Origin of the sequence: Mesorhizobium sp. M1252, assembly GCF_040318265.1 — a bacterium.
In the GTDB taxonomy this organism is placed as follows: domain Bacteria; phylum Pseudomonadota; class Alphaproteobacteria; order Rhizobiales; family Rhizobiaceae; genus Mesorhizobium.
The window spans coordinates 55,120-98,133 of record NZ_JAMYLX010000018.1 but is presented as its reverse complement, the minus strand read 5'-3'; the positions used below and the strand labels follow the sequence as shown (position 1 = coordinate 98,133).

Sequence of the window (43,014 nt, the reverse complement as noted above, 5' to 3'; positions counted from 1 at the left end):
ACGTTCCTGCAGCTTCTCCTTGTCGTAGTCCGACGTGGTCTCTTCGATCTGCTGCTTGATCTGGGCAACGCGGCCCTGGATCTCGGCCTTCTTGCCGGCGCCGTCGACGATGGTGGTGTTCTCCTTGGAGATCGACACCTTCTTGGCGCGGCCGAGCATGTTGAGGCCGACATTCTCGAGCTTGATGCCGAGGTCTTCCGAGATGACCTGGCCACCGGTCAGGATGGCGATGTCTTCCAGCATGGCCTTGCGGCGATCACCGAAGCCCGGCGCCTTGACGGCGGCGATCTTCAGGCCACCGCGCAGCTTGTTGACGACCAGCGTGGCCAGAGCCTCGCCTTCGACGTCTTCCGAGATGATGAGCAGCGGCTTGGAGGTCTGCACGACAGCTTCGAGAACCGGCAGCATGGCCTGGAGGTTGGACAGCTTCTTCTCGTGCAGGAGGATGTAGACGTCCTCGAGCTCGGCAACCATCTTGTCGGCGTTGGTGACGAAGTAGGGCGAGAGATAGCCGCGGTCGAACTGCATGCCTTCGACGACTTCCAGCTCGGTCTCGGCGGTCTTGGCTTCCTCAACCGTGATGACGCCTTCATTGCCGACCTTCTGCATCGCTTCGGCGATCATGGCGCCGACCGACTCGTCGCCATTGGCCGAGATCGTGCCGACCTGGGCAACTTCCTCGGAGGTCTTGATCTTCTTGGCAGCCTTGCCGAGAGCCGCGACGACTTCGGTCACGGCCAGGTCGATGCCGCGCTTCAGATCCATCGGGTTCATGCCGGCGGCAACGGCCTTGTGGCCTTCCTGGACGATCGACTGCGCCAGAACGGTCGCGGTCGTGGTGCCGTCGCCGGCGATGTCGTTGGTCTTCGAAGCAACTTCGCGGACCATCTGCGCGCCCATGTTTTCGAACTTGTCTTCAAGCTCGATTTCCTTGGCGACGGTGACGCCGTCCTTGGTGATGCGCGGTGCGCCGAACGACTTGTCGATGACGACGTTGCGGCCCTTGGGGCCGAGCGTGACCTTCACTGCGTCGGCGAGGATGTTGACGCCGCGCAGCATGCGCTCGCGGGCGTCGCGGGAGAATTTTACGTCTTTAGCAGCCATTTTTTAGCTCCTGGCAGGGGGCTTGCGATCAAGCCCGAAATTAGTTGACGGTGAGGCCGATGATCAGCCGATGATGCCCATAATGTCGGATTCCTTCATGATCAGAAGGTCTTCGCCATTGAGCTTGACTTCGGTGCCCGACCACTTGCCGAACAGGATGCGGTCGCCGGCCTTGACGTCCAGCGGGACCAGCTTGCCGGCTTCGTCGCGAGCGCCGGAGCCGACGGCGATGATCTCGCCTTCCTGCGGCTTTTCCTTTGCCGTATCCGGGATGATGATCCCGCCGGCGGTCTTGGATTCGGATTCGACCCGGCGTACGACCACGCGGTCATGAAGCGGGCGGAACTTCGACTTTGCCATTTTTTCTTCCTCGAATGAGAACGGTGAGAGCTGTTCCTCGATCCGGCGGTGCCGGATGTGCGTTAGCACTCGCCTGGGGAGAGTGCTAACGTGCGCTGAAATAAGCGCGTGGCTTTCGAGAGTCAAGGCGAACGGTGAGCACAATTGTGCCAATTGGAGCCGTGCCGCGATCCGACGGCAGACCCTACCGGCGCCGCGGCGATTTAAGCACCAGAAGCGGACAGCGTTCAGCCAGCCCATAGGTCCCTGTCGGCGCGAGGCGGACACTGTCAAAAAACCGGCTCGCCTCTTCGACCAGCGTCGCCGCCGGGGCGAAACTGTAGACAGTCTGCGAATTCGCATAGACATCGATGGTGCCGATGACCGGCATCTCCCATCCGGTCGTCGCGGCAAGGGCCTCCCGGTCGGCAAACAGCGCATCGAAGGCGTCGAGGATCGCCCGCACCGGAATGGCGCGGTCGGGATCGCCGCCGGCACAAGCCATGGCAATGCGCCATTTGAGTTCGTGGAAGGTCGCGACACCACCGGACAGCGTCAGCGCCCGGACCTCCTGCAGATCCTCCGGCACCTGAGGGCTTGCATAGGCGCGCAATGCAGCCCGCCCATCGGACTTCAGCACACGCGCGATCTCGGCAAGCAGCGCCTGCCGTGCAACCGAGGAGTCCAGCGCCGACAGGCAGCCGTCGCCGATCACCGCCCCGGCGCTTTCGTCGCCCAGCGGCAACTCCAGCCAGTTGCCGATCACCGCCTTGCGTGAGGCGGTATCGCCCGGCCAGATGCCCGATATCATGGCAGTGGACTCGTCGATCGCGAGCATGGTCCTTCCGAGGGCGGCAAGCTCCGGCGTGACCCCGAGCAGCACCACATCGACTGATTGCAGGCTAAGTTCGCGCTCATAGGCGGCGACAGCTTCCGGGGGCGGACACAGCGGCGACCCGAGAAGCCGCCAATGACGGCGAATTGCGTCCCAATGCTCAGTCATGCGGAACGGTTTGGGGAAAGGCTGGACATATTTCCTTCCAGGCTGTTGGTTGCCTTGCGAGTTACCTCATGCAGGAAAGGCCATGGCCCGCATTGCCGTCATAACGCATGAATTTGACCGCTTCCAGAGCCGGCGGGGCCTCCTGCTGCGCCAGGACAGCCCCTACATGCTGTTCGACGTCCTGGCGGAGCTGAAACGGCGCGGTCACTCCGTGCAGATCATGCGTGGACCCTCGGCAAGTCATAACGCCGATATTGCCGTCCTGCATGTCGACGCGACAGTGACGCCATCGGACTATGTCGACTACGCGCGCGGATTTCCGATTTGTCTCAATCTTGGTGCAACCGACATTTCCAAGCGCCGCATCAGCGGTGCGATCCTCGAGGAGGGTGCCAACTGGAGCGGCCAGGTCATCGTCAAGAGCAACCTCAATCATTGGGGGACGCCCGAGGAGCAGCTCAACCGAAAATCCGTTCGCGCCGGCAAGGCAGTGCCTTTCCCGGGCGCGCAGACCTTCGACCGTTATCAGGTGCATGCCTCGCTGGCCGATGTGGCGCCGGAGATTTTCAGGCGTGCCGACCTGATCGTGGAAAAATTCATTCCCGAAATCGAGCCCGACGGGTTTGCGGCGCGGTTCTGGATATTCTGCGGCGATCGGGAGCGCTGCACCCGCTATGTCTCGCCGCAGCGCCTGGTCAAGGGCGACGACACCGTCCGCCGGCAGCCGGTTGCGGTTCCCGACGAACTGCGCGCCTTGCGTCGGAAGCTGGGCTTCGACTATGGCAAATTCGACTTTGTCGTGCATGAGGGCAGGGCCGTGCTGCTCGATGCCAACAAGACCCCAGGTCGCGCCAGGAACCTGTCGAAGATTGTTGCCGCCGGCACAGCCAACCTGGCCGACGGCTTCGAAAACCTCATCCACCAGACCGGACGGGGTCGAATCGGGCGCTAGAGAAACAGTCCCAACTGCGTATGGATGATCGACCGGTAGTCCTCGATGGTGTGGCGGCTTTCCTCCTGGTTCTGGGTCAGCGCCATGCGCACGACGCTGCCGGCCAGCTGGAAGATCAGGAAAACCATACGGCCGAACTCATTGCGTCGCTCTGGCGCGAGAAAGGGGCCGACATGGTCGCAGAACATCGTCGCCTGGCGCCGGGTTTCGGCGATGTCGAGATTCTTCAGCGCCTTGTCAGCCTGGATGGCGTTTTGCAGGTCCTGAATGGCGGGGTCGCCGGCGACGCGCTCATAGTAGTCGTCGAGCAGCCGGTCGGCCGCAGCGATAACGTCGCTCAGCCCGCCGACCTCGGCAACGATCGCGGCAAGCCGGGCGCGGCTCACTTCGGAGAATCGCTCGTAGAGCATCGCCAGGATCGCCGACTTGTTGGGGAAGTAATGATAGACGGTGGCGATCGGCCCGCCGGCCTGTGCGCCGACTTCCTTCATGGTGACGGCGTCGATGCCTTTCTCGCCGATCAGCCGCATGGTCGTCGACAGGATGGCGTCGATGCGCTCGCGGCTGCGCTCCTGTTTGGGCCTGCGCCTCGGTTCGGTCGTCATCTGCACTGCTTCGTTCATGCCGCCATCCTCTCGATCGCCCAGACCATTCGATCGCCAAGACCATCCCCAGCCTTGTTGGTGCCAAGTCCCGCTACTGATTGACAAACGAATATGATCGAGTATCAGTTTCTAAATGCTGACAGACTGTCAGTTTTTTTGCCGTCAGGCAAGGACGTTGGGAGGCGACCGTGACTTCTGCTGGTAACGCGGATGCCGGGAACGGCGACTGGCTGGTCGGCAACCCCACTGGGGCGCAACTCGCCTCGGCATTGTGGATCGGCTCGGTCGGGCTGCTCATTCTCGGGCTGCAGCCGGTGCTTCTCGGCGCGCTCTACACCGAAGGGCATGTCAGCGGTGACGAACTCGCGCTGGTCGCCACGGCGGAGATGATCGCCATCGGCATCGGATCGGCGGCCATCGCCATGATGCTGTCCGCCCACAATATGCGCTTGAAAAGTGCCGTCCTTCTGCTCTTGCTGGCGCTGGCGAACGGGGCGACCGCCTATGCGCTGACCTCGACCTCGCTGATTGCCGCCCGCGCGGTGGCAGGCCTCGCCGAGGGTGGGCTGGTGGCGGTCGCCACGGAACTGATCGCCCGTTCACGCCGGGCCGAGCGCATCGGCGGCTTCTTCGTCACCCTTCAGACCCTGGCGCAATGCGCCCTTGCCCTGCTGCTGGCGCTTTACGTCATCCCGGCCGCCGGATCGGCGGGCGGCTTCATCGTTCTTGCCGTCGTCTGCATCGCCTCGGTGGCCGTCGCCTTCATCGTCCCGGATAGCTATGCCGACCTGCCCAAGGAGGAACAGTTCAGCAATGTGCTGACCGTTCCTTCGCTTGCCGCTTTGCTGTGCGTCTTCTGCTACTTTATGTTCTTCGGCTCGGTCTGGGCGTTTCTCGAGCCGCTTGGCGCACAATACGGCATCGATGGCCGCAGCGTCGGCCTGATCGTCTCGGCCAGCCTGGCATTGCAGGTGCTGGGCGCAATGACGGCTACCGTCTTCGAGGCGCGTATCGACTACCGCTTCGCCATCGTGGCGATCGGCGTGGTCGCCGTCGCCAGTTCCGTGGTGCTCGCCGGCAGCCCCGGCCTGACGGTTTTCTGGGTCGCGGCCTTGATCATGGGCTTCATCCTTCTGTTCATCGTGCCCTATCAGATCCGGCTGGCGATCACCGCCGACGAGACGCGCACGGCCGTGCTTCTTGTGCCGGCGGCCCAGCTTTTCGGTCTGGCGATCGGCCCGGTCGCGGCATCGCTGCTGATCGACGGCAAGGATTTTCGGCCGGTGCCGGAATTTGCCGCCGCCAGTGCTGCGGCCAGCGTTGTGCTGCTCGGCCTGTTCGTCCTGATCGCACGGCGCCGCCGCGCCATCGCCTGAGACACGACCGGGGGAGCATCTCCTCGATACTTGACTAAGTCAAATAAATGACCGATCGTTGATGGGCAGGAGGCTTCCCATGACGATCCATCATCAACCCGGCAAGGAACGCATCGACGCGGTGCGGGCTTTCAACCGCTTCTACACCCGCCAGATAGGTCTGCTCGACGAAGGCCTGCTGAAAAGCGCCTTCTCGCTGACCGAGGCGCGGGTGCTCTACGAACTGGCGCATCGCGATGGCCTGACCGCCAGCGATCTCATCCGCGATCTCGGCCTCGACGCCGGTTATGTCAGCCGGCTCCTGAAGAAGTTCGAGCACCTGCAGCTGATTGCGCGCGCGCCGCTGGCGTCGGATGCGCGGCAGTCGTCGATCACGCTGACGCCGGTGGGGCGGCAGGCCTTCGCGCCGCTGAACCGGGCTTCGCACGACCAGGTCGCGGCCTTGCTGGAGCGGCTTCCTGCTGCCGAACAGGACCGGCTGGTCAAGGCCATGCAGACGGTGCAGCAACTCCTGGGCGACAGCCCGGAGTCCAAAGTGCCGTATATGCTGCGCCCCTTGCAGGTCGGCGACATCGGCTGGGTGGTGCGCCGCCAAGGACAGATCTACGCACAGGACTATGGCTGGGACGAAACCTACGAGGCGCTGGTCGCCGAAATCCTCGGCGCCTTCGTAAAATCCTTCGATCCAGAATGGGAACGCAGCTGGATTGCCGAACGGCAAGGGGAGGTGGTCGGCTCGGTCTTCGTCGTGCGCAAATCCGACGCGGTGGCGAAGCTGCGCCTGCTCTATGTCGAACCATCGGCGCGCGGCCTCGGCATCGGCAAGCGGCTGGTTCAGGAGTGCATCGGCTTTGCTCGTGCCAAGGGCTACACGACGCTGACCCTATGGACCAACGACATCCTGACCGCCGCCCGCCACATCTACGAGAGTGCCGGCTTCAGGCTGGTGGACGAAGAGCGCCATCACGCCTTCGGCAAGGATCTGGTCGGCCAGAACTGGAACCTGGAGCTGTAGCGCCTTTTCACCGGAAGAAGGCAAGATCGCGCGCAAACGCTCTCACACTCTAACCGGAATCCATATCTCCAGCCCGCCATTGCCACTGCGCGGATCGAACTCCGGGCCGTAGCGTTCGAATTCGGGGCCGTCGGCTATATCGTGCCCCGAGGCCGGCAGCCATTTGTTCCAGATCGTGTTGACGGTGCGGCGGATCGTGGAGATGTGCTCGGCATGGGTGAACACGGCGTATTTCTGCGCCGGCACGCGCACCCGGGAAAGCTCCTTCGGCAGGTCGGAGAAATCCAGCACTTCGACGCCGGCGATGTAATCGAAATTGCCGGCATCGTCGCCGTTGACGCAGACGCCATAGGCGACGTCGCCGGTCTCGCCCGGAATGTTGCCGATATAGGGACCGAAACGCTGCCACTGCATCGGAATGGCAGCGCTGGTCTCGCAGCTGTAGCGTTCACCGAGCCCGGCAATGAGGAAGGGGCGGCCGGTCTCGAAGCGCGACGGCGGCAGTGAGGCGAGGAAGGACTGGTCCATCAGGATCGGCTCCACGAGGTCGAGATTGCTGAGGCTGCCCTGCGCGCGCACCAGTTCCGGCGTCGTGCCGAACTGGTCGCGGAAGGCACGGGTGAAGGCTTCGTGCGAGGCGTAACCGGCATCGAGCGCGACCGCGAGGATGTCGGGCGCGCCGGAGGCCAGCTTGCGCGCCGCTTCGGTCAGCCGGCGCGCGCGCATATAGCCCATCACCGAACGGCCGGTGGCGGCGCCAAAGGCGCGCGTCACATGAAAGCGCGAGACGCCGCTGCTTTGCGCGACATCTTCAAGCGAGATCGCTTCCGGCAGATGGCTCTCGACAAACCACAGCGCTTTCTCGGTCGGGTTCATAGGTCTCCTCGCATTTGGCGGCACATTTTGTCGGCTTTTTGCGAGGCCAGTTTGATCGAAATTGCGCCTGTCGTAAAATCGAAGGGCGCTGGTCGACTGTGGCAGGTCACCATCGTGGAAAGCCGTTGCTGGGCGGCCTCGGCCTGGCTCGCTGGGACAATATCCGGGCGCGCTAGGTGCGGGCACCACCCTTGCCTATGCGCTGTGGAACCACCGCCGGCTCGATGCCTTCGCCGCCGGCGAAATGCCGCCGAAAGCCTAGGTGTGCCGGTGGCGAGGACGCGCAAGACGACCTTTCTTCTCACGGCGTTCTCGACGGCAATTCACGTCTCGGTCGGGAGGTCATCCGCAACCGTTATTGACTGTGCCATGACCGCATCTGCATGGCTGCCATCCCTCTTTTTCGGCTCTGGTGCAATGCGGCGCCTTGAATGGTAAGCACGCTTATAATATATACCGCTCATGGTTTCCGACGGCATAGATAGATTGGGCTTTTTGATCCACGACGTGCAGCGCCTTATGCGCAAGCGCTTCGAGGCGCGCGCCAGCGGACTTGGCCTTTCCTCGGCACAATGGCGGCTTCTGGTTCGCGTTGCCAAGGAGGCGGGCGTCGCCCAGGCTCGCCTCGCCGAACTTCTCGAAATCGAGCCGATCAGCGTTTCACGCCTCGTCGACCGGATGGAGGAGGGCGGCTGGATCGAGCGGCGCTCCGACGCAACTGACCGGCGCGTGCGCATGATCTTCCCGACAGCCAAGGCGAACGCGGCCTATGCCGAGGTCAAAAGCCTTGCTGGCGAAGTTTATGAGGAATCGCTGGTCGGCGTTTCGCCGGACGACCGCCGCGTCCTTATCCGGGCGCTGGACACCATCGTGCAAAACCTGGCGGACGGCGAGACGTCGTCCTTGAAGAGTACGGAAGGGGCAGCAGCATGAACGCGGCAGCCAAACTAGACGAGAATGTTACCAAGATCGAGACGCCGGCACAGCCGGCTGCCGAAGCGCCGGCACAGCCTGCTGCCGAAGCGCCTGCACAGCCGGCCGCAGCACCTGTCGCGGTGGCTCCCCCGGTTCAACCCGCTCCGACTCCGGTCAAGAAGCGCCGCATCGGCCGCTTGCTGCTGATGGTTGCCCTGCCAGCCGCGCTGGCCATTGGTGGCGGTTATGTCTGGGTGACCGGCGGCCGCTATCAGGAAACCGAGAACGCCAATTTGCAGCAGGCCAAGGTGTCGATCGCCTCGGACACCGCCGGCCGCATCGTTCAGGTCGGCATCTCGGACAATCAGCAGGTCAAGCAGGGCGATGTGCTGTTTGCCATCGACCCCGAGCCCTACCGGATCGCGTTGGCGCAGGCCGACGCGGCGGTCGCAGTCGCACGCGTCGGTATCGAACAGCTGCGCGCCGCCTACAGCCAGGCGCTGGCGCAGGAAAAGTCCGATGCCAGCCAGGTCGACTACGCGCAGTCGCAGTATGACCGCGCCGCCGACCTTGCCCAGAAGGGCATCAACGCCAAATCGTCGCTGGACGAGGCCAAGAACGATCTCGACAAGGCCAGGCAGCAACTGGCCGTTGCCGAGCAAGGCATCATCAGCGCCAAGGCGGCTCTCGCCGGCAATCCCGATATCGAGACCGACAAGCATCCGACGGTGATGGCCGCACTCGCCGCGCGCGACAAGGCCGCCTACGATCTGGCGCAGACCACGGTCAAGGCGCCGGCCGACGGCGTCATCAGCCAGGCCTCCTCGTTCAAGATCGGCCAGTATGTCGGTTCCGGCACGCCGCTGTTTGCGCTGGTCGAGACCGGCGACACCTGGATCGATGCCAATTTCAAGGAAACCCAGCTTACCCACATGAAGCCTGGCCAGAAGGCCGAGATCGTCGTCGACACCTATCCGGGCAGAACTTTCGAGGCCACCGTCAAGGCGATCGGCGCCGGCACTGGCGCGGAGTTTTCGCTGCTGCCGGCTCAAAACGCCACCGGCAACTGGGTCAAGGTCACCCAGCGCATTCCGGTGCGCCTGGAGCTGACCGATGCCGACGCCAAAATGGCGCTGCGCACCGGCATGAGCGCCTCGGTTACGGTGGATACCGGCGTGGCACGCGGGTTCCCCGCTATCTTCGGCCACGCCACCGCAGGCGAAGCACAATAGACTGTGAATGGACCGTGATCTCGAAAAGCAGGATCACGGCCCGGCAGAACGCCCGCCGCAGGCGAGGTGAAGTTGAGATGACAGGATCGGTCCGACGGCAGGTTGAACGAGGGGTGGATTGGACCGGGCCGCATTGCGGGCTGCCCAGAACCTGGACCATCTCGGCGCCCATCCTTCGGACCTTGGATTTCCGGGCGGCAAGCGCCTGATGTGTCGAGACCTTCGATCGATGTAACCCCCCACATCGATAGATCGCGTCCCACCGCGATGAGGGTCTCTTCACCAGAGAAGGCCTCGCCGCCCGGAAACCTAATGTACACGTTTTTGTTACCTGTCGGAAGTTCCGCATCATGACCACACCAGAACCTTTCAAGGAAGTGCCGCATCGCGGCCTGATCACTGTGGCGCTGATGCTGGCGACGGTCATGCAGGCGCTCGACACCACGATCGCCAATGTCGCGCTGCCGACCATGACCGGCGACCTCGGCGCGTCGCCCGACAACATCAACTGGGTGTTGACCTCCTACATCGTTGCCGCCGCGATCATGACGCCGGTGACCGGCTGGCTGGCCGACCGCTTCGGCCGCAAGGAACTGTTCCTGGCGGCGGTTGTCGGCTTCACCGTGTTCTCGATGCTGTGCGGCATTGCCTGGAGCCTGGAGAGCATTGTGTTCTTCCGGCTGATGCAGGGCGTGTTCGGCGCAGCCATCGTGCCGCTGTCGCAGACCTTCCTGCTCGACATCAACCCCAGGGAACGCCACGGCCAGGCGATGGCCATCTGGGGCGCCGGCATCATGCTGGGGCCGATCCTGGGTCCGACGCTGGGCGGTTGGCTGACCGAGAATTTCAACTGGCGCTGGGTGTTCTTCATCAATTTGCCGGTCGGCATCATCGCCTTCCTCGGCATGGCAGCCTATTTGCCGGTCATTGCCCGGCGGATACGCAGCTTCGATTTCTTCGGTTTCGCCATGATTTCGCTCGGCGTCGGCGCACTGCAGCTGCTGCTCGACCGCGGCGGCGAGGTCGACTGGTTTTCCTCGGTCGAAATCTGGATCGAGCTTGCTCTTTCGATCACCGGCTTCTGGGTGTTCATCATCCACACACTGACGGCGGAACGTCCTTTCATCGACCCCAAGATCTTCCTCGACCGCAATTTCGTCACCGGTCTGGCCTTCATCTTCGTCATGGGCGTGCTGATCCTGGCCTCGATGTCGCTGCTGCCGCCGATGCTGTCGACCATCTTCGGCTATCCGACCGTGACCATCGGCGTCGTCCTGGGGCCGCGCGGTGTCGGCACGATGATTTCGATGCTTGTCGTTGGACGGCTCATGAGCAGGATCGACGCCCGCATCCTCGTCGTCATCGGCTTTCTGCTCACCGCGCAGTCGCTCTACACCATGTCCTCCTTCACGCCGCAGATGGACAATTGGCTGATCCTCAGCTCCGGCGTCATCCAGGGCCTGGGCATGGGCATGGTGTTCGTGCCGCTGTCCACGGTGGCCTTCGCCACGCTCGACGTGCGCTTCCGCACCGACGCCACGGCCCTGTTCAGCCTGGTTCGAAATCTCGGTTCGTCGATCGGCGTGTCGGTGGTGACGGTTCTCATGGTGCGCAACACGCAGGTCAATCACACCGAACTGTCGGCTTTCATCAACCCGTTCAACCCCAATTTGTGGGCGGCCTCGCCGGCGGCAGCAGGCGGCGATCCGACGGCACTTTCGCAGGTGGACCGCATGGTCAACATCCAGGCGATGATGATCTCCTACGTCAACGACTTCAAACTGCTGATGGTGATGACGCTGGTTGCCATTCCGTTTGTCTTCCTGCTGCGCAAGCCGAAGACCGCTCCGGCCGGCGCGGCCGCTCCTGCCGCGCATATGGATTGAGGCGGGCGCCGGTAGCGCTGGCAGCAAGCTGGTTGCCCCTGATGATTTGTTGCTCGGATGATCGTCAAAACCCGCGTGTGCAAAAAAATATCGATAATGAGCCGTTGGAAGTTGATTTGGAATAACATTTGCACCTTTGGTATCTGGTTGCTGACGCCTCCAATTCCGTTACAGTTCATCTTGAATTAGCACATCTGTAACATTGTCAGTCGACTTTCGTCTGGCACGACAGAGGCCCTTTCTTGTTTCAGGTGCCAAACCGGAGGAGGTCTGTTTGGTCACGAAGTCATCCAGAAGATCCGTCGGGGCGCGCGGGCCGGTGGGCGTAGCCGCATTGGCAAGACTGGCTGACGTTTCCTACGATACGCTCGAGGGAGAACTTCGCACGACCATTGCGGGTCTCGAAGGGCAGACCCTGCGTTTCGAGACTGCGATCGAGAATATTTCGCAAGGCATCTGCTTTTTCGATGCCGATGAACGGCTGATCCTGAGCAACCGGCGCTATGCGGAAATCTACCGCATTGCGCCCGAGGAATTGCGGCCTGGCGTGACACTGAGCGAAATCGTCGAACGCCGCGTCGCCGCCGGGACGGCGGAGACGGCGGCCGACACCTATCTCGCAACGGCTCGCTCGATCAATTCGGGCAAGGCTTCGCGGCTCTGGACCGCCAAACTTGTCGATGGTCGCACAATCCAGATCCGTAACCAGCCCATGCCCGATGGCAGTTGGATCGCCACGCATGAGGACATCACTGAACTCCTCGCCAATCGGCAGATCGTCGACGAGCGCATTTCGCTGCAGGCGCTGATCGACTGGGTGCCCGATTATCTCTGGGTCAAGGATACGCAAAGCCGTTTCGTCGTGGTCAACAGCGCCCTTGCGACCGATAGCGGCCGCAACAAGACCAGCGACATGATCGGTTTGACCGATTTTGATCTCCACCCCCCGGAAGTTGCGCGGAAATTTCGCCTGGTCGAGCAGCGCCTGCTCAAGAGCGGACAACCAGTGATCGACGCGGAAGAGTTTGTCGTCGATGCGTCGGGGAACGGCAAATGGCTTTCGTCGACGAAGGTGCCGTTGCGCAATCGCCAAAATGAAATCTTCGGCCTGGTTGGCATCGCCCACGACATTACCGCCCGCAAGCAGGCGGATGTCCTTCGCAGCGGGCAGGCGCAGATCCTCGAAATGATTGCCACGAGCGCGCCGCTGGAGGACGTGCTCGACCGCCTCATGCGCTTCGTCGAGGCTCAGTTGAAGGGGATATTCGGTTCCGTCCTGCTGCTCGACAAGGACGGCATTCATTTGCGTCACGGTGCGGCGCCGGGCCTGGCGAAAGCCTATACGAGCGCCATCGATGGGGCGGCCATCGGTCCCAAGGTGGGATCCTGCGGAACCGCCATCTACCGGCGGGAACCGGTCATTGTTACCGATATTCTGCAGGATCCGCTTTGGGACGATTACCGCGAACTGGCGGCAGCCCATGGCTATCGTTCGTGCTGGTCAACCCCGATCCTGTCGCATCGGGGCGTCGTGTTGGGCGCCTTTGCCATGTATTCGATGACCGTGCGCGAACCCACCCATGCCGAGACCCGCCTGATCGAATTCACCACACACATTGCCGGCATCGCGATCGAGCGCAAATTGGCGGAAGACCAGATCCACTTCATGGCCAACCATGATGCGCTGACCGGCCTGCCCAATCGCGCTTTGCTGGAGGATCGGCTTTCCCAGGCGGTCCTCTACGCGCAGCGATACAATCGCTGGATGACGGTGGTGTTCATCGATCTCGACAATTTCAAACTGGTGAACGATACGTTTGGCCACAATGCCGGCGACGAACTCCTCAAGACCGTCGCCAGCCGTTTGGTTGGATGCGTGAAGGCCACCGACACCGTCGTGCGGCTTGGCGGCGACGAATTTGTCATCGTCCTGTTCGACCAAACCACCAATGTCGATGTGGTCTCGGAAACCCTGCAGACGATCAGGGATGCGATCGCGGAACCGGTTCTTGTCGGAGAGCATCGGCTGAGAACGACGGCCAGCATCGGCATCGCAAATTACCCGAAGGACGGGACCAGCCCGGATACGCTGTTGGCCAATGCCGACGCCGCCATGTATCGCGCCAAGGAATTCGGCCGCGACAATTTCCAGTTCTATGCCCCGGAGTTCAACTCAACGGCACATGAAAAATTCCTGCTTCAGGAGGAATTGCGAAACGCGCTCGCCCGGTCGGAATTCGCTCTGCACTATCAGCCACAGGTGGATCTGCGATCGGGGCAGGTTTTCGCCGTCGAAGCGCTGGTGCGCTGGAACCACCCAACGCGAGGCCTGGTTTCGCCGGCGATGTTCATCCCGACCGCCGAGGAGACCGGGCTGATCGTGCCGCTCGGCGACTGGATCCTGCACGAAGCCTGCCGGCAGAACAAAGCCTGGCAGCGCGCCGGTCTGTCGCCCGTAACCGTCTGCGTCAACGTGTCGGCGCGGCAGTTCCGGGAGAAGAACCTGATCGACCGCGTCGTCAACGCATTGAAGGAAAGCGGCCTGGAGGCGAGGTATCTCGAGCTCGAAGTGACGGAAAGCCTGATCATGCAGGATTTCGAGCTGGCGGTCGCAACGATGAACGGACTGCAAAAGCTCGGCGTGCAGATATCGATCGACGATTTCGGAACAGGCTATTCCAGTCTCAGCGCCCTCAAGACGTTTCCGGTGGCGCGGCTGAAGATCGACAAGTCCTTCATCAACGATCTCGCGACCGACGAGAACGATCAGGCGGTCACTGGCGCCGTGATTTCCCTGGGGCAGAAGTTGAACCTTCGGGTGCTGGCCGAAGGTGTCGAAACGGAAGACCAGGTCGCCTTCCTGCGCAAGAACAATTGTGACGAGGTGCAGGGCAATTATTTCAGCGAACCCCTGTCGGCTGGGGATATCGGCGAGCTGCTCGCGAAAGGCTGACGGCTGGCTCGCGCCGTAACCGCTGGCTGCTATTTTCCGAGCACCAGGCTCCAGTAGCGGATGGCGCTGTCGCGTCCGTCGCGTACATAGGCGAGGCCGAAGCGGCTGAAATCCGGATCGAGCATGTTGCGGCGGTGGCCAGCCGAATGCATCCATATGTCGAACAGTTTCTGCTGGTCGAAGCGGCCCTCGGCGATGTTCTCGGCGGCGGCGCCCCGCACGCCATTGTCCTTCATCCGCGACGCGAAATCCTTTCCCCAGCCCGTCGTGTGGCTCATGCGTTCGCGTGAGGCCATATAGCCGGCCTGCTGCCGAGCGGCCTGCTCGAGCTGGGCGTCCGGCACCAGCGCCGGCAGTCCGGCCGAAGCTCGGATGCCGGCCAGCGTCGCGGTGGCCGAGGACGACACACCGGCGCCTTCGCCGGTCGGCACCGAGACCGTGCTGCAAGCAGCGAGGCCGGCCATGGCTGCAAGGCCGATCAGCAGCAGGCGCCTGTTTGGTTTTGGACTTGCTGCGCCAGAGCGGGTTTGCGCGAGCGGGTGATTGGTGGTGCAGATCATTGTCATGCCTGCCTGACTTAGCGGCGATCATGGCTTTTGCCGGGCAGGGCTGCGAAAATCTCAATCGCTGGCCTCCGTGCAGGTTCGGCCGGCCGATTCGAATGGGAAGGTCGGCGGCCGATGTAGTCTCGGCGCGCTGCGTCGATCAGCGTTGCGCGTCGGTCGCCATTTTAAGCGCCAGCCCAGCAAGCACCGTGCCCATCATCCAGCGCTGGATGACCATCCATAGCGGCCGTCCGGCAAGAAAGGTGGCGATCGAACCGGCCGTTACCGCGATGATGGCATTGACGGTCAGGCTGATCGAGATCTGCGTGGCGCCGAGCACCAGAAGCTGCGACAGCACATGGCCCTTGCCCAGCGAGATGAACTGCGGCAGCAGCGACAGATAAAGCACCGCCACCTTGGGGTTGAGGAGATTGGTCATCAGGCCCATCGCGAACAGCTTGCGCGGCCTGTCCTTCGGCAGTTCGCGCACCTGGAATGGTGAGCGCCCGCCGGGCCGCACTGCTTGCCAGGCGAGCCATAGCAGATAGAGCGCGCCGGCAATGCGCAGTGCGTAATAGGCAAACGGCACGGCAAGCAGCAGCGCGGTGATGCCCAGCGCAGCCGATACGACATAGAACAGAAAGCCGGCCGCCACGCCGCCGAGCGAGATCAGCCCGGCCTTGGGGCCTTGCGACAGCGAGCGCGAGATCAGGTAGATCATGTTCGGCCCGGGCGTCAGCACCATGCCCAGGCAGACCAGCGCGAAGGCTAGATGGTTGGCGGTTTCGGGCACGGGCAATCTCCGGGAAGCGGTGACGATACCGAGCACGCGTTTTGACTCACCGCAAGAGCATGATGGCCGGAGACTTTGCGCCAGCGTCGAAAATTGGCGAAAGCGGCGAAGCCGCCAATTTCCCCCGCAAGGGGGAAGATCAGCAGCTTCAACCCTCAGCTCACCACGCGCAGGTTCGAGAGCTCGTTGGCGATTTCCTTGAAATTGTCGGACAGCGTGGCGCCGGTCGCGTTCCAGAACAGTTTTGCAGGCTTGCTCGGGTCGGTCGGATCCTTGCGGAAGCGCGAGTCCGACGAGCACGTCTTCAGTGCCTCCATCGCGCTCTTGTCGCCGGCGTCGGTCGTCGACATATCGAGCGCCACCGTCATCACCATGATGTTGGCCGCCTTGGCGTTGTTGCACAGCGTCGCCATCTGCTCGTTGAGCGCGGCGGTGTAGTTGCTCGACGAATAGTTGAGCTGGCCGATGGCGCTCGACGTGCCGCCGAACAGGCGGGTGACCGCAGTGCCGTTGTAGCCAACGCCGGTATAGCCATAGCCGGCATAGGTCGACTTGTTGCCGGCGGGGTCGGAACTCACCGTCGAATAGGTGTTCTCGCCGTCGGTGAGCACGATGACCACCTTGTCATTGCCTCGTTCCGTCTCAGGACGTCCTCCTGTGAAAGGCTCCGTGCTGGAGACGGTGCGCCAGCCCCAGGCCATGCCTTCCGGCACATTGGTGTTGCCGTTGGGCGCCATCAGGTCGATTGCTGCCTTGATCTTGGTCAGCCCGGCGGCGTTGGCGACGTCGGTCAGCGGTGTGATCGGCGTGGTGGTGCAGCTGTAATTCGGACCTGCACCCGTCCCCAGCACCGGAGCATTGATCGGCCGTGGCTGGAAATACTTGGCCATGTTGGACTGCCTGGTCTTGCCGGTGGTGCTCGCCGGATCGTCGTTCCACCAGCTGTTGGCTGCGCCATAGGTCTTGGGGGCCACCTCGTCGGGGTCCTGCGTTATGTACCAATGATTGCCCGGCTCGTCCGGCGCGAACATCGGCACGAACATGGTCGCGGGATCGCCGACGCCGGTGCCGGTGTTGTTCGGTCCGCCGGAGGCCGGCGCGTCGGTGACATTATAGGGGTAGGGACGGACCTCGACGCAGCCCTGCCAGCTGGCGAACGGTCCGTATGTGTCGTTGTAGTCGTATTCGTTGTGGCTGTCCGAGCATGTATGATTGGCACGATATTTGTCGCAGACCACGCGTTTGCTGCCGACGATGCGCTCGTGGCTGGTGACCACTTTCATGTCGCGGTAGAGCGAGAAGCGGGTCAGCATCTGCCCCTCCTGCTCACCCCAGCCAGTGCCTTTCTTGTACCAGATGCCGCCGATCTTCTGGGCATATTTGTCGGCTGCGTTAAGGGTGGACCAGGCGAAATTCTCATTGTGGATGGGCGACAGCCCGTAGGCGTCGATCCACGACGCGTTGTCGTTGCTGGCGCCGACATTGACCGAGGCGGCGAACGGCACAAGGCTGAACTGGACCGGCTTGTCGATCTGCTTGATCATCGCGGCCTGCAAGGCAAGCGTGTCGACGAGCTGCTTGGCGGCTTGCTTGAGAAGGTCGATGCGCTTTTGGCCGGCACCCGTGCCCGTGTTCGACATCGACCCCGAATTGTCGAGCACCATGGCCACTTCCAGCGTGTTCTTCAGCCGGACTTGCGAACACACGGAGTAGGTGACGTTTTCCGACGTCCTGCCGATCAGCATCGCCGCTGCCGGCAGGAAATAGGGCTTGTAGACCAGGCTGGCGCACAGCTTGACGATGCCGCCGCCGGTCGTGCTGCTGGGCAGCGTAACGCTGAGCGTCGTGTCGGCGGGATCGACGTCGTTGAGGTTTGCCTTGAAGAAGTCGAGCGCATAGGCCCGCAACTGGTCGTCGGTGGCGCCTTCCACCAGCCGGCGCGCGGTGGCGAAGTTGGCGGCGTCGAGCGCGTTGACCACCCTCTGCTTCTCGCTGACCACGCCGGTGTAGTCGACGGCCATGGCCACGCCGCCCATCAGTGGCACCATCGCCACAACGGTCATCAGAGCGTAATTGCCGCGGCGGTCACGCCAGAAGTCACGCCGGAATGTGCGCCAGAGTTCACGCATGTGATGTAAGCGGCCCCGCCTGCGGATTCTTCAATGCCGCCACAGTTTCACAAAACGTTGAAGGACGGGTTTGGGAAACTGCTCGATTGCGCGGATAGCGCTTCACCAGGCGCTAACCAAATGCGCCAGCTGCCGAACGCAAAACGCCCCGCCGAGGCGGAGCGCCTTGTTCGAAAGATCGCGCCGATCAGCTGACGATGCGCAGGTTCGACAGTTCGTCGGCGATTTCCTTGAAACTTTGCGACAAGGTGGCGCCGGTCGCGTTCCAGTACAGCTTCGCCGGTTTGCTCGGGTCGGTCGGATCCTTGCGGAAGCGCGAATCCGAGGAGCATTTCTTGAGCGCATCTATGGCAGTCTTTTCCGCCGGCTTGGAACTAACAAGGTCGAGCGAGACGGTCATCAAGAGAATGTTCGAATTCTTCGCATTGGCGCAAAGGGTTTGCATCTGCTCGTCAAGCGCGGCCGTGTAGTTGGTCGCCGTATAGGTTGTCTTGGCGACGGTCGTGTTGACGAACAGGCGGGTCGCAGGCTCCACTGGCTTCGGAAAATTAGGGCCGGTGTAGCCATAGGCGGCGTAGGTCGATCCATTCTTGGCGTAGTTGCTGGTCATGTCGTTGCTGGGGCCGATGCTATAGGTGTTTGCGCCGTCGGTCAGGACGATGACCACTTTGTCGTTGCCTCTTTCGGTGTTCGGCCGGCCTTGCGTAAAAGGCTCGTTGCTCGACACCGTCCGCCAGCCCCAGGCCAGCCCTTCCGGCACGTTGGTGTTGCCCGTCGGGGCCATGGCATTGATGGCATCCGTCAGGATTTTCTTGCCATCGGTGGTGGTTATGTCCTGCAACGGCGTGATCGCGGCGGTCGTGCATGCCGAATTGGGTCCATCATCGGCCGCAGCGGCTGCTGCGTCCCAGGGCTTTGTCAGAAAATACTTGCGCATATCCGCCTGGCGTTTGGGGACAGTCAGCGTGTCGGAATAATCGATCCACCAATTGTTGGCGTAACCCCACGTCGATGTGCTGGTGCGAGTTGTGTCGGTCCAGAAATTGCCAGCTTCGTCCGGCGCGAACATCGGCACGAACATGGTGGCGGGCGTGCCAGTGGTCGGCGACGTGTCGTCGTCATTATAGGGATACGGCCTCGCCTCCACGCAGCCCTTCCAGGCTTCGTATTTGGCGACGACGGAGGTCTTGCAAGTGCCGTTCGAGTTTTTCTTCGTACAGGTCGTTGCCATCATGTCCTGATAGAGGGTGAAACGCGTCATCTCCTTGTCTTTGTCAGTGCCCCAGCCCGTGCCGCGCTGGTAGTAAACGCTGCCTACTTTTTCGATCCATTTGGTGGCATTTGCCGCCGCTGTCATCGTCGACCAATCGAAGTTCTGATGATGGATCGGGGAAATGCCGGTCGTGTCCAGCCACGTCGGCAATGGAGCCGGGGGGATCGGAGCGCCGACATTGACCGACGCAGAAAACGGGACCAGCGAGAACTGCACCGGCTTGGTCACCTGCTTCATTTGTGCGGCCTGGAGCGCCATTGTATTGACAAGCTCGGTCGCGGCCTTCTTGAGCAAATCTATTCGCGGCTGGCCGGTGCCGGAGCCGTTGATGCTCATAGAGCCGGAATTGTCGAGCACGAGAGACACTTCCAGCGTGTTTTTGAGGCGGATCTCCGAGCATGCCGATGTTGTGACGTCGGCGGCGGTTCTTCCGATCATCATGGCCGCTGCCGGCAGGAAATAGGGGTGGTACGTCAATTCGGCGCACAGCTTCAGCGTGCCACCACCTGCGTTGTTGTTGGGAAGCGTCACCGTCAGGGCCGTATTGGCTGCTTTGACGCGGCCGAGATTGGCTTCGAAGAAATCCTTCGCATAGGCCTTGACTGCCGTGTCGGTCGCCCCGGTGACGATCTGCTGTGCCGTGGCAATCCCGGCGGCATCCAGCGCGTTCAGCATGTTCTGCTTTTGGCGCAAGAGATCGGTGTAGTCGATGGCAAGCGCCAGCGCGCCCATCAAGGGCACCATGGTGATCACTGTCATCAAGGCATAGTTGCCGCGTCTGTCGTTCAGAAATCTGCGGATCATGCCTTCAGCACCCCTGCCAGGACCCCAATATCGGTCCGAAGATGCCCACAAAATCGTTAAATTTCAGGTTGCTGAAATGCGTTCAACATGGGCCCATCTTTTCAAGGCTCGTTAACCACTCGGCCCTGGTGATCAGCGGTGCGACATTGTTTCGATAGACCGAAGCTCGGAGAAGGGTGGTTCCTGCCTGTGCAACCTTCGATCAGCCGTTGCGCAACAGCCTGGCAAGTGCCGAAAAGCTGGTGACAGGATGAAACGCTTCGGTTAATGCGGGGCCGGTTGCGGCGGACCGTCGGCTGCAGCTCTCGCAATGATCGTCACAGCAGGTAAACGGCATGGCGGATTCGCCTGATATCATCGGCTCGCTCGCGGATTTGTCGGGCGCCTACTCGGCCATCCTGTGCGATGTCTGGGGCGTGATCCACAATGGCGAATGGCATTTTCCGGCGGCTGCCGAAGCGCTTGCCGCCGCGCGTGCGGCGAAGGTCCCGGTCGTCCTGATCACCAACTCGCCGCGCCGCAATGCCGATGTGGTGGCGCAGATGAATGCGATCGGCGTTCCCGCCGCCGCCTACGACCGCGTCGTGACCTCAGGCGATGTGACCCGCGACCTTATCGCCGAAGGCCCACGAAAAATCTTCCATATCGGCGCCGACCGCGATTTCACCCTCTATGACGGTCTGGACGTCGAGCTCGTCGAGGAGTTCGAGGCCTCCGGCGCGGTCTGCACCGGGCTGTTCGACGACGAGGTGGAAACGCCTGAGGATTACGCCGATCTGCTGCGCCGGCTGCGCGCCAGGAACCTGCCTTTCATCTGCGCCAATCCCGACATCGTGGTCGAACGCGGCGAGCGCATGATCTGGTGCGCCGGCGCCTTGGCGCGCGACTATGCCCAGCTTGGCGGCCGCACGCTGATCGCCGGAAAACCTTATGCGCCGGTCTATGACGTAGCGCTGCGGGAGGTTGCCGTGCTTCTAGGCCGAGACGTCGCGCGCACCGAGGTGCTGGCCATCGGCGACGGCATGATGACCGACGTCAAGGGCGCCGCCGACAACGGCATCGACGTGCTTTACGTCTCGGGCGGCATTCACGCGCGCGACTATGGCGATCCCATGCAGCCGGACCCCGCCAGGCTTGCAGCCTTTCTGCAAAAGCACGGCTACCGGCCGGTCGCCGTCATTCCGAGACTGCGGTAGGGTTGCTGCATGAGCGCAGCTTTCGAACACATTTCAGCAACCGCGCCGCTGCCGCCGCATTTGCGCGGCGGCGTGGTGGCGATCGGCAATTTCGACGGCGTCCATCGCGGCCACCAGGCGGTGCTCGATCGCGCGCTTGCCGAAGCCGGGCGGCGCGGCGTGCCGGCGCTAGTGCTGAGCTTCGAGCCGCATCCGCGCAAGGTGTTCAGGCCCGATATGCCGCTGTTCGTATTGACGCCGCCGCCGATGAAGGCGCGGCTGCTGTCGCATCTGGGCTTTGCCGCACTCGTCGAACAGCCGTTCACGCGCGCCTTTGCCGGCCTGTCGGCCGAGGCTTTCGTGACCGATGTGCTGGAGACGAACCTCGGCATCACCCATGCCGTCACCGGCTTCGATTTTCACTTCGGCAAGGACCGGCAGGGCGGTCCTGCGTTTCTGATGGCGGCAGGCGAGCGCCATGGTTTCGGCGTCACCCTGGTCGACGCCTTTCGCGACGAGGGCGCCGAGGTGGTGTCGTCGAGCCGTATCCGCGAGCTGCTCTGCGAGGGAGAGGTCGCCGAGGCCGCAGGCCTGCTCGGCTACCGCTTCACCGTCGAAAGCGAAGTGATCGGCGGCCAGCAGCTCGGCCGCACGCTCGGCTTCCCGACAGCCAACATGAGGCTTTCGCCGGAAACGACTCTGAAGGAAGGGATTTATGCCGTCCGCTTTCGCCGCGCCGACGGCACGCTCTATGATGGTGTCGCCAGCTTCGGGCGTCGCCCGACTGTCGACGACAATGGCGCGCCGCTGCTCGAAACCTTCGTCTTCGACTTTGCCGGCGATCTCTATGGCGAGATCTGCGACGTATCGCTCTTCGGCTTTTTGCGTCCCGAGGTGAAGTTCGATGGGCTCGATGGGCTGGTGGCACAAATGAAGCGCGACGAGGCGGAGGCGCGCGCGCTGCTGGCCGGCGTCAGGCCGCTTTCGGATCTGGACGGCGCCATCGCTTTTTGAGCCTTCCGGCCGCTTACCTCTTCAAGCCCCTACTTCTTCAACGCCAGTCCGAGAGCGATGAAGCTCCAGCCCTGGAAGATCAGGTCGATGGCCAGGAACAGGCCGAGCACCCACAGGCTGTTGACCGGCCAGCCCATGGCGATGGTCAGCCCCGCCAGCACGCTGATCAGGCCCGCCGCGACGACCCAGCCCCAGCCCTTTTCCGGTCGGTGGCTATAGCCGACCCAGGCCCTGAGCGCGCCTGAAGCGACCAGCGCCACCGCCAGCAGCAAGGTCAGCACCGTCGAGGCCAGCAGCGGATTGTCGAAGGCAAAGAAACCGGCAACGGCATAAAGCAGGCCGCTGAGCAGCCAATAGAAGAAGCGACTCCAGGTCTTCACGCCGAAGGCATGCACGATCTCGATGATGCCGGCCATCAGCATCAGCCAGCCCACGACATAGACCGAGGCGACGGTGGCGATGAACAGATTGCCGAAGGCAATGCCGCCGAAGATGAGCAGCAGCACGCCGAGCGCGACGAACCACCCCCATTTGTCCCGTGTCCGGCCGATCGCATCTTTCAGGGTATCACCGTGCAGGGTCATGGCTGCATCTCCTCGAAATCGCCTGGCACCTTGCCGGGAGGTTAGCCCCGGCTGTAGCGGACGTCCAGCCGATGGCGACGGCTAGCAAACAAACAAAGCGTCGGTGGCTTGAGGCTCGCGCGTACGTGTCAATTTATGGCAGCCCACCCAGTCACAAGGACGAGGACAAGCGTGACGATCGCTCCAGAGACGTAGACGATCGTTCTGACACTGCCACCCTTGGCGGCATTGCCGCCGCGTAGGTAAACCCCCAGGTGAAGCAGGCGTATCGCCACATGAACCCAGACAATGGTCGCCAACGTGGCCGACCCAACGCCAACCATCATGGCCAGCACCGCCGGGACGACAAAAGGCGCCAGCGCCTCGACCGAGTTCATATGCACGCGGTCGATCCTGTAGAGGAGATTGGCGTCGTCGGCCGGGATCACCGGACCGGAAAGCGCTCCGGCAAATCCCTTGGACGAACCCGAGTAAACCGCCAGCGCGACTGACAAAAGACAGAGGATCAGTACACCGAGGATGCTTAGCCAATAGGGTTCCATAATTGTGCTCCTTCAGGTCACCTTGCTGGCAAAAAGATCTTGGAATCGCCTGAGATACAGCGGCCAGCCTTGATCACCGTCAATCCCAAAGCGCACGCCTTCCCAGCCTTCGCCATGACGTTCGAGATTGCGATGCTCGATCTCGACGCAGGTCCGGCTATTCGTCTCCGCCGTAAACCGGACTTCCCACTCGCTGGTCCTGTCCGGATTGGTCTCGATCTGCCATTGAGGGCTGATATCCCAACTCAGAAGCAGTCGGTTCGGCGGCTCGTAGGCCAGCACCCGTGCCCAGCGGCACTCGCTGCCATCCACACCGCGGTCGTAGACGTGACCGCCAACGCGGGGTTCGAAGATCGTCTCCGCGATCGGCACCGCAAGCAGGTTATGCTCTTTGGGTTTGAAACTGCCGAAGTCCTCGGTGAAGACCTTGAAGGCATGTGCGATCGTAGCCTCGACAAGGATGGAGTGCCTCACGGGCGGTTGATGCGTGCTCATTCCTGCTCCTTCAAGGGCTGTTCGACGACCACTTTGTAGGCCGCCAAGGTCTTGCTCCAGAACCGGTCGAGTTCGGCGCGCAGGCTGGCCAAGCCTTCCGGTTCGACCCGGTAGATGCGTTGCTTGCCTAGCCGTGTGTTGGCCACGAGGCCGGCGTCCTTGAGCACCTTCAGGTGCTGCGAGACCGCCGGCCGGGTGACAGGAAGCGCACGAGCCAATTCCCCGACCGAACAGGGTTGTTCGACCAGCAGTTCGAAGATCGTCCGCCTGGTCGGGTCGCCAAGCGCTGTCCATCTGTTCATGTTAGTCTGCACTAACGCGAATTTAGGCAACCTCGCTATTTCTGTCAACTCGCCACAGGCCCGGCGGCGCCCTGTTCAAATGGGCCACAGCGCAAAAAACAGGGTCGCAGTTGCCGCCACTGCTGTAGATTTTAAGTCAAATTTTACCGAACCGGCGCCATGGCTTTGGCTGCCGGGTGTTCTCTCCGTTTTGTTTCGCGTATGGGGTGATGATGCGTATTGTCTGGACGATTCCGCTGTTTCTCGCCTCGGCGCTGCTCACTGTGTCCACCGCCAATGCGGGCGAGGGTGCCTTCGGCTGGATGTCCGGCGACTGGTACCTGACGCTTGGCGCCACCGGCATGGTCGCGCCGAAATTCGAGGGCTCCAACAGCTATCTGCTCAGCGCATCGCCGATCATCTCGCTGGGCAAGGCCGGCCCGGCCGCACGCTTTAGCTCGCGCAACGACAACATCTCGCTGGCGCTGGTCGACGATGGCGGCGTCCGCGCCGGCCTGACCGGAAAATTCCTGTTTTCCCGCGACAGCAAGGATGAGCTCAAGGGCCTCGACCCGGTGCGCTGGGGCGGTGAGGTCGGCGGCTTCTTCGAAATCTATCCGACGGACTGGCTGCGCGCCCGCGCCGAACTGCGCCATGGCATTCGTGCCCATGATGGCTTTGTCGCCGACATCGCCGCCGATGCTTTCTACGACGTGACGCCGACTGTCAGAATTTCGGGCGGACCACGCGTGTCCTTTGCCTCGTCGGGCTATTTCGACTCTTATTATGGTGTCAACGCCAAGGAGGCTGCGGCCTCGGGCCTGAGCGAATACCATCCTGGCGGCGGCCTGAAATCGACCGGCCTTGGTGGCGCCATCACCTGGAAGGTGACCGATCCGATGACCGCCAGCCTGTTCGGCGAATATGCGCGCCTGACGGGCCCGGCCGCCGATTCCAGCCTGGTCAAGGAGCGCGGCGACCGTAACCAGTTCACGGTCGGCGTCTCGACCACCTATCGCTTCGACTTCGCGATGTAAGTGAATCGAACAAGAGACGCTTTATTCCTGCGGCTTTCTCGGCTAAAAGCCCGGCAATGACGAGCTTTTCGCGCCTTCGCGCGCTGACGATACGAATTACAGGCCCGGTGTTCCGGGCGGCCTGAGCGCCGCCGGAGCCGCCGGGAGTTTTGCGCGCGCCCTCGCGCTTTTTCCAAATCATGATAGTTCACGCCCGAGCTTTTACGCCCGCCGGGCAATGCACATGGCAGACCAATGACCGACACTGTTGAAACGATCGACTATTCCAAGACGCTTTACCTGCCGCACACGGATTTCCCGATGCGCGCCGGCTTGCCTGAAAAAGAGCCGCTGCTGGTCAAGCGCTGGCAGGATATGGACCTTTACGCCAAGCTGCGCGAGGCGGCCGCCGGCCGCGAAAAATACGTGCTGCATGACGGCCCGCCCTACGCCAACGGCAACATCCATATCGGCCACGCGCTGAACAAGATCCTTAAGGACGTCATCACCCGCTCGTTCCAGATGCGCGGCTATGACTCCAATTACGTGCCCGGCTGGGACTGCCACGGCCTGCCGATCGAATGGAAGATCGAGGAACAGTACCGCGCCAAGGGCAAGAACAAGGACGAGGTGCCGGTCAACGAGTTTCGCAAGGAATGCCGCGACTTCGCCGCGAACTGGATCACGGTGCAGGGTGGCGAGTTCCAGCGGCTCGGCGTCGTCGGCGACTTCAAGAACCCCTATACGACGATGGCTTTCCACTCGGAGTCGCGCATCGCCGGGGAGTTGTTGAAGTTCGCCATGTCGGGCCAGCTCTATCGCGGCTCCAAGCCGGTAATGTGGAGCGTCGTCGAGCGCACCGCACTGGCCGAGGCCGAGATCGAATACCATGATTATGAGAGCGACACGATCTGGGTGAAGTTCCCGATCGTCGGCGCTGGATCAGGAAGAACTGTCACGACGCCCGAGTTGGGTGGCGCTTGGGAAGCTATCAAGGAACTGAGGGATGCCCACGTCGTCATCTGGACGACAACCCCGTGGACGATCCCCGGCAACCGTGCCGTCAACTATTCGTCACGGATCGGCTACGGCCTTTATGAAGTTACCGCAGCCGAAAATTCGTTCGGTCCACAGCCCGGTGAAAAGCTGATCTTTGCAGATGCGCTTGCCGAAGACTCTTCGGCCAAGGCCAAGGTCACCTTGAATCGCCTTCGCAGCGTTTCGGTCGAAGAGCTTGGAAGCCTTACACTTTCACATCCCTTCAAAGGTCTCGGCGGCGGCTACGAATTCGCCGTGCCGATGCTGGCCGGCGGTCATGTCACCGACGACGCCGGCACCGGCTTCGTCCACACCGCGCCCGGCCATGGCCGCGAGGACTTTGATGCCTGGATGGATGCGGCATCGGATTTGCGCGCACGTGGCATCGACCCTGCCATCCCCTTCACTGTAGATGATGCCGGCTTCTTCACCAGGGACGCGCCGGGTTTTGGCCCGGATCGCGAAGGTGGCGCCGCGCGTGTCATCGACGATAACGGCAAGAAGGGCAATGCCAATCAGGCGGTCATCGACGAACTGATCAAGCGCAACGCGCTGTTCGCGCGCGGCCGGCTGAAGCATTCCTACCCGCATTCCTGGCGGTCGAAGAAGCCGATCATCTTCCGCAACACGCCGCAATGGTTCGTCTATATGGACAAGGACCTCGGCGACGGCACGACGCTGCGCAGCCGTGCGCTGAAGGCGATCGACGACACACGCTTCGTGCCGGCGGCCGGCCAGAACCGTATCCGCGCCATGATCGAGGAACGCCCGGATTGGGTCTTGTCACGCCAGCGCGCCTGGGGCGTGCCGATCGCCGTCTTTGCCGATGAGGATGGCAACGTGCTGAAGGACGAAGCCGTCAACCAGCGCATCATGGATGCTTTCGAACAGGAAGGCGCCGACGCCTGGTTCGCTGCCGGCGCCAAGGAGCGTTTCCTCGGCAATCACGATGCCTCCAAATGGAAGCAGGTGATGGACATCCTTGACGTCTGGTTCGATTCGGGCTCGACGCATGTCTTCACGCTGGAAGACCGTCCGGACCTGAAATGGCCGGCCGACGTCTATCTCGAAGGCTCCGACCAGCATCGCGGCTGGTTCCACTCCTCGCTGCTCGAAAGCTGCGGCACCAGGGGCAGGGCACCTTACGACACCGTCGTCACCCATGGCTTCACCATGGATGAGGAGGGGCGAAAGATGTCGAAATCGCTCGGCAACACCGTCGTGCCGCAAGACGTCATCAAGCAGTCCGGCGCTGACATTCTGCGGCTATGGGTGGTGACGACGGATTATTGGGAAGACCAGCGTCTCGGCAAGAACGTGCTGCAGACCAACATCGACGCCTACCGCAAGCTCCGCAACACCATCCGCTGGATGCTGGGCACGCTCGCCCATGACGATGGCGAGGAGGTGCCGCTGGACAAGATGCCGGAACTGGAGCGGCTGATGCTGCATCGGCTGGCCGAGCTCGATGAGGTCGTGCGCTCGGGCTACGACGCGTTCGAGTTCAAACGCATCACCCGCACTTTGCTCGACTTCATGGTGGTCGAGCTGTCGGCCTTCTATTTCGACATCAGGAAGGACGCGCTCTATTGCGAAGGACCCGCCAGCGTGAAGCGCAAGGCCTCGGTACAAGTGGTGCGCCACCTCTTCGACTGCCTGGTGAAATGGCTGGCCCCGATGCTGCCCTTCACCACGGAAGAAGCCTGGCTCGACCGTCATCCGGATGCTGTCTCGCTGCATCTCGACCAGTTCCCCGAGATTCCGGCCGACTGGAAGAACGAGGCACTGGCGGAAAAATGGCGCAAGGTGCGGCAGGTCCGCCGTGTCGTCACCGGCGCGCTCGAGATCGCACGCGCTCAGAAGGTCATCGGTGCCTCGCTGGAAGCCGTGCCGGTCGTGAGCCTCGACGATGCCACGCTTGAAGCCGCGATCGCCGATGTCGACATGGCCGAGATGGCGATCACCAGCGATCTCGTCATCGCCCATGGCAAGGCGCCGGAAGGCGCCTTTGCGCTCGACGATGTCAAAGGTGTCGCGGTGGTGGTCGAAAAGGCCGAGGACCGCGGCTTGGTCAAATGCGCGCGTTCGTGGCGCTATACCGCCGATGTCGGGCAGGACGTGGAATTCCCCGACGTGTCTGCCCGCGATGCCGCCGTCCTGCATGAACTCAAGGCTCTGGGACGTTTGTGACTGCTCATAAGCCGGTGCACAAATGCCATGCCGCGTGGGCGAAAACCGCCCGCGCGTTGCCCTTAACGAGCGGTTGAGATAAACACGCGAAACTCCGGAAGACAAATTGTCGCCGGAATTCCGTCGCAAGAGCGTGGACGATGGGGACCGGGCCTTTGGCCGGTGACGATCGAGAGGCTGTCTAGAGTGGGACTTTTTGGCATGATCGACAGAACTTCCGTGCGCGTTGCGCTGCTGGCGCCGCTTGTCGCGTTCGGCCTCGCTCTGTCCGGCTGCATGGGTTCGCCGACCTACGGCACCGACAAGACGGCTGGCGAGCAGCTTGCCGGCGACCTTTCCGGCGCCTTCGCCATCACGCCCAAGCACAAGGAACAGATCGACTACAGGCCGCGTCCGGAGCTGGTAAAGCCGGCGCCGGGGCAGAAGGAAGTGCTGCCGCCGCCTCAGGAAAGCATCGAGACGGCGAGCACCGATTGGCCCGAATCGCCCGAGCAGCGCCGCGCCCGTCTGCGTGCCGACGCCACTGCCCATCAGGACGACCCGTCCTATCAGTCGGGGATCGTCGATGACGTGCAGACCGATCCGGCTTCAGTGAAGAAGGCGCTGGCGGATTCGGGATCAAGCCACCCCCCGGCCTGGTCGCCGAAGGATTCAGACAAGGGCCGCGCCGCCGAGATCCAGCGCCGCACCGCAGAGCAAAAGCAGGGCGACCCCAACACTCGCAGATATCTGAGCGAGCCGCCTCTGGCCTATCGAGCTGCCTCCGACACGGCGCCGCAGGGCGAACTCGGCGAGGATGAATACAAGAAGGAACGCCGCCTCAAGAAGGAAGCGGCCGCCAAGGGCAAGAGCGGCGGGCTCTTCGACTGGCTGCCCTCCTGGTAGGAACCGTCGCCTTCGGTAGCTGAAGGCTCTACGTTTCGCGTCTTTCCCGAAAGAATTCCCTGAGCAGCAGCGCCGCGTCGGCCTCGGCCATGCCCGGATAGATGTCGGGCTTATGGTGGCAAGTCGGCGAGGCGAAGAAGCGCACGCCGTTGACCACCGCGCCGCCCTTCTCGTCGGCCGCGCCGAAATAGAGCCGGCGCAGCCTGGCGAAGGAAATGGCGCCTGCGCACATGGCGCAGGGTTCCAGCGTCACATAGAGGTCGTGGCCGGTCAGCCGCTCGCTGGAGAGCGTTTGGCAGGCCGCGCGGATCGCCAGCATTTCGGCATGCGCCGTCGGATCGGCAAGTTCGCGGGTGCGGTTACCGGCGGATGCCACCACCGTGTCGCCGCTGGCGATGACGGCGCCAACCGGAACTTCTCCGCGCAAGGCGGCGGCTTGCGCCTCTTTCAGCGCCAGCGCCATGAAACCCGGCCGCTTCAAGCGGTTTCCATTCAGATTATCTCCTCGCCACTTGGCGGTGATCCTGTTATGGAGCGCGTCAACCCGAATATCGGAACAGATTTTCGGAAATGATCATGCGCCAAATCAAAGTGCTATAGCGTCCTTTGCGCGTCCGAAAGGATGCGCCACGCTGTAGCAGCGCAACAAGGCAAAGGCCACATGGACGACAACGACAAGAAATCTCCGCGCCACAAAGGCCCGGGCAAAAGCGGCCCTGGAGCCGCGGGGCCGCGCCGCGATGGCGCCGCCGGCAAAAGCGGCAAACCCTCCTTCGGGGCCAAGAAACCCTATTCACCGCGAGGCGTCCGGCCCGCAGCGGCTGAGGGCGAGCGGCCCAAGCGCGATTTCAAAAGTGGCGACCGGCCATTCAGCAAAGGTCCGCGTCCCGAAGGCAAGTCCTTCGAAAAGCGCGAGGGACCGCGCAAGCCATATGCACCACGCGGTGACCGGCCGATGGCAGCCGAAGGCGAGCGCAAGCCGTACGAAAAGCGCGAAGGGCCGCGCAAACCCTATGCGCCGCGTGGGGATCGCCCTATGGCGGCCGAGGGTGAACGCAAGCCGTATGAAAAGCGCGAGGGGCCGCGCAAGCCTTATGCACCGCGCGGCGATCGGCCGGTTGCGGCCGATGGCGAGCGGCCAAAGCGCGATTTCAAGGGCGGCGATCGGCCATTCAGCAAGGGGCCGCGTCCCGAAGGCAAGCCTTTCGAAAAGCGTGAAGGGCCGCGCAAGCCCTACGCACCGCGTGGCGATCGGCCTGCTTCCGCCGAGGGCGAAAAGCGTTTTGACCGGCCAAAGCGCGATTTTGGCGATCGCCCGCAGCGCGACGCCGGAGATCGTCCCAAGCGTGACTTCAGCGATCGCCCCAAGCGCGATTTCGGTGGTGACCGGCCGCAAGCATCTGGCGGCGCCTTCAAGCCGCGCCCGCGTCCGGCAGATGCGGAAGAAGCCGGCGAGCGTATCGCCAAGCGGTTGGCCCGCGCCGGCCTGGCGTCGCGCCGCGACGCCGAAGACCTGATCGCGGCGGGCCGTGTCAAGGTCAACAACCGGGCTTTGACCTCGCCGGCCTTCAACGTCATGCCGGGCGACATCATCCATCTCGACGGCATGGAGATCCCGCCGATCGAGCGCACCCGCCTGTTCCTGTTTCACAAGCCGGCCGGCGTCGTTACCACCAACCGCGACCCCGAGGGCCGCAAGACCGTGTTCGACGTGCTGCCGGCCGAATTGCCGCGGCTGATGACCATCGGCCGCCTCGACATCAACACCGAAGGCCTGCTGCTGCTCACCAATGATGGCGGTCTGTCGCGCGTGCTCGAACTGCCTGCCACTGGCTGGCTGCGCCGTTACCGCGTGCGCGTTCATGGCAAGGTCGAGGAAAGCATGCTCGCAGGCCTGCGTGAAGGCATTGCCGTCGACGGCGTCTTCTACGGCGCCATCGAGGCGACGCTCGATCGTGAACAAGGCACCAACGCCTGGCTGACGATCGGCCTGCGCGAAGGCAAGAACCGCGAAGTGAAGAACATCCTTGGATCGCTCGGCCTCGACGTGACGCGGCTGATCCGTATCTCCTACGGACCGTTCCAGCTCGACGATCTCGCCGAAGGCCATGTGCTGGAGATCAAGGGCCGCGTCTTGCGCGACCAGCTCGGCGAGCGACTGGTCGAGGAATCCGGCGCCAATTTCGACGCCGAGATCATCAAGCCGTTTTCCAACCAGCCGGTGCGGCGAGAGCGTGACGCGGAGCCGGAACGGCCGAAAGTCACCCGCGAGGGTGACCATCGGCCGATCGGCGAGGGCGGTCTGATCAAGAGCCGCAAGCGCCGCGAAGGCAGCCGCGACGAAGCGCTCGGCAAGCTGTCGACCAGTCCCGAAAGGGGCGCGAGGCCGGAAAAGAGCTTTGGCGAACGCGGCCCGAGACCCGAGCGCAGCGAGTTTTCGGACAAGCCGCGCAGCGAGTTTCGCGAAAAGCCGCGCGGCGATTTTGGCGACAAGCCCCGTGGAGGCTTCGGCGACAAGCCGCGCGGCGCCTTTGGTGACAAACCGCGCGGCGGCAAGAAGCCCGAGCGCGAGCAGCGGCCGATCGATCCGCCGGGCCAGCGCAAGGCTAATGTCTGGATGGCGCCGGGCGCGCGTCCGATCGGCAAGGGCAGGGCGGAAGCCGATGCCGCCAAGGCGGCCGAGGCCAAGGCGCGCAAGGCGTCATTCAAGCCGTCCTATGGCAAGCCGGCCTATGGCAAGCCGGGCGGAGCCAAGCCGTTCGGCAAGCCCGGTGGCGAGCGTCCGGATGGCGGTCGGGGCGGCGAGCGGCCACGCAACGGTCCCAAGGGCCCGAGGACCAGATGATGCCGAGACTTAAATGAGATCCGGCCTTAAATGAGACCCGGGCATAAATGAGAATCGTCGGCGGCCAATTTCGCGGGCGTCCGCTGGCGACGCCGCGCGACCATGCCATCCGCCCGACGACCGACCGCGCCCGCGAGGCCGTCTTCAACGTGTTGGCGCACCGCTTTGCCGACAAGCTCGACGGCGCGCGTGTGCTCGACCTTTTCGCCGGCACCGGCGCTCTCGGCCTCGAAGCGCTGTCGCGCGGCGCTTCCTATGGCGTCTTTATCGAAGAATCGGCCGAAGGACGCGGCCTGATCCGCACCAATGTCGAAGCTTTTGGCCTTACCGGCCGCACCAAGATCTTCCGCCGCGACGCGACCGCCCTGGGTGAGGCCGGTACGCTTGCGGCATTCGGCCTGGTCTTCGCCGATCCGCCCTATGGCAAGGGCCTTGGCGAGCGCGCCCTGCGCTCGGCCAGGGATGGCGGCTGGTTGCTGCCCGGCGCGCTCTGCGTGGTCGAGGAAGCCGCCTCGGCGCCCTTCGAGATTGGGCCGGAATTCTCGGTGGTTGATGAACGAAACTACGGCGAGACGGTGGTCCGGTTCATCGAGCTTGCGTAAGGGTGGAGCGACCGGCGCCTTCAAAATGACGCACAATTCACTTTGCCTCCGCGGCTAACCTTGCCTATCGTCGCGCGATAACAACCGGAGCCATCAATGACATTTCATACTGAATGGCTGCGGAGAGCCTTGCTCGCCATCGCGCTGACCATGGCCGGCCCGGCCCTGGCCGCGGACGATGGCAAGGTGGCCAACTTCCTGCTCGACAATGGCATGGAGGTGGTGGTCATTCCCGATCACCGCGCCCCCATCGTCACACATATGGTGTGGTACAAGATCGGCAGCGCCGACGAGCCGCCAGGCAAGTCCGGCATAGCGCACTTCTTCGAACACCTGATGTTCAAGGCCACGACCAACCACGCCGCGGGCGAGTTCGACCGCGCCATATCGGCCATCGGCGGCTCCAACAACGCCTTCACCTCATATGACTACACTGCCTTCCACGAGACGGTGGCGCCCTCGGCACTTGGTGAGATGATGAGCTTCGAGGCCGATCGCATGCGCAACCTCATCTTGACCGACGAGGTCATCAAGACCGAGCGCGACGTGATCCTGGAAGAGCGCCGCGCGCGCATCGACAGCAATCCGCAGGCGGTGCTCGACGAAGAGGTCGACGCGACGCTCTGGCAGAACCAGCCCTACCGCATTCCGGTGATCGGCTGGATGCAGGAGATGGAGCAGTTGAACCGCACCGATGCGGTTGCCTTCTATGACAAATACTACCGCCCCAACAATGCGGTGCTGATCGTGGCCGGCGATGTCGAGCCGGAGGTCGTGAAGGCGCTGGCCGAAAAAACCTATGGCAAGGTCGCGCGCGGTCCCGACCTGCCCCCGCGCATCCGCCCGGTCGAGCCGGAGCAGAACACCAAGCGCACGGTGACGCTCACCGATGGGCGCGTTTCGGTGCCGAGCTTTTCGACGCAATGGGTGGTTCCGTCCTACCACACGGCAAAACCCGGCGAGGCCGAGGCGCTCGACCTGCTGGGAGAGATCCTTGGCGGCGGCAGCCGCAGCAGGCTCTACCAGCAACTCGTGGTCAAGCAAGGCATCGCATCGGCGACCGGCGCCTTCTTCCAGGGTACGATGCTCGACGCCACCAATTTCACCGTCTATGGCGCGCCGCGCGGCGACGCCAAGCTGAGCGACGTCGAGGCGGCCGTCGACGCCGAGATCGCCCGCATCGTCAAGGACGGCGTCACCGCGGACGAGCTGGAGAAGGCCAAGGCCCGCTATATCAGGGCCATGATCTTCGCCCGCGACAAGCAGGACGAGATGGCCAATCTCTACGGCGCCGAGCTCGCCACCGGCGGCAACGTCAGGGATATCGAGGAATGGCCGGACCGCATTCGCAAGGTCACCGCCGATGAGATCAAGGCGGTCGCCGCACGCTATCTGCTGCTCGACCGTACGACGACCGGCTATCTCTTGCCGCAGCAACAGGCGGGGAATTGATGATGACGAGATTGAGCGTTAGCGCTGCCCCTCACCTGCCTGCCGGCATCCTCTCCCCCTATAGTGACGGGGAGAGGGGCGCTGTCATCGTCGATTTCGCCAACCATCAGCGTCGTAAGAAGAGCGCCAGCGTCGCGGCGAGACCCCTTCTCCCCGTCACTATACGGGGAGAAGTGCCCGGCAGCGCGATGAGGGGCGGAGCTGACCTTGGTGATCAATGGCCTGATGCGATTACTCATAGGCGCATCGCGGTTCTCCACGTCTTCGCCACACTGTTCCTCGGCATCTTCTTCCTCATCCTGCCGGCGCTTGCCGCGCACGCGATGGACATTCAGCCGGTGACCTCATCGAAAGGCGTCAACGCCTGGCTGGTCGAGGACCACTCCATTCCGATCGTCGCCATCCGCTTCGTCTTCGATGGCGGCTCGACGCAGGATCCGGCGGGGCGGGAAGGGCTGGTCAATCTGATGACCGGCCTATTCGACGAGGGCGCCGGCGACCTCGACAGCGAGGCCTTCCAGATCAAGCTTGACGATGCCGGCGCCGAAATGGGCTTCGAAGCGGCGCGCGACGGCACCTATGGCGCGATGCGGATGCTGGCCGAGCAGAAGGATGCGGCCTTCGACCTGCTCAGGCTGGCGGTCACCAGCCCGCGCTTCGACCAGGCGCCGATCGACCGTATCCGCGCCCAGATCCTGTCCGGCATCATCGCCAATGAGCGTGACCCCAACACCGTCGCGCAAACCAAATGGCTGCGCGCCATCTATGGCGACCATCCGTATTCCAGGCCCGACCAGGGCACCAAGGACAGCATCGCCACCATCACGGCAGCGGATCTGGCTGCCTTCCACAAGGCCAATTTCGCCCGCAGCGGCCTGCATGTTGCGGTGGTCGGCGACATAGATGCCGCGACGCTGAAACGGAAGCTCGATGAGGTCTTCGGCGATCTGCCGGAAAAGCAGGTGCTGCTACCGGTTGCCGATACCGAGCTGAAGCTCGGCCAGCAGCTCGAGGTCGACTACGACCTGCCGCAGACCTCGCTGCAGTTTGCCTACCCCGGTGTGAAGCGCGATGCGCCGGATTTCTTCCCCGCGGTGCTGATGAACCAGATTCTCGGCGGCGGCACCTTCACCTCGCGCCTCTATGACGAGGTGCGGGAAAAGCGCGGCTTGGCCTACTCCGTCGATTCCAACCTGGTCGACCACCAGCATTCCAATGCGCTGATCATCACCACGGCGACGCGTTCCGACCGCGCCGCCGAGACGCTCGCCATCGTCAAGGAGGTGGTCAAGAAGATGGCGCAGGAGGGGCCGACCGAGGCCGAGCTGGACGCGACCAAGAAATACATGGTCGGCTCCTATGCTATCAGCAATCTGGATTCTTCCAGCGCCATTGCCGCGACCCTGGTGGAATTGCAGCTCGACAATCTCGGCATCGACTACGTGCAGCGCCGCGCGGCGCTCATCAACGGCGTGACGCTCGATCAGGTCAAGGCAGCGGCGAAGAAGCTGCTGACGCCGGCGCCCGCGATCATGAGCATCGGGCCGAAGCTGGAGGCCAAATGACAGGTCCGACTTTCGGTATCGCCTTTGGCGGCGGCGGCGCGCGCGGCCTCGCCCATATCCACATCGTCGAGGCGCTGGACGAGCTCGGCATCAAGCCCGTGGCCATCGCCGGCTCCTCGATCGGCGCCATCATGGGCGCCGGCATGGCCTCGGGCATGAGCGGAAAGGACATCGAGGACTACGCCCGCTCGATCCTCGGCCGCCGCGCCGAGGTGGCGGCGCGCATGTGGCGCTCGCGTCCCGGCACCATCGCCGAGGCGATGCAGGGCGGCATCCGCGTCAGCCAGTTCAACATAGAGCGCATCTTGAAGGCGTTCCTGCCGGAAGCCATCCCGGAAACCTTCGCCGAGCTGATGATCCCGCTCAAGGTGACGGCGACGGACTATTTCGGTCACAAGCTGGCCGTCTTCGACGAGGGCGACCTGCATTCGGCGCTCGCCGCCTCGGCTGCCATTCCCGCCGTGTTCCGCCCGGTGACGCGCGACGACCGCGTGCTGATCGACGGCGGCATCTACAATCCGGTGCCGTTCGACCTCATCGAAGACGCCGCCGACATCATCATCGCGATCGACGTCGTCGGTGCGCCGAGCGAGGCCGAGCGCAAGCACCCGACCACCGTCGATCTGATGTACGGCGCCACGCAATTGATGATGCAGTCGATCATCGCCCACAAGCTGAACCAGCGCCCCCCCGACATACTGATCCGCCCGCCAGTGTCAAAATACCGCGTGCTCGATTTCATGAAGATCGACACGCTGCTGGCCGAGACGCAGGAGGTCAAGGACGAACTGAAGCGCGAGGTGGAAAGAATGGTCGAGGCGCATGCCAAGGGCAAGCGGGGGAAGAAAGCAGGGTGAGCTGCCGATCTCCCCCCTCGAGGGGGAGATGGCCGGCGGACCAGAGGGGGTCGTCTCGCGTGAAGCTCGACCTCCTACGGTCGATAGGAGGTTGCGTCAGGACGGACCGACCGCCTCTGTCGCCTTCGGCGACATCTCCCCTCAAGGGGAGATTACCCACCAGCGTCTCACACCCTCCCAGCCGCATATTCCAGCGCCACCACGCCATTGCTGAACTGTACGGTCGAGATCGGCTCCAACGCCACCGGCATATCGGGCGGGAACAGCTTCTTGCCCTCCCCGACGGAGCCAGGGTAGCTCAGCAGCCTGACGCGATCGACCAGACCATGGCGCAGCAATTCCCGCGCGACGCTCAGGCTGCCATGCACATAGATGTTGCCGCCGCTGCCTTGCTTCAGCGCCCGAACCGCTTCCGGCAACACACCCTTCAGCAACTCGGCCGGTTTCCAGTCGAGTGCCTTCGGGCTTGACGACGCGACATATTTCGGCAGCGCATTGAACCGGTCGGCGAAGTCTCCGGTTTCCTTGGGCCAAGAGCCGGCAAAAATCTCGTAGGTCGTGCGCCCCAGAAGCATGGCCCCGCTGTCGGCAAGCTCGTCCTCCTTGAACCTTTGCATCTCATCGTTCCAGGTCACGCTGGGCAGCTTCTCGACCTCGGCGATGCCATCGATGCTGATGAACTCGGTGATAATAAGGTTTCTCATGGCGCTCTCCTTCTTCTGTCAAAGGACGAACCGTGTGAGCCTTTTGCGACCGCTCTGCGAAAAAAAGCGCTTTGTTGAGCAGGCGTTGCTGTCGGGCGCTAGCCCATCGCGCTTAAAGGGGGGCGCTTCGGACACCATCGACAAACGCCAGAACGACCACACACGGAGCAACGCAGTAAACCAGTCTCGCTCTGCGGCCCGTCTTCGTCACAGCGTCGCTTGCGTCGAGATCGACGGTGATGTCCTCATAGCCCAGCACTTCGCCATCAAGCGGGTAGGCGGCCTTGTAGACAGCTTCCTTGGCGGCAAAAAGGATGCGACCGGCAAGATACGGGTCGGTTGCGTCGATCCGGTCAGCGGGGACTGCAACCAGCGCGAAGATGTCGTCGGGCAGGGGCAAAGCGGGCTCGATATCGATGCCGAGCGAGGCGACGTGGGAGAGCGGCGCGATGGCCGCCACGGCTATCTCGTCGTCGTGAGCCAGCGACCCCGTTACTCCATGAGGCCATACCGGTGCGCCGGAGGAGCCGCGGAGGATAGCGACGTCGTTCAAGCCCATATCCGCCAGCAGCTCGTGCGCGATCCACCGCGCCGCGCCACTCGCCCGCCGCATCAGCGGCAGGCGTGACGGGATGGAACGTGCTTCCTGCGGCAGCAAATGGTTCTCATCGCCTTCGCGGATCGTGCGGCAGCCGATCCGAAAGCCGGCCGGTGCCATGGCGGCCATCGCCGCCAGCAACTGCGCCGACAGGCTGGCACCGGCATCGAGCGGGCGCGTCATGGCTGTTCGCCCCGCAGAGCGAGGTCGGCGATCATTTCCCCGTCCTCGTCGGGCCCTTCTTCGACGAAACCGGCAGCGCGATAGAGGCGGCGTGCCGCTTCATTCCCAGGTTCGTAGCAGATCGAAACGTGGCTGATGTGGCCGAGCCGCATGATTTCATCCAGCACTTCGCGCAAAGCGGCCTTGCCGTAGCCTTGGCCCTGATGGACGCGATCGATCATGAAGCGGTAGATCCGCGCCTCGTCGTCGTCCTGCGGCGCCTCGTACATCAGGAAACCGACGACGCGATCCCCTGCCATGACGACGCGCGGCCGTGCGTCCCCGTCGGTTTCGGCTTCGTCCAGCGACTCCGCATTGCTGGCGACAAAATCGATCTGATCCGCGGCCAGTTGCAGGGCCGCGACCAAGGCCCGGTTGGCCGCAGTCAGCGAAACGAGACGGACGTCTGCGCCCATCAAGCCGTTGCCTTGACGCTATCCTCCGGCACCGGCTCGACGAAGCGATGCAGCTTGGCCGGGTTGCCCCGCCAGATCGAGTTGGGCTCCAGCTCTTCGCCCTTCATCACGAAGGAGTCCGCGTCGACCATCGAGCCTTTGCCCATCACCACGCCGTAGTGGACAAAGGCGGAAGGCCCGAGCGTGCAACCATCGCCGATGCGGATGAAATCGGACTTGAACGCGCCTTCTTCCAGCGAGTGGGCCTGAATGACGCAGCCCTCGTTGAGCGTGACGTCGTCGCCGATCTCGACCAGCGAGCGCTCGGTCAGGTTGCTGCCGCCGTCATAGACCCGGCTGCCGACCTTGACGCCGAGCAGGCGCAGGATCATCGGCCGGAACGGCGTGCCGGCGAACAGGCGCACGATGGGCGAATCCGCCAGCTTCCAGTGGCGTTCGTGGCGCCAGAAGGCGACGTCGTAGATCGTCGTCATCTGCGGCTTCAGCCGGCCAAAGCCAAGGCTTGCCCGCTCGACCAGAATGTAGAACGGAATGGTGATCGCCGAGGTCAAAAGCACAGCGGCGAACAGGGCGACCTCCGCCCATTCCGTATAGTAGTTCAGCGCCCGGTCCCAGATCGCCAGCGTGGCGAACAGCATGACCCATTGCGTTGCCAGGAACAGAAGAATGGTCACCAGGTTGTGGCGGTTCTTGTGCGGGATGCGCCGGCGCCGGTCGGCCTCGTCGACGCCGGCGATAAGCTCCTTGTCGCGGTTCACCATGCGCGGGATTTCAAACGCGGGCGAACCGAGAAGGCCGACATTGTGGCGCACCGGCCCGTCGATGGGGATCATCACCTTGGTGCCGAGCAGCACGTTGTCGCCGGTGCGGCCGTCCGGGGGATAATAGATGTTGTTGCCGAGATAGTTGCGTTCGCCGATGCGCGTCGGCTCGAGCCTGAAGGCCGAGGCGGATTTGTGCATGTTGATCATGAACAGCCCGTCCGAGACCATGGTCTCGGTGCCGATCTCGCACAGAAGCGGATTTTCGTGCTGCTGGTTGGAGCCGAAATTGGAGCCGGTCTGCACCACTCTGTTGAGGTTCCAGCCGATGGCGCGCATGTAGTGCACGATGGCCGAGCTGTCGCCGGCCAGGAGCCCGAGCACGCGGGAATTGCTGGCGAATTCGGCGACGGTCTGCAGCCAGTAGCGGAAACCGTAAAGCGTGTAGGTGCGGCCCGGCTTCAAGATGAGGCTGGTCAGGCGCGGCACCAGCGTCGCTGCCAGGAAAGCCGCCGCGATATAGCCGAAAAGCGTGACCGTGGTGCCGATTGCGACAAGGCCGATCGTCTCCTGATAGTCGTCGCCGACATATTCCCAGTAGCTGTGGAACAGGAGCGGCAGCGGGGTGACAAGGCCAAACAGGCCGACCAGCTGCAGCGCTTCATAGAGGAAGCGCCGGACCTGGTAAGGATTGACATTGCGCACCTTGCAATAGTCCGCCGTGGTCGGCACCGCCGGCGATCCATGCCAGTGCTCGCCGTCCGGGATGCTTTGCCCGCGATGCAGCGAGGACGAATGGCCGAGCTGGGCGCCGTTGCCGATGCTGGTCTCGATATCGAGCGTGGAGCCGACGCCGACGAAGGCATCGCGGCCGATGGTCAGCGGCCCGGTGTGGATATAACCGGACTGGGCCCTGAAGCCGAGGATCATCGATTCCTTGCGCAGGATGGTGTTGGCGCCGATGGAAATAAGATCCGTGCAGACGGGCACGGATTTCGATTCGATGACGGCGTTTTTCCCGAGCTTGGTGCCGAGCAGCTGCAGATAGAGGCTGTAGAGCGGGCTGCCGCGGAACAGCACGACGGGCGCGGTGCGGATCAATGTCTTGACCACCCAGAAGCGGAAGTAGCGCACGCCCCAGATCGGAAACGCCTCGGCCTTCCAGCGGCCGATGAGCACCCATTTCGCAAGGACGGCAAAGCCCGACATGCCGAAGAACACGGCCGCCGAAAGCGCCACGCACCGGATATAGAGCTGCAGCGGATCGTCGAGCGCGTCATACATCCAGTTGAGGCCGTCATTGATCGCCCAGAGCGCCACGTAGCTGTAGAGGCCGTAGAACGAAAGCTGCGCCGCGCCGCAGGTCCAGTAGGCGAAATTCGAGGCCCGGCGGGTGAGGACCGGCTCGTTGGTTGCCGTCGTCATCTCCTCCGCTACCCCCAGATGCAGCGCCAGGCGCGCCACTGTGGGATAGAGATAGATGTCGCGCATCGACGTCGTCGCCCATTCCTTCCTGGTGCGCACGCGCGCGCAGAAATGCGCCATCAGCAAGGAGTTGGCGCCGAGATCGTCGAAGAAGTGATCCTCGACCGACACCGCGTCGAATTTCAGCACCGTGGCCAGCGCTTCCGCCAGGAATCGCTCGTCCTCATTGCCGGGCGGCACCATCGTGCGATCGGCCGAAAGCCGGACGCTCGTCGGCTTCGGCAGTTGGCGCAGGTCTACCTTGTTGGAGACGGTCATCGGGATGGCAGGCAGTTCCTCCAGATAGGCGGGCACCATGTAGTCGGGCAGCCGCCGCTTCATCGTCTGGGCGAGATCCGCACGGGAAACCGCCGCTACGCCGGTTTTAAGCGCGTAATAGGCAACGAGTTCGACGCGGCCGGGCTCGATCTCCCAGGTGGTGACGGCGGCCTGCGCGATCTCGGGCTGGTCGAGCAGCACCGCCTCGATCTCGCCGAGCTCGATGCGATATCCGCGAATCTTCACCTGCGTGTCGATGCGCCCGGCATACTCGATCTCGCCGCTATCGTTGATCCGGCCAAGATCGCCGGTGCGGTAGATGCGCTGCGACGGGTTGTTCGGCAGGCCGACGAAATCGGCGATGAATTTCTGGTCGGTCAGGTCCGGCCGGTTCAGATAACCGACGGCGAGCCCGATGCCGGCAATGCCGATCTCGCCCAGTTCACCGGGCTCGGCAAGTTGCGGCAGCGAAGCGTCGAGAATGACGATCGAGTAAGTCGGCAACGGCGCGCCGATTGTGACGGGACGGTCCGGCGTCAGCGCCCCCATCGTTGCGGTGACGGTCGCCTCGGTCGGCCCGTAGGTGTTGAGGATCTGCCGGCCCGGCTTCGACCAGCGCACCACCAGATTGTGCGGGCAGGCCTCGCCGCCCACCAGAAGCGTGCGCAGGCTGGGAACGTCCGATGTCATCGATGACAACAATGTCGGGCTGCAGGCCATGCAGGTGATGTCATGGAGGCGCAGGAAATCCGCCAGTTCCTCGCCCACCAGCGGCATCTGGCCAGGTGCCGGCACCACCGTCGCGCCGGCGACGAACGGCACCCAGATCTCTTCGGAGGAAAAGTCGAAGGCAATGGTCATGCCCTGATAGACCCGGTCGCCCGGCCGGTAGCCATAGGAGGCGGCGGCGACGTGTATGAAATTGACGAAACTCTGGTGCGTGATGACCACGCCCTTGGGCTTGCCGGTGGTGCCCGAGGTATAGAGGATGTAGCAGATGTCGTCGGTCGCCTGCTGCTTCGGCGGCGCGGGCGACTGTGCGGAGATTTCGGCGGCGGCGCTGTCGATCAGCACATGGGGAACGGGCAGTTGACCGGCGCGCGACGCATAGGCGGCGATGGTGACGATCATGCTGACGGCGGCGTCTTCGATGATCAGCGCCATCCGCTCCTGCGGAAACGCGGTGGCCAGCGGCACGAAGGCAGCCCCCGCCTTCATCACCGCCAGCAACGCCACATAGGTCTCCGCCGACCGGTCGAGAATGAGCCCGACCCGGTGGCCCGGCCGCACGCCGTGCTTGATCAGCATGCGGGCGCACTGGTTGGCACGGCTGTTCAGCTCCTGATAGGTCCACACGCGTCCGTCGGAGATCACCGCCGGCAACGTGGCGAATGTCACGGCGAGCTGCTCGAACACCGTATCGAGCCGCTCACCCGGCTGCAGGGCAAAGTCGGCGCCCGTCAGGACTTGGCCGTCCCTTGCCGGGCCGCGAGCGATCCTTGCCAGCGCATCGATGCTTGCCAGGCTGCCGATCGGCATTGCCGCGTCGCTGTCCAGTTCGGCGATATCGTAGTCCATGTCCATACTTTCTCGTCCTCGCCGGGCATTGCCCGGCTGTTCATGCCGCCGCTGGAGGAGGCACTGCGCCGCCGCTGCGATTTTGTTGGTGGAGGGCTTCCAAAAAGGAAGAACCCGGAATCCGGGAAGCTTATGCCACCCGATCTTTTCGCCGGTTTTTCCGAACTGTTGAATTTTGTTTCTGGAGTGTGTCTGGGCGGGGATTTGCCGGGGCCTCGTTGACCCTTGCGGGGAGGGGTTCAGCCTCCGTGGCGACCCGGAAAGAGACTGTGAGCGAACCTCATGCGGACGGCGTCGGCGAGCTGTCTATAATGGAGCGCTACGGCGACCCAGCAGCAGAGCGATGCCCAACGCCGGAAGCGTCGCCGCCGCGACGGCGAAGAAGACGAATTGCAGCCCGGTCGACGCGGCGACCAGGCCGAGCGCCGGACTGCCGAAGCCGAGCGCCACGTCGAGGAAGACGGTGTAGAGTCCCATTGCCAGGCCGCGGCTGCGCGACGGAAGACGGCCTACGGCCTCGGCGCCGAGGCCGGGATAGACCAGCGAGTAGCCGAGGCCAGTCAGACCCGCTCCGATCGCGGCGACAACAGGCCCGGTCGCAAGCCAGATCAGCATCAGCCCTGCCGCCTCGACCACAACGAAGATCACGGC

General features: G+C 63.2%; 36 protein-coding genes (1 of these 36 only partly in view). 17 read left to right on the top strand and 19 right to left on the bottom strand.

Annotated elements, in window-relative coordinates:
* The 3 genes from groL to NKH22_RS27085 all read right to left on the bottom strand — a co-directional run.
* Positions 1–1,104 (bottom strand): chaperonin GroEL (gene groL, locus NKH22_RS27095; RefSeq protein WP_352723793.1); only part of this gene is annotated, 1,104 nt, incomplete at its 3' end.
* A 63-nt stretch (positions 1,105–1,167) separates the two neighbouring features.
* Complete coding sequence (groES, locus tag NKH22_RS27090) at positions 1,168–1,464, bottom strand: co-chaperone GroES (protein ID WP_006203049.1); 297 nt, start codon at positions 1,462–1,464, stop codon at positions 1,168–1,170.
* 184 nt (positions 1,465–1,648) lie between these two features.
* Positions 1,649–2,446, bottom strand: coding sequence for a class I SAM-dependent methyltransferase (locus NKH22_RS27085; RefSeq protein ID WP_023821185.1), 798 nt, complete (start codon positions 2,444–2,446; stop codon positions 1,649–1,651).
* A gap of 82 nt (positions 2,447–2,528) precedes the next feature.
* Between NKH22_RS27085 and NKH22_RS27080 the strand changes: the two genes are divergently transcribed.
* Positions 2,529–3,398, top strand: coding sequence for a hypothetical protein (locus tag NKH22_RS27080; RefSeq protein WP_023715203.1), 870 nt, complete (start codon positions 2,529–2,531; stop codon positions 3,396–3,398).
* Here NKH22_RS27080 and NKH22_RS27075 read toward each other — a convergent pair.
* Positions 3,395–4,021 (bottom strand): TetR/AcrR family transcriptional regulator, encoded by a 627-nt coding sequence (locus tag NKH22_RS27075; RefSeq protein WP_023700644.1) that lies wholly within the window; start codon positions 4,019–4,021, stop codon positions 3,395–3,397. The two genes, NKH22_RS27080 and NKH22_RS27075, sit on opposite strands and share 4 nt — an antisense overlap.
* A 170-nt stretch (positions 4,022–4,191) precedes the next feature.
* Here NKH22_RS27075 and NKH22_RS27070 point away from each other — a divergent pair, with 170 nt between their 5' ends.
* The gene (locus NKH22_RS27070) at positions 4,192–5,379 is read left to right on the top strand and encodes an MFS transporter (protein WP_023821184.1); all 1,188 of its coding nucleotides are present in this window, start codon (positions 4,192–4,194) and stop codon (positions 5,377–5,379) included.
* Positions 5,380–5,458: 79 nt separating this feature from the next.
* Positions 5,459–6,394, top strand: a complete 936-nt coding sequence (locus tag NKH22_RS27065; RefSeq protein WP_023712754.1) for a bifunctional helix-turn-helix transcriptional regulator/GNAT family N-acetyltransferase — start codon at positions 5,459–5,461, stop codon at positions 6,392–6,394.
* A 42-nt stretch (positions 6,395–6,436) separates the two neighbouring features.
* On the opposite strand, the gene NKH22_RS27060 is transcribed toward NKH22_RS27065, so the two are convergent.
* Positions 6,437–7,270, bottom strand: a complete 834-nt coding sequence (locus NKH22_RS27060) for an AraC family transcriptional regulator (protein ID WP_352911730.1) — start codon at positions 7,268–7,270, stop codon at positions 6,437–6,439.
* 462 nt (positions 7,271–7,732) lie between these two features.
* On the opposite strand from NKH22_RS27060, the gene NKH22_RS27055 reads away from it, so the two are divergent.
* The 4 genes from NKH22_RS27055 to NKH22_RS27040 all read left to right on the top strand — a co-directional run bounded on the left by NKH22_RS27055 (position 7,733) and on the right by NKH22_RS27040 (position 14,256).
* Positions 7,733–8,203, top strand: coding sequence for a MarR family winged helix-turn-helix transcriptional regulator (locus NKH22_RS27055; RefSeq protein ID WP_023705728.1), 471 nt, complete (start codon positions 7,733–7,735; stop codon positions 8,201–8,203).
* A complete protein-coding gene (locus tag NKH22_RS27050) occupies positions 8,200–9,417 on the top strand; it encodes an HlyD family secretion protein (RefSeq protein ID WP_023821182.1) in 1,218 nt (405 codons plus the stop codon). The genes NKH22_RS27055 and NKH22_RS27050 overlap by 4 nt, the downstream gene beginning before the upstream one ends.
* Positions 9,418–9,767: 350 nt before the next feature.
* Positions 9,768–11,303 (top strand): DHA2 family efflux MFS transporter permease subunit, encoded by a 1,536-nt coding sequence (locus NKH22_RS27045; protein ID WP_023694754.1) that lies wholly within the window; start codon positions 9,768–9,770, stop codon positions 11,301–11,303.
* Positions 11,304–11,637: 334 nt separating this feature from the next.
* The gene (locus NKH22_RS27040) at positions 11,638–14,256 is read left to right on the top strand and encodes an EAL domain-containing protein (RefSeq protein ID WP_352911729.1); all 2,619 of its coding nucleotides are present in this window, start codon (positions 11,638–11,640) and stop codon (positions 14,254–14,256) included.
* A 29-nt stretch (positions 14,257–14,285) separates the two neighbouring features.
* Here the strand turns inward: NKH22_RS27040 and NKH22_RS27035 are convergent, their stop codons facing one another.
* The 4 genes from NKH22_RS27035 to NKH22_RS27020 all read right to left on the bottom strand — a co-directional run bounded on the left by NKH22_RS27035 (position 14,286) and on the right by NKH22_RS27020 (position 19,800).
* Positions 14,286–14,816 carry a CAP domain-containing protein gene (locus NKH22_RS27035; RefSeq protein ID WP_023671529.1) on the bottom strand — a complete coding sequence of 177 codons (531 nt, stop codon included), beginning with the start codon at positions 14,814–14,816 and terminating at the stop codon, positions 14,286–14,288.
* 145 nt (positions 14,817–14,961) lie between these two features.
* Positions 14,962–15,594 carry a LysE family translocator gene (locus tag NKH22_RS27030; RefSeq protein ID WP_023705731.1) on the bottom strand — a complete coding sequence of 211 codons (633 nt, stop codon included), beginning with the start codon at positions 15,592–15,594 and terminating at the stop codon, positions 14,962–14,964.
* Between the two features lie 155 nt (positions 15,595–15,749).
* Entirely contained in the window at positions 15,750–17,723 is a 1,974-nt protein-coding gene (locus tag NKH22_RS27025; RefSeq protein ID WP_023705732.1) for a pilus assembly protein, read from the bottom strand.
* Positions 17,724–17,910: 187 nt separating this feature from the next.
* Positions 17,911–19,800, bottom strand: coding sequence for a pilus assembly protein (locus NKH22_RS27020; RefSeq protein ID WP_023694757.1), 1,890 nt, complete (start codon positions 19,798–19,800; stop codon positions 17,911–17,913).
* Positions 19,801–20,135: 335 nt separating this feature from the next.
* Between NKH22_RS27020 and NKH22_RS27015 the strand changes: the two genes are divergently transcribed.
* Entirely contained in the window at positions 20,136–20,996 is an 861-nt protein-coding gene (locus NKH22_RS27015) for a TIGR01459 family HAD-type hydrolase (RefSeq protein ID WP_023671533.1), read from the top strand.
* 9 nt (positions 20,997–21,005) lie between these two features.
* On the top strand, positions 21,006–21,989 hold the full coding sequence (locus NKH22_RS27010) for a bifunctional riboflavin kinase/FAD synthetase (protein WP_023694758.1): 984 nt from the start codon (positions 21,006–21,008) through the stop codon (positions 21,987–21,989).
* A gap of 29 nt (positions 21,990–22,018) precedes the next feature.
* On the opposite strand, the gene NKH22_RS27005 is transcribed toward NKH22_RS27010, so the two are convergent.
* From NKH22_RS27005 to NKH22_RS26990, 4 genes are all read right to left on the bottom strand, one after another.
* The gene (locus NKH22_RS27005) at positions 22,019–22,573 is read right to left on the bottom strand and encodes an HdeD family acid-resistance protein (protein ID WP_023671535.1); all 555 of its coding nucleotides are present in this window, start codon (positions 22,571–22,573) and stop codon (positions 22,019–22,021) included.
* A gap of 128 nt (positions 22,574–22,701) precedes the next feature.
* A complete protein-coding gene (locus NKH22_RS27000; protein WP_023671536.1) occupies positions 22,702–23,115 on the bottom strand; it encodes an MAPEG family protein in 414 nt (137 codons plus the stop codon).
* 12 nt (positions 23,116–23,127) lie between these two features.
* Complete coding sequence (locus NKH22_RS26995) at positions 23,128–23,610, bottom strand: SRPBCC family protein (protein WP_023694759.1); 483 nt, start codon at positions 23,608–23,610, stop codon at positions 23,128–23,130.
* Complete coding sequence (locus NKH22_RS26990; RefSeq protein ID WP_023689559.1) at positions 23,607–23,912, bottom strand: ArsR/SmtB family transcription factor; 306 nt, start codon at positions 23,910–23,912, stop codon at positions 23,607–23,609. The genes NKH22_RS26995 and NKH22_RS26990 overlap by 4 nt, the downstream gene beginning before the upstream one ends.
* A 212-nt stretch (positions 23,913–24,124) precedes the next feature.
* Between NKH22_RS26990 and NKH22_RS26985 the strand changes: the two genes are divergently transcribed.
* The 3 genes from NKH22_RS26985 to NKH22_RS26975 all read left to right on the top strand — a co-directional run bounded on the left by NKH22_RS26985 (position 24,125) and on the right by NKH22_RS26975 (position 29,020).
* The gene (locus tag NKH22_RS26985; RefSeq protein WP_023734252.1) at positions 24,125–24,928 is read left to right on the top strand and encodes a MipA/OmpV family protein; all 804 of its coding nucleotides are present in this window, start codon (positions 24,125–24,127) and stop codon (positions 24,926–24,928) included.
* Between the two features lie 234 nt (positions 24,929–25,162).
* Positions 25,163–28,135, top strand: a complete 2,973-nt coding sequence (ileS, locus tag NKH22_RS26980) for an isoleucine--tRNA ligase (RefSeq protein ID WP_352911726.1) — start codon at positions 25,163–25,165, stop codon at positions 28,133–28,135.
* A gap of 201 nt (positions 28,136–28,336) precedes the next feature.
* Positions 28,337–29,020, top strand: a complete 684-nt coding sequence (locus tag NKH22_RS26975) for a hypothetical protein (protein ID WP_352911725.1) — start codon at positions 28,337–28,339, stop codon at positions 29,018–29,020.
* 28 nt (positions 29,021–29,048) lie between these two features.
* On the opposite strand, the gene NKH22_RS26970 is transcribed toward NKH22_RS26975, so the two are convergent.
* On the bottom strand, positions 29,049–29,501 hold the full coding sequence (locus NKH22_RS26970; protein ID WP_352911723.1) for a nucleoside deaminase: 453 nt from the start codon (positions 29,499–29,501) through the stop codon (positions 29,049–29,051).
* A 180-nt stretch (positions 29,502–29,681) separates the two neighbouring features.
* On the opposite strand from NKH22_RS26970, the gene NKH22_RS26965 reads away from it, so the two are divergent.
* The 5 genes from NKH22_RS26965 (at position 29,682) to NKH22_RS26945 (ending at position 36,341) form a co-directional block, all read left to right on the top strand.
* Positions 29,682–31,865, top strand: coding sequence for a pseudouridine synthase (locus NKH22_RS26965; protein WP_352911721.1), 2,184 nt, complete (start codon positions 29,682–29,684; stop codon positions 31,863–31,865).
* A gap of 47 nt (positions 31,866–31,912) precedes the next feature.
* A complete protein-coding gene (rsmD, locus tag NKH22_RS26960; protein ID WP_023671544.1) occupies positions 31,913–32,467 on the top strand; it encodes a 16S rRNA (guanine(966)-N(2))-methyltransferase RsmD in 555 nt (184 codons plus the stop codon).
* 96 nt (positions 32,468–32,563) lie between these two features.
* Positions 32,564–33,919: a M16 family metallopeptidase gene (locus NKH22_RS26955; protein ID WP_352911718.1), complete on the top strand. Its 1,356-nt coding sequence runs from the start codon at positions 32,564–32,566 to the stop codon at positions 33,917–33,919.
* A gap of 188 nt (positions 33,920–34,107) precedes the next feature.
* The gene (locus NKH22_RS26950; RefSeq protein ID WP_031262321.1) at positions 34,108–35,484 is read left to right on the top strand and encodes a M16 family metallopeptidase; all 1,377 of its coding nucleotides are present in this window, start codon (positions 34,108–34,110) and stop codon (positions 35,482–35,484) included.
* Entirely contained in the window at positions 35,481–36,341 is an 861-nt protein-coding gene (locus NKH22_RS26945; RefSeq protein ID WP_352911715.1) for a patatin-like phospholipase family protein, read from the top strand. Before NKH22_RS26950 ends, NKH22_RS26945 begins: the two co-directional genes overlap by 4 nt.
* A 167-nt stretch (positions 36,342–36,508) precedes the next feature.
* On the opposite strand, the gene NKH22_RS26940 is transcribed toward NKH22_RS26945, so the two are convergent.
* The 5 genes from NKH22_RS26940 to NKH22_RS26920 form a co-directional block, all read right to left on the bottom strand.
* The gene (locus tag NKH22_RS26940; protein ID WP_023715213.1) at positions 36,509–37,045 is read right to left on the bottom strand and encodes a dihydrofolate reductase family protein; all 537 of its coding nucleotides are present in this window, start codon (positions 37,043–37,045) and stop codon (positions 36,509–36,511) included.
* A 112-nt stretch (positions 37,046–37,157) separates the two neighbouring features.
* Entirely contained in the window at positions 37,158–37,826 is a 669-nt protein-coding gene (locus tag NKH22_RS26935) for a 4'-phosphopantetheinyl transferase family protein (RefSeq protein WP_352911712.1), read from the bottom strand.
* A complete protein-coding gene (locus tag NKH22_RS26930) occupies positions 37,823–38,281 on the bottom strand; it encodes a GNAT family N-acetyltransferase (RefSeq protein WP_352764112.1) in 459 nt (152 codons plus the stop codon). Before NKH22_RS26930 ends, NKH22_RS26935 begins: the two co-directional genes overlap by 4 nt.
* Entirely contained in the window at positions 38,281–42,369 is a 4,089-nt protein-coding gene (locus tag NKH22_RS26925; RefSeq protein ID WP_352911710.1) for a Pls/PosA family non-ribosomal peptide synthetase, read from the bottom strand. The genes NKH22_RS26930 and NKH22_RS26925 overlap by 1 nt, the downstream gene beginning before the upstream one ends.
* Positions 42,370–42,669: 300 nt before the next feature.
* Positions 42,670–43,014, bottom strand: partial view of an arabinose transporter gene (locus NKH22_RS26920; RefSeq protein ID WP_352911709.1) — the 3' portion only. Its footprint extends 828 nt past the window's final position; only the last 345 of its 1,173 coding nucleotides appear in the window; its start codon lies beyond the right edge, outside the window — the gene reads right to left on this strand; its stop codon occupies positions 42,670–42,672.

Coding starts and splice junctions, on each gene's coding strand:
- groES (WP_006203049.1), bottom strand. CDS start 1,464: ATGGCAAAGTCGAAGTTCCGCCCGCTTCATGACCGCGTGGTCGTACGC.
- NKH22_RS27085 (WP_023821185.1), bottom strand. CDS start 2,446: ATGACTGAGCATTGGGACGCAATTCGCCGTCATTGGCGGCTTCTCGGG.
- NKH22_RS27080 (WP_023715203.1), top strand. CDS start 2,529: ATGGCCCGCATTGCCGTCATAACGCATGAATTTGACCGCTTCCAGAGC.
- NKH22_RS27075 (WP_023700644.1), bottom strand. CDS start 4,021: ATGAACGAAGCAGTGCAGATGACGACCGAACCGAGGCGCAGGCCCAAA.
- NKH22_RS27065 (WP_023712754.1), top strand. CDS start 5,459: ATGACGATCCATCATCAACCCGGCAAGGAACGCATCGACGCGGTGCGG.
- NKH22_RS27060 (WP_352911730.1), bottom strand. CDS start 7,270: ATGAACCCGACCGAGAAAGCGCTGTGGTTTGTCGAGAGCCATCTGCCG.
- NKH22_RS27055 (WP_023705728.1), top strand. CDS start 7,733: ATGGTTTCCGACGGCATAGATAGATTGGGCTTTTTGATCCACGACGTG.
- NKH22_RS27050 (WP_023821182.1), top strand. CDS start 8,200: ATGAACGCGGCAGCCAAACTAGACGAGAATGTTACCAAGATCGAGACG.
- NKH22_RS27045 (WP_023694754.1), top strand. CDS start 9,768: ATGACCACACCAGAACCTTTCAAGGAAGTGCCGCATCGCGGCCTGATC.
- NKH22_RS27035 (WP_023671529.1), bottom strand. CDS start 14,816: ATGATCTGCACCACCAATCACCCGCTCGCGCAAACCCGCTCTGGCGCA.
- NKH22_RS27025 (WP_023705732.1), bottom strand. CDS start 17,723: ATGCGTGAACTCTGGCGCACATTCCGGCGTGACTTCTGGCGTGACCGC.
- NKH22_RS27020 (WP_023694757.1), bottom strand. CDS start 19,800: ATGATCCGCAGATTTCTGAACGACAGACGCGGCAACTATGCCTTGATG.
- NKH22_RS27015 (WP_023671533.1), top strand. CDS start 20,136: ATGGCGGATTCGCCTGATATCATCGGCTCGCTCGCGGATTTGTCGGGC.
- NKH22_RS27010 (WP_023694758.1), top strand. CDS start 21,006: ATGAGCGCAGCTTTCGAACACATTTCAGCAACCGCGCCGCTGCCGCCG.
- NKH22_RS27005 (WP_023671535.1), bottom strand. CDS start 22,573: ATGACCCTGCACGGTGATACCCTGAAAGATGCGATCGGCCGGACACGG.
- NKH22_RS27000 (WP_023671536.1), bottom strand. CDS start 23,115: ATGGAACCCTATTGGCTAAGCATCCTCGGTGTACTGATCCTCTGTCTT.
- NKH22_RS26995 (WP_023694759.1), bottom strand. CDS start 23,610: ATGAGCACGCATCAACCGCCCGTGAGGCACTCCATCCTTGTCGAGGCT.
- NKH22_RS26990 (WP_023689559.1), bottom strand. CDS start 23,912: ATGAACAGATGGACAGCGCTTGGCGACCCGACCAGGCGGACGATCTTC.
- NKH22_RS26985 (WP_023734252.1), top strand. CDS start 24,125: ATGCGTATTGTCTGGACGATTCCGCTGTTTCTCGCCTCGGCGCTGCTC.
- ileS (WP_352911726.1), top strand. CDS start 25,163: ATGACCGACACTGTTGAAACGATCGACTATTCCAAGACGCTTTACCTG.
- NKH22_RS26975 (WP_352911725.1), top strand. CDS start 28,337: ATGATCGACAGAACTTCCGTGCGCGTTGCGCTGCTGGCGCCGCTTGTC.
- NKH22_RS26965 (WP_352911721.1), top strand. CDS start 29,682: ATGGACGACAACGACAAGAAATCTCCGCGCCACAAAGGCCCGGGCAAA.
- rsmD (WP_023671544.1), top strand. CDS start 31,913: ATGAGAATCGTCGGCGGCCAATTTCGCGGGCGTCCGCTGGCGACGCCG.
- NKH22_RS26955 (WP_352911718.1), top strand. CDS start 32,564: ATGACATTTCATACTGAATGGCTGCGGAGAGCCTTGCTCGCCATCGCG.
- NKH22_RS26950 (WP_031262321.1), top strand. CDS start 34,108: ATGAGGGGCGGAGCTGACCTTGGTGATCAATGGCCTGATGCGATTACT.
- NKH22_RS26945 (WP_352911715.1), top strand. CDS start 35,481: ATGACAGGTCCGACTTTCGGTATCGCCTTTGGCGGCGGCGGCGCGCGC.
- NKH22_RS26940 (WP_023715213.1), bottom strand. CDS start 37,045: ATGAGAAACCTTATTATCACCGAGTTCATCAGCATCGATGGCATCGCC.
- NKH22_RS26935 (WP_352911712.1), bottom strand. CDS start 37,826: ATGACGCGCCCGCTCGATGCCGGTGCCAGCCTGTCGGCGCAGTTGCTG.
- NKH22_RS26930 (WP_352764112.1), bottom strand. CDS start 38,281: ATGGGCGCAGACGTCCGTCTCGTTTCGCTGACTGCGGCCAACCGGGCC.
- NKH22_RS26925 (WP_352911710.1), bottom strand. CDS start 42,369: ATGGACATGGACTACGATATCGCCGAACTGGACAGCGACGCGGCAATG.